The organism is Methylobacterium sp. WL9, from assembly GCF_008040035.1.
GTDB lineage: Bacteria > Pseudomonadota > Alphaproteobacteria > Rhizobiales > Beijerinckiaceae > Methylobacterium > Methylobacterium thuringiense.
Genome location: NZ_VRVE01000027.1, coordinates 1 through 44,965 on the forward strand (window position 1 = coordinate 1; position 44,965 = coordinate 44,965).

General features: G+C 69.3%; 40 protein-coding genes and 1 tRNA gene. 17 read left to right on the top strand and 24 right to left on the bottom strand.

The genetic code is table 11. The features are described from left to right. Nucleotides 1-388: 388 nt before the first annotated feature. Both FV217_RS10560 and FV217_RS10565 read right to left on the bottom strand, forming a co-directional pair. A complete protein-coding gene (locus FV217_RS10560; RefSeq protein ID WP_147817146.1) occupies nucleotides 389-1,750 on the bottom strand; it encodes an ATP-binding protein in 1,362 nt (453 codons plus the stop codon). Then, entirely contained in the window at nucleotides 1,743-2,420 is a 678-nt protein-coding gene (locus FV217_RS10565) for a response regulator transcription factor (protein ID WP_147817179.1), read from the bottom strand. Before FV217_RS10565 ends, FV217_RS10560 begins: the two co-directional genes overlap by 8 nt. Nucleotides 2,421-2,597: 177 nt before the next feature. Between FV217_RS10565 and FV217_RS10570 the strand changes: the two genes are divergently transcribed. From FV217_RS10570 to FV217_RS10590, 5 genes are read left to right on the top strand one after another with little or no spacing between them, the layout of a single operon-like run. Then, entirely contained in the window at nucleotides 2,598-3,974 is a 1,377-nt protein-coding gene (locus FV217_RS10570) for an efflux RND transporter periplasmic adaptor subunit (protein WP_246682760.1), read from the top strand. 10 nt (nucleotides 3,975-3,984) lie between these two features. Further along, nucleotides 3,985-7,140 (top strand): CusA/CzcA family heavy metal efflux RND transporter, encoded by a 3,156-nt coding sequence (locus FV217_RS10575; protein ID WP_147817147.1) that lies wholly within the window; start codon nucleotides 3,985-3,987, stop codon nucleotides 7,138-7,140. Further along, a complete protein-coding gene (locus FV217_RS10580) occupies nucleotides 7,133-7,486 on the top strand; it encodes a hypothetical protein (protein ID WP_147817148.1) in 354 nt (117 codons plus the stop codon). Before FV217_RS10575 ends, FV217_RS10580 begins: the two co-directional genes overlap by 8 nt. 46 nt (nucleotides 7,487-7,532) lie before the next feature. Then, nucleotides 7,533-8,087, top strand: coding sequence for a cytochrome b/b6 domain-containing protein (locus tag FV217_RS10585; RefSeq protein ID WP_147817149.1), 555 nt, complete (start codon nucleotides 7,533-7,535; stop codon nucleotides 8,085-8,087). Between the two features lie 26 nt (nucleotides 8,088-8,113). Then, entirely contained in the window at nucleotides 8,114-8,815 is a 702-nt protein-coding gene (locus FV217_RS10590) for a VIT family protein (protein WP_147817150.1), read from the top strand. Nucleotides 8,816-9,024: 209 nt separating this feature from the next. Here FV217_RS10590 and FV217_RS10595 read toward each other — a convergent pair whose 3' ends face one another. The 4 genes from FV217_RS10595 to FV217_RS10610 all read right to left on the bottom strand — a co-directional run bounded on the left by FV217_RS10595 (nucleotide 9,025) and on the right by FV217_RS10610 (nucleotide 11,365). Further along, the gene (locus FV217_RS10595) at nucleotides 9,025-9,498 is read right to left on the bottom strand and encodes an SRPBCC family protein (protein WP_147817151.1); all 474 of its coding nucleotides are present in this window, start codon (nucleotides 9,496-9,498) and stop codon (nucleotides 9,025-9,027) included. A gap of 645 nt (nucleotides 9,499-10,143) precedes the next feature. Continuing rightward, a complete protein-coding gene (locus FV217_RS10600; protein ID WP_147817152.1) occupies nucleotides 10,144-10,470 on the bottom strand; it encodes a hypothetical protein in 327 nt (108 codons plus the stop codon). A 59-nt stretch (nucleotides 10,471-10,529) separates the two neighbouring features. Next, nucleotides 10,530-11,006: a CAP domain-containing protein gene (locus tag FV217_RS23665; protein WP_147817153.1), complete on the bottom strand. Its 477-nt coding sequence runs from the start codon at nucleotides 11,004-11,006 to the stop codon at nucleotides 10,530-10,532. A gap of 284 nt (nucleotides 11,007-11,290) precedes the next feature. After that, nucleotides 11,291-11,365: transfer RNA gene (locus tag FV217_RS10610), tRNA-Val, on the bottom strand. 210 nt (nucleotides 11,366-11,575) lie between these two features. Here FV217_RS10610 and gltX point away from each other — a divergent pair. Together gltX and FV217_RS10620 are read left to right on the top strand one after the other, a co-directional pair. Next, nucleotides 11,576-12,922, top strand: coding sequence for a glutamate--tRNA ligase (gene gltX / locus FV217_RS10615; protein WP_147817154.1), 1,347 nt, complete (start codon nucleotides 11,576-11,578; stop codon nucleotides 12,920-12,922). Between the two features lie 279 nt (nucleotides 12,923-13,201). Continuing rightward, nucleotides 13,202-14,587, top strand: coding sequence for an FAD/NAD(P)-binding protein (locus FV217_RS10620; protein WP_147817155.1), 1,386 nt, complete (start codon nucleotides 13,202-13,204; stop codon nucleotides 14,585-14,587). A gap of 18 nt (nucleotides 14,588-14,605) precedes the next feature. On the opposite strand, the gene FV217_RS10625 is transcribed toward FV217_RS10620, so the two are convergent. Genes FV217_RS10625 through FV217_RS10635 form a run of 3 tightly spaced genes read right to left on the bottom strand, consistent with a single transcriptional unit; the run spans nucleotide 14,606 to nucleotide 17,028 of the window. After that, nucleotides 14,606-15,103: an AAA family ATPase gene (locus FV217_RS10625; RefSeq protein ID WP_147817156.1), complete on the bottom strand. Its 498-nt coding sequence runs from the start codon at nucleotides 15,101-15,103 to the stop codon at nucleotides 14,606-14,608. A 12-nt stretch (nucleotides 15,104-15,115) separates the two neighbouring features. Continuing rightward, complete coding sequence (metW, locus tag FV217_RS10630; protein WP_147817157.1) at nucleotides 15,116-15,808, bottom strand: methionine biosynthesis protein MetW; 693 nt, start codon at nucleotides 15,806-15,808, stop codon at nucleotides 15,116-15,118. Between the two features lie 8 nt (nucleotides 15,809-15,816). Beyond that, nucleotides 15,817-17,028: a homoserine O-acetyltransferase gene (locus FV217_RS10635; RefSeq protein ID WP_147817158.1), complete on the bottom strand. Its 1,212-nt coding sequence runs from the start codon at nucleotides 17,026-17,028 to the stop codon at nucleotides 15,817-15,819. Nucleotides 17,029-17,302: 274 nt separating this feature from the next. Between FV217_RS10635 and FV217_RS10640 the strand changes: the two genes are divergently transcribed. From FV217_RS10640 to FV217_RS10660, 5 genes are all read left to right on the top strand, one after another. Continuing rightward, nucleotides 17,303-18,613, top strand: a complete 1,311-nt coding sequence (locus FV217_RS10640) for an MFS transporter (protein ID WP_147817159.1) — start codon at nucleotides 17,303-17,305, stop codon at nucleotides 18,611-18,613. A 75-nt stretch (nucleotides 18,614-18,688) separates the two neighbouring features. Beyond that, nucleotides 18,689-19,804, top strand: coding sequence for a histidinol-phosphate transaminase (locus FV217_RS10645; RefSeq protein ID WP_147817160.1), 1,116 nt, complete (start codon nucleotides 18,689-18,691; stop codon nucleotides 19,802-19,804). Next, on the top strand, nucleotides 19,797-20,732 hold the full coding sequence (locus FV217_RS10650; RefSeq protein ID WP_147817161.1) for a prephenate/arogenate dehydrogenase family protein: 936 nt from the start codon (nucleotides 19,797-19,799) through the stop codon (nucleotides 20,730-20,732). The genes FV217_RS10645 and FV217_RS10650 overlap by 8 nt, the downstream gene beginning before the upstream one ends. A 134-nt stretch (nucleotides 20,733-20,866) precedes the next feature. Next, the gene (locus tag FV217_RS10655) at nucleotides 20,867-22,039 is read left to right on the top strand and encodes a zinc-dependent alcohol dehydrogenase (protein ID WP_147817162.1); all 1,173 of its coding nucleotides are present in this window, start codon (nucleotides 20,867-20,869) and stop codon (nucleotides 22,037-22,039) included. Nucleotides 22,040-22,127: 88 nt separating this feature from the next. Beyond that, on the top strand, nucleotides 22,128-23,309 hold the full coding sequence (locus FV217_RS10660) for an L-dopachrome tautomerase-related protein (RefSeq protein WP_147817163.1): 1,182 nt from the start codon (nucleotides 22,128-22,130) through the stop codon (nucleotides 23,307-23,309). 58 nt (nucleotides 23,310-23,367) lie between these two features. On the opposite strand, the gene FV217_RS10665 is transcribed toward FV217_RS10660, so the two are convergent. Next, complete coding sequence (locus FV217_RS10665; RefSeq protein ID WP_147817164.1) at nucleotides 23,368-24,939, bottom strand: PepSY-associated TM helix domain-containing protein; 1,572 nt, start codon at nucleotides 24,937-24,939, stop codon at nucleotides 23,368-23,370. Nucleotides 24,940-24,949: 10 nt separating this feature from the next. Continuing rightward, nucleotides 24,950-27,304 (bottom strand): TonB-dependent siderophore receptor, encoded by a 2,355-nt coding sequence (locus tag FV217_RS10670; protein WP_147817165.1) that lies wholly within the window; start codon nucleotides 27,302-27,304, stop codon nucleotides 24,950-24,952. Here FV217_RS10670 and FV217_RS23205 point away from each other — a divergent pair. Then, on the top strand, nucleotides 27,303-27,584 hold the full coding sequence (locus tag FV217_RS23205) for a hypothetical protein (RefSeq protein WP_210245132.1): 282 nt from the start codon (nucleotides 27,303-27,305) through the stop codon (nucleotides 27,582-27,584). The genes FV217_RS10670 and FV217_RS23205 overlap by 2 nt on opposite strands. Before the next feature lie 88 nt (nucleotides 27,585-27,672). Here the strand turns inward: FV217_RS23205 and bioD are convergent, their stop codons facing one another. From bioD to FV217_RS10700, 6 genes are all read right to left on the bottom strand, one after another. Continuing rightward, the gene (bioD, locus tag FV217_RS10675) at nucleotides 27,673-28,347 is read right to left on the bottom strand and encodes a dethiobiotin synthase (RefSeq protein WP_147817166.1); all 675 of its coding nucleotides are present in this window, start codon (nucleotides 28,345-28,347) and stop codon (nucleotides 27,673-27,675) included. Between the two features lie 43 nt (nucleotides 28,348-28,390). Next, complete coding sequence (locus FV217_RS10680) at nucleotides 28,391-29,164, bottom strand: ferredoxin--NADP reductase (RefSeq protein ID WP_147817167.1); 774 nt, start codon at nucleotides 29,162-29,164, stop codon at nucleotides 28,391-28,393. 184 nt (nucleotides 29,165-29,348) lie between these two features. Continuing rightward, nucleotides 29,349-30,275, bottom strand: coding sequence for a ring-cleaving dioxygenase (locus FV217_RS10685; protein WP_147817168.1), 927 nt, complete (start codon nucleotides 30,273-30,275; stop codon nucleotides 29,349-29,351). 146 nt (nucleotides 30,276-30,421) lie between these two features. Further along, the gene (locus FV217_RS10690) at nucleotides 30,422-33,265 is read right to left on the bottom strand and encodes an ATP-binding protein (RefSeq protein WP_147817169.1); all 2,844 of its coding nucleotides are present in this window, start codon (nucleotides 33,263-33,265) and stop codon (nucleotides 30,422-30,424) included. Between the two features lie 112 nt (nucleotides 33,266-33,377). Continuing rightward, a complete protein-coding gene (locus tag FV217_RS10695; protein ID WP_147817181.1) occupies nucleotides 33,378-34,721 on the bottom strand; it encodes a HAMP domain-containing sensor histidine kinase in 1,344 nt (447 codons plus the stop codon). Continuing rightward, entirely contained in the window at nucleotides 34,721-35,389 is a 669-nt protein-coding gene (locus tag FV217_RS10700; protein WP_147817170.1) for a response regulator transcription factor, read from the bottom strand. The genes FV217_RS10695 and FV217_RS10700 overlap by 1 nt, the downstream gene beginning before the upstream one ends. A 139-nt stretch (nucleotides 35,390-35,528) precedes the next feature. On the opposite strand from FV217_RS10700, the gene FV217_RS10705 reads away from it, so the two are divergent. Continuing rightward, nucleotides 35,529-36,215 carry a DNA-binding protein gene (locus FV217_RS10705; protein WP_147817171.1) on the top strand — a complete coding sequence of 229 codons (687 nt, stop codon included), beginning with the start codon at nucleotides 35,529-35,531 and terminating at the stop codon, nucleotides 36,213-36,215. 245 nt (nucleotides 36,216-36,460) lie between these two features. Here the strand turns inward: FV217_RS10705 and hisG are convergent, their stop codons facing one another. The 4 genes from hisG to FV217_RS10725 all read right to left on the bottom strand — a co-directional run bounded on the left by hisG (nucleotide 36,461) and on the right by FV217_RS10725 (nucleotide 40,356). Beyond that, nucleotides 36,461-37,447 (bottom strand): ATP phosphoribosyltransferase, encoded by a 987-nt coding sequence (gene hisG, locus FV217_RS10710; protein WP_147817172.1) that lies wholly within the window; start codon nucleotides 37,445-37,447, stop codon nucleotides 36,461-36,463. A gap of 1 nt (nucleotide 37,448) precedes the next feature. Beyond that, a complete protein-coding gene (locus FV217_RS10715) occupies nucleotides 37,449-38,582 on the bottom strand; it encodes an ATP phosphoribosyltransferase regulatory subunit (protein ID WP_147817173.1) in 1,134 nt (377 codons plus the stop codon). A 566-nt stretch (nucleotides 38,583-39,148) separates the two neighbouring features. Beyond that, complete coding sequence (locus tag FV217_RS10720) at nucleotides 39,149-39,580, bottom strand: MarR family transcriptional regulator (RefSeq protein WP_238232298.1); 432 nt, start codon at nucleotides 39,578-39,580, stop codon at nucleotides 39,149-39,151. A 239-nt stretch (nucleotides 39,581-39,819) separates the two neighbouring features. Beyond that, nucleotides 39,820-40,356 carry a L,D-transpeptidase family protein gene (locus FV217_RS10725; RefSeq protein WP_147817175.1) on the bottom strand — a complete coding sequence of 179 codons (537 nt, stop codon included), beginning with the start codon at nucleotides 40,354-40,356 and terminating at the stop codon, nucleotides 39,820-39,822. 480 nt (nucleotides 40,357-40,836) lie between these two features. Here FV217_RS10725 and FV217_RS10730 point away from each other — a divergent pair, with 480 nt between their 5' ends. Next, nucleotides 40,837-41,523, top strand: coding sequence for a response regulator transcription factor (locus tag FV217_RS10730; protein ID WP_147817176.1), 687 nt, complete (start codon nucleotides 40,837-40,839; stop codon nucleotides 41,521-41,523). Nucleotides 41,524-41,738: 215 nt separating this feature from the next. After that, nucleotides 41,739-42,194, top strand: coding sequence for a Crp/Fnr family transcriptional regulator (locus tag FV217_RS10735; protein ID WP_147817177.1), 456 nt, complete (start codon nucleotides 41,739-41,741; stop codon nucleotides 42,192-42,194). 1 nt (nucleotide 42,195) lies between these two features. Here FV217_RS10735 and FV217_RS10740 read toward each other — a convergent pair whose 3' ends face one another. Both FV217_RS10740 and FV217_RS10745 read right to left on the bottom strand, forming a co-directional pair. Then, nucleotides 42,196-42,627, bottom strand: a complete 432-nt coding sequence (locus tag FV217_RS10740) for an NfeD family protein (protein ID WP_238232299.1) — start codon at nucleotides 42,625-42,627, stop codon at nucleotides 42,196-42,198. Continuing rightward, entirely contained in the window at nucleotides 42,624-43,628 is a 1,005-nt protein-coding gene (locus FV217_RS10745) for an SPFH domain-containing protein (protein WP_147817178.1), read from the bottom strand. Before FV217_RS10745 ends, FV217_RS10740 begins: the two co-directional genes overlap by 4 nt. Before the next feature lie 66 nt (nucleotides 43,629-43,694). Here FV217_RS10745 and FV217_RS10750 point away from each other — a divergent pair, with 66 nt between their 5' ends. Continuing rightward, on the top strand, nucleotides 43,695-43,886 hold the full coding sequence (locus FV217_RS10750) for a HigA family addiction module antitoxin (protein WP_306424641.1): 192 nt from the start codon (nucleotides 43,695-43,697) through the stop codon (nucleotides 43,884-43,886). 106 nt (nucleotides 43,887-43,992) lie between these two features. Here FV217_RS10750 and FV217_RS22845 read toward each other — a convergent pair. Beyond that, nucleotides 43,993-44,965 (bottom strand): hypothetical protein (locus tag FV217_RS22845; protein WP_187272517.1); only part of this gene is annotated, 973 nt, incomplete at its 5' end.

The following is a 44,965-nucleotide window of genomic DNA, read 5'->3' on the forward strand; positions in this document are numbered from 1 at the left end:
CCAAAAACTGGCCGTCTCCCGACCGTAAGAACCCGTTCGACGCGATGAACAGACCAGTCTCGCGAGACCCGAACGTCACCCGACCGCAAAAGCCCCAATTCCCGAGTTTTGACACGGCCTGGACCCATGCCAGCCGTACCGACAGCCATCGGCGCTTCCCGAAAGCGGCCATTCGTCGGCCGTCCGGCAACTTCGGCTCGGGGTGGTAAGCGGGCTTTAGCCCTCCGCCCGGAAGCAGACGTTCCGCCGTCGAGCCAACCCAGTAACTCCCCACTCATTGGAGGAAGCTCGAAAGTAGACGCTTTAGGCGAGATAACGATTTATAAATCAAGTTGGGTGATTCGCTGCAGCTGTCCGAGGCGAATATTCTTGGTCAAAATCTCGTGCGCTATCTCTGCTCTCGGAAGGTAAGTTCGAACCGCGCACCCGCTGAAGGCGCATCTTCCAACTGGATCGTGGCGCCATGCAGTTTGACGATTGCCACCACTAGACCGAGCCCGAGGCCGTTCCCGACGGTCTGGCGGGCCGGTTCGGAGCGGTAGAAGCGGTTGAATACCCTGGAGCGCTCAGCTTCCCGAATGCCGGGACCGGTGTCGGCTACCGTCACCCGAACGATCTCGGGCTCGTTCGTCAGCCCGAGCGAGACCTCTCCCCCCGGCGGGGTAAATTTCACCGCGTTGTCGACGAGGTTCGACAGGGCCTCGAAGATCAGGTCGCGGTCGCCGCGGATCGCGTGCGCGCCAGCCGGGATGGAGAGCGTGAGGCGGACGCCCTTGTCCTCCGCCATCGGTTCGAAGAACTCCGCTGTTTCAGCGAGCGTCAGCCCGAGATCGAGCGTGGTGAACCCGGCACAGCGGCGTCCGTGCTCGATCTCGCCGATCCGCAGGACGGCCGTGACCATGGCTAGAGTTTGGTCGATCCAGACGAGGCCCTGATCGACCGCTTCGCGGAACTCCTCGACGCTGCGCGCCTGTTCGCGGCTGCGCTCCAGCCGTGCACGCAGCCGCGTGAGGGGTGTGCGCAGATCGTGCGCGATGGCGTCGCCAACGCCACGCACCTCGTCCATGAGCCGCTCGATCTCGTCGAGAAGCGCATTGACGTCGCGAGCGAGGCGATCGAACGCGTCGTCCGAATCGTCGACCGGAAGCCGCTGTCGAAGATCGCCGCGCATCAGGCGCGCGACGGCGTCCTCCGTGATGGCGACGCGACGTCGCGCGCGGCCCGCCAGGAGGGCTCCTCCAAGAATGGAAAGCGCCAGCATCGGCAGGAGCGCCAAGCCAAGTCCGTGTACGACTGTCGCTTTGGCGCGGTCGACCTCGTCCGTGTCGTGGGCAACGACGACGGTGCGGCCGTCCGGCAGTGTCCGTGCCGCCGACCAAAGTTCTTCGTGCAGGCGGCGTCCAGCAATCGCGACCTGTATGCCGATGCGACGGACCGCGCCGTCGTCGGGTAGGTCCGCCGGAGCCGTGTCGAGGTTTCCGGCTAGGCGCTGCCCGTCCGTATCGAACAGGCCGGCGAAGCGGACACTGTGCAGATCCTCGCCGAGCCAGGTCTCGATCCGCCCGGCAGCAGCGTTGGGCTCGCTCGACGCGTATCCCAGTTCGTGCCGGAGGGCATGGGCGAGTTCCGCCTGCATGAAGGCCGCCGTGCGCCAATAGACGAAGCCGAACAGGCCGAGCGACAGCAGCGTCGACCAGAGGGCAATGGCGAGGGTCCAGCGGACAGCGGTGCGCTGCAGGACATCAGGCATCGGGCGCCAGCACGAACCCGGTGCCCCGCACGCTCTCGATCATCGGCGCCTCGCCGTCGGCCTCCATCTTGCGGCGCAGACGCCCGACATGCACGTCGATGAGGTTGGATTTCGGCGTGAATCGATAGTTCCAGACCTCCTCGAACAGCATGGTCCGCGTGACCACCTGCCCGGGCCGCCGCATCAGGTATTCGAGAAGCTTCAACTCGCGTGGCAGGAGACCGAGGTCGCGGATCCCGCGCCTGCCGTGGCCGGCGATCAGGTCGATCTCCAGGCTGCCCAGCCGCAGCACCGTCTCGCGGTTGTCGGAGGGGCGGCGCAGCAGCGCCTCTATCCGGGCCGCCAGTTCCCCGAGCGCAAAGGGCTTGGCGAGGTAGTCGTCGCCACCGGCGCGCAGACCACGAATGCGCTCGTCCACGTCGGATAGGGCGCTCAGCACAAGGGCCGGGGTCCGGTCTCCCGCCCCGCGCAGATCCTGCAGAACGCTGAGGCCGTCGCGGCCAGGCAGCATGCGGTCGAGAATGATAGCTTGCCAGGATCCATGGCCAGCTGCCCGCGCGCCGTCCGGTCCTGTGGCGGCCCATTCGACCACGTGACCGCGCCCGCGCAGATCGCCAAGGACCTCCTCGGCGGTCTCCGCATCGTCCTCGATCAGGAGCAGTCGTGCCACGCCGTATCCCGTCTCGATGCCGGCATTTTCGCCTGCGTATCCGACGACCCTGACCCGAATATTGGTCTCGGTCGCGAGCAAAGTCGGATCGTGAACGCGAATTTAGTGGCGAAGAGGGGGCCGCCGCCCCTTATTGGAATTTCTCTAATCTAGAAGCTCACCTCTCCCAGAGGGCTCGTGCTGCTCGCCGCCGACCATGCCGACACCACTCCGCTCCACCGCGAAGAAGCGTCGGCCTCGGCGACGGGCGAGGCTGTGACCGGAGGGGCAACCAGAGTCGCGCTACAGCCGGCTCGGTGGTCCGGTGGATGGCTGCCCGTATTCGCCGCACTCGTCCTGCTCGGCGGTGGCGCGTGGCTGTTTCGTGATCGGCTCTTGCTGTTAACTCAGCCCGTCCTGGCGTCCCTCGGCATGGCGTCGCACGCAAAAGATGATCCAGCTGCAGCAGAAACGGCAGAGCAGGCCGGCGAAGTCAAAGACGCGAACGTCATCACCCTCGATGCCGAGGGCCAGAAGCGGCTCGGGCTTGCCTTCGGTCAGGTCGAGACCCGTCGGCTGGTCAAACCCGTGCGCGCCCCCGGCACGGTGGCCTTCGACGAGCGGCGGGTGACGCATCTCAAACCACGGACGTTGGGGCGCGTTCTCAGCCTTGCGGTCCAGCCGGGCGATCGGGTCGTCGTTGGGCAGACCCTAGCGACGCTCGATGCGGCCGGCATTCTCGACGCCCGCAACGGGCTTGCGGCCGCAAAGGCGGCGCTGGGCGAGGCACAGGCCACTGAGAAGGTGGCTGAACTCAATCTCAAGCGCGGCACCGACCTGGTCAGGGTCGGCGGTGTCGCACAGGCGGAAGTCGACCGGCGGCAGGTCGACCTCGCCAAGGCGCACGCCGCGGTGCAATCGGCGCAGGCCCAGGCCGAGATGTTCAAAGCCCAGTACGAGCGGCTCGCCCCCACCGGCACGACGTCGTCGGGGACGAGCGCCATCGTCACGCCGATCGCCGGCGTGGTGACAAGCGCCAACATCACCCTCGGCGAGGTGGTCGACACGAACCGGGACGCCTTCACCGTGGCGGACCCAAGCCGGATCCTGGTCCTGGCCAACCTCTACGGGCACGACATCGACGGTGTAAGGGCCGGCGATCTCGCGACGATCGACGCCCCCATCACCGAGCATCGGCAGTTCGAGGGTCGGGTGCGATCGGTCAACGCGGCACTGGATGCCGCGACGGGCACCGCGCCGGCCCGCATCGAGATCGACAATCCCCGCGGCCTGCTGCGCGCGAACATGTTCGTGTCGGTCTCCATCGCCGCCGATCTCGGCCGCGACGGCGTCACGGTACCGGCGGCGGCGGTCCAGCAGACGGAAGCCGGGCCCATCGCCTTCGTGCGCACCGCCGAGAACCGGTTCGAGAAGCGCGACCTCGGTCTCGGCCTGCAGCGCGCCGACTGGGTCGAGGTGACATCCGGGCTGGCGGCAGGAGAGACGGTCGCCACGGACGGCAGCTTCGGCCTCAAGGCGATCCTGCTGCGCGGCCTGCTCGGGTCGACGAACTGATGTCGCCCCGATGAAAGCCTGGTTCGCCCTTCTGATCCGCCGCCGCTGGCTGGTGCTCGTCATCGCCCTCGCGGGCGCAGCCGGCGGCATCGCTAACCTCGAAGGCTTGTCGATTGACGCAGTGCCGGACGTCTCGCCGAAGCAGGTCATGGTGCTGACCCTGTCGCCGGGCCTCGGACCGCTCGAAGTCGAGAGGCTCGTGACCTTCCCGGTCGAGAACGCCATGGCCGGCGCACCGGGCCTGTCGGGCGTCCGCTCGACCTCGCGCTACGGTGTCTCGGCCGTCTACGTCACCTTCGACGATACCGTGCCGATCGTTGAGGCCCGCGCGCAGGTATTCCAGCGCCTGCCCCAGGCCAAGGCGATGATGCCGGCCGGGATCGGCGACCCGCAGATGGGTCCGATGGCAACGGGGCTCGGCGAGATCTACCAGTTCGAGCTGCGCGGGCCGGCCTATTCGCCGATGGCCCTCAAGCGCATCCTGCAATGGACGATCGCGCCGAAGCTCAGGCTGACGCCCGGCATCGCCGACGTGAACATCTACGGCGGCCAGATGCCGACCTACGAGGCCCAGGTCTCGGCGGAGAGCCTGCATCGCTACGGCGTGACCATGGCGCAGGTCTACACGGCCCTGGCCGAGAACAACGCCGCCCGGGGTGGCGCGTATATGGAGCACAACGACCAGCAGGAGGTTATCCGGGGGCTCGGGCTCGCCACGAGCCCCGAGGACATCGGCAATATTGTCGTGGCCACGGGCCCCGGCGGCGTGCCGGTGACGGTCGCCACCCTGGGCAAGGTCGTGGAAGCGCCGAAGGCCCGCCTCGGCGCGGTCAGCCACGACGCGGCCGGCGAGACCGTCGTTGGCATCGCAATGATGCAGCAGGGCGAGAACGCCAGCGCCGTCGTCGAGCGGGTGAAGCAGACGATCGCCGACCTGAAGCCGCAACTGCCGCCGGGCGTCGAGATCAGGCCCTATTACGACCGCAGCGAACTCGTCGCCCGGACCATCCGCACCGTCGAGCACAACCTGCTAGAGGGCGCGGCCCTCGTCGTCGTCGTGCTGCTCCTGCTGCTCGGAAACCTCCGGGCCGGCCTGATCGTGGCGGCGGCGATCCCGCTGTCGATGCTGATGGCGTTCGCCGGGATGCGGCTCTTCGGCCTGTCGGGCAATCTGATGAGCCTCGGCGCGATCGACTTCGGCCTGATCGTCGACGGAGCCGTTGTCATGGTCGAGAACGTGCTGCGCGCCCGCGGCGAGCACCCGGACAAGCCGGCCGACGCGGTGATCCGCGACGCCACGTCCGAGGTCGCGCGCCCGATCCTGTTCGCGGTTGCGATCATCATGCTGGTCTACGTGCCGGTGCTCGCCCTCGAAGGCGTTGCGGGCAAGATGTTCGTGCCGATGGCCCTGACCGTGATCCTGGCGCTGGCGGGCTCGCTCGTCGTGACCATGGTGCTGATGCCGGCGCTCGCGGCGATCGTCCTGTCGGGTCGCGGCGTCGGCGAGCGCCAGACGCTGCTCGTGCGCGGGGTGCGGCGGCTCTACACACCGCTCCTCCGGCTCGCCGAACGACGCGCCGGCCTCACGGTCCTGCTGACATTGGCGCTCTTTGCGGGAAGCTGCGGACTGGCCACGCGTCTCGGCGGCGAGTTCCTGCCTAAATTGTCCGAGGGCTCGATCGTCATCACCTCGGAGAAGCTACCGGGGATCAACCTCGACGCCTCGCTCAAGGTCGTCCATCGCATCGAGCAGGTGTTGAAGAGCTTCCCCGAGGTGAAGCGGGTGGTGTCGTTGACCGGCAGCGCCGAGATCCCGACCGACCCCATGGGCGTCGAATCGACCGACAGCTTCATCACCCTTGCCGATCCCGCGACCTGGACGACGGCCGACAGCCAGGACGGACTCGTTGCCGCTTTCGACAAGCGGCTGAAGGAAGAGGTGCAGGGCGTCGCCTATTCCTTCTCGCAGCCGATCCAGATGCGCATGGACGACCTGTTGGAAGGCGTGCGCGGCGACGTCGCGATCAGTCTCTACGGCGACGACCTCAAGACCCTAAAGCAGACGGCCGACGCCATCGTGCGGGTCGTCTCCGGCATCGACGGGGCCGCCGACGTCAAGGCCGAGGCCCAGGCCGGGCAGCCGGCGCTCTCCGTGCAGATCGATCGGGCCGCGGCCGCCCGCTACGGCGTCAACGTCAGCGACATCCTCGACGTGGTCGAGAGCATCGGCGGGCGCACCGCCGGCATGGTCTACGGCGACGACAACGCGATCACCGACATCGTCGTGCGTCTCGATCCGGCCGACCGCAGCGACATCGCCCGCATCCGCGAACTGCCCGTGGGACGCAGCGGCAAGGCGCTGGTGCCGCTCTCCCTCGTCGCCTCGGTCGCGGTCGCTTCGGGACCGGCGCAGATCAGCCGCGAACGCCTTCAGCGGCGCATCTCGGTGCAGGCGAACGTGCGCGGGCGCGACGTCCAGAGCTTCGTTGATGTGGCCCAAGCCGCGGTCCGCCAACAGGTGTCGCTACCGCCGCGCTATTCCCTGGTCTGGAGCGGGCAGTTCCAGAACCTGCAGGAGGCGACCGGCCGGCTCGCGGTCGTGGTCCCGGCGGCGATGGCCGTGATCCTGATCCTGCTCGTGGTGATGTTTTCCGACATCCGCCTGGCCGGGCTGATTTTCCTCAACGTGCCGATCGCCGCGACCGGCGGCATCGTCGCGCTCTACCTGCGTGACCTGCCGTTCTCGATCTCGGCGGCGATCGGCTTCATCGCGACTTTCGGCATTGCCGTCCTCAACGGTGTCGTTCTGACGAGCACCATCCGCGATCTCGAACGTCTCGGCCTCGATGCGCGCCAGGCGGCCACGCGTGCGGCGGAGCTGCGCCTGCGGCCCGTCCTGATGACAGCCCTCGTCGCCACCCTCGGCTTCCTGCCAATGGCACTCTCGACCAGCGCCGGCGCGGAGGTCCAACGACCGCTCGCCACGGTCGTCATCGGCGGCCTGATCACGGCGACACTGCTGACCCTCGTCGTGCTTCCGGCGATCTATCCCTACGCGTTGCGCCTGCGGCTGCCCTTCACGCGTCGAGCGGAACCCGCGTCCCGCATGGAGGGAACGGTCGAACCGCCACTCGGCGTGGTTCGGAAGGCCGGATCCGATGCCTGAGAGAGCAACCCGCAACGGTAGACGGCTGGCGGCGCTTACCCTGCGCGCTGCTACCGCGATCGTCAGCCTCGTCCTGTCGGCTTCAGGGCCGGTCCAGGCATTCGATTGTGAAGCCCTGTTGAAGTTGCATGGACTCCTGCGCAGGGCGTCGGTCCCCTGCAGCTTCACAGCCTACAACGAGACGATCGTCGAACGGGCACGCGTCTGCTTCGAGGAACTCGGACCGGAACAGGGTGTCGCCGATATTCGGGCCGGTGCCGGCGAGTTCGAACGGATGGACGCCGTCCGCGGCCGTGACGCGCTCTGTTTCGACCTCGGCCGTCGGTTCCCAATGGTCGTCCGCTGACCGCCGGGCGTCTGACTGAAGCTTAAGTCGCTATGGAGAACATCGCTTGGACGCCGTCACGAGGCTCGATTCGACCACCGGCCGCTACGACCGATTTACCCTTGGGCTTCACTGGACTGTGGCGTCCACGACGCTGCTTCTCTGGCCGCTCGGCCAGTTCACGGATAGCCTGCCGAAGGGGCCGATCCGGGCGAACGTCTGGTCGCTGCATTTCGTACTGGGCTTCGTCTTTGCCGGGGCACTCGTGGCGCTGTTCGTCTGGCGACAGACCGGCGGGCGGCAACTCGCTGTGCCCGAGACGGAGCCGTTCCATCTGCTGGCGAAGTCCGTCCACGTACTCCTCTACGTCCTCGCCGTCTGCGTTGCGGTCCTCGGGATCGCGAACGCGTTCGTGCGGGGCGTCAGTTTGTTCGATCTGGTCCGGCTGCCTCAGCTCGGCGATCGCGAATGGCGACATCAGCTCACCGACCTGCATGGTCTGGCGGCGCACTGCCTCGCCATCCTAGCCCTGTTCCACGCCGCGGCCGCCCTGGTCCACCACTACCTGTGGCACGATCAGGTGCTGCGTCGGATGCTGCCCGGCCGGGTCTCCCGCGGCTGACGCTGCTCTGTGATCGCGAGGTTCGCATGACCGTCACGCCTCCCCATCAGGAGTATCATCTGATCGATCGGATCGGCTGGCTGAGGGCCGCCGTTCTTGGTGCTAACGACGGTCTCGTCTCCACCGCGAGCCTGATCGTTGGCGTCGCCGCCTCGTCGAGCGGCCACAGCGAGATCCTGCTCGCCGGCAGCGCCGGCCTGGTCGCAGGTGCGATGTCCATGGCTGCCGGCGAATACGTGTCGGTCAGCTCGCAGGCCGACACGGAGAGGGCGGATCTCGCTCGCGAGCGCCGCGAACTCGAACAGTATCCCGCTGCCGAACAAGAAGAACTCACGCAGATCTATGTCGGCCGCGGTCTGGATCGTGCGCTGGCCACGCAGGTCGCTCAACAGCTGATGGCTAAGGATGCCCTTGGGGCCCATGCCCGCGACGAGCTCGGCATCTCGGAAATCACCTCCGCCCGGCCAATCCAGGCCGCGTTGACGTCGGCGGCGACCTTCGCGGCCGGCGCGATCCTGCCGCTCGTCGTCGCTTTGCTCTCGCCGGCCGGGCTGACCGTCTACGCGGTCTCGGCAGCCTCGCTCGTGTTCCTGGGCGTTCTGGGCGCGCTCGGGGCCTGGGTCGGTGGTTCCAGGATTCCGCAAGCGACCGCCCGCGTCGCCTTCTGGGGTGCCTTGGCCATGGCCGTCACCGCCGGGATCGGATCGCTGGTAGGTCGCGCAGTCTAATGCGCGTGGCGCTGTGGGTTGGGAGGGTTATCCCCGGGCCTTGTAACTTCGACGATCGTTCGGTCCCCATCCGATGCAATGGATCGAGCGTATCGGCGAGACCGCCTCACGAGTTCCCACCATCAATCGTCGCGAAGCTGGCGGACCACGGGCCAGAACCTGCACCTGAAGCAGGGGCAGAGCTAAGCCGCCCTTGCTGGTATGCAGGCTTACTTGGCCTTCTCGGAGAGCCCCTTGAGGCCAGCCTCGTACACGCCGCCGATCGCTTCCTGAGCCTTGTTGTCCGGAGCGCCCTTCGCCTTGAAGTTGCCCGACCACGTCACCTTTGAGCCGCTGCCGTCCTTGGCGACCATGATCGTCGACTTGTAGTCGGAGACCGGAAGCGGGCCTTCAAGGATGGTGTACGTGTAGCTCATGGCCTTGTCGTCGCGGGCCTGCTCTTCTTCCAACAGCGTGCCGCCGCCCTTAAGAGTCAAGGTGCGTTGCTCCTTATCACCCTTCTTTGAGAGCGCGCACTTCTCGACCACGGGATGCCAGTCGCCGATGCCGCAGAAAGCGCCGATGGTCTTCCATACAGTGTCGGGGGCCGCGGCGATGGTGGCCGTCTTGGTGACTTCGAGGGCAGAGACAGGCGTGGAGGCAGCTGCGGCCAGGGCCACAGCAGGAATGACGAACTTTAGCATCTATTGTTTCCTCAGAAGGCTTCTTTGGCTGGCCACGGGCCGCCATCGAACAAGTTAGTGCGCAATCGAAATTAAGCTACGCGGGTCGCGTATGTGCGAACGGTATAATCGCTTCTAAATGCATGCCTTTTCCGGCGCGGATCTTGCCTGCCTGTGAGGGCTGGGGCCTCGGGACGTCTACGAAGTTACCGATTAATTGTTGCGTAAGCTGTCCTGACATCCGCTTATCGTCTTGTACGTTCGAAAGCAGTCCAGCCAAAATCCACCCAACCCAGCCGTACGTCCTGGTCCACCGCGCTGCCTCAGAGCGGACGTTCCGACCTTCCGCAACGGGTCGTGAGCGGTCCCTACGGCTATGTCCGCTAGATGCAACCGCAGTCCAGAAGCGGACGGGCAGGAAACCACCCGAGCCGGTCGTTGACCTCTGCCTCGACAGCATGGGAGCGGACCTTCCGATAGTCGGCAAGGGATCGCGAGCAGACCCAGAACATGGGGCTCCTCCGTTAGATTTTGACCACTAGTCGACCCGGCAGTGCTGGCTAGGGAAGGCTCTTTGGCGACCACTTTCCGGCCTCGCCTTCCGGAGCCAGACGTCTGGCCCTTCGCCATTCTGATCGATGAAGATCACGCCGGCCACCGCTGCGGTCAGGCGATCTCAGGGCCCCGCCCAGTCGTTTCCAGAAGCTCCAGTGTTCGCAGGATCGCCATACCGACGACCTCGGCATCGGCTTCGCCTTCCTGCGTACCAGGTAGGATCGCAACGACGTCGACATCGCTGCCGGCCTCCAAGCCAACAACGACGTTGGACACCGGCCCTTGTTTCGTGTCCTCATCGCGGACCATGGCAACGTCATACCCGGCGGCCTGGCCGAGATGACGTACGGCTCGAAGCTCGGTGACGGACGCAATGGTCGGCGGAACGTCCTCAGGCTTCGGTCGGGCGCCGAATGTCGGGCGGATCACATTGCTCATGCCGCCCCGTAGCGCGATCGAGCCTACCGCCAAAGCGTCTAGGTCGAATCCGGCGCGGCCTATTGCGAGACTACCAGGGCCCAGAACCGGCCGTAGGATGAACCTGACGCGTCAGCGTGAGCGATCCCGATGCGCCGCGCCTCGGGCAGGAGCAGGTTTGCGTTGTGGCCGGATGAAGCCTGCCACATCGCCAGCGTCTGCTCGAAGGTGGCGGTCCCGGCGCCCAGGTTCTCGGCCTTCAGACCTCTCGGAAGCCCGGTCATCGCCATGCGCGCCTGGAACGAGCCGCCGGCATCGTGGCTAAGCGAGCCGGCTGCAGCGTTCGCCCTAGCCGCATAGGCTGCGGCTCTGGTCAGACCCGCATCCACCTGGACGGGCCCGAAACCATGTTGCGCCCGATACCGGCTGATCGCGGCCGCAGCTGCGCGGTCGTCAGAAACGGCCCTGCGGGCCGGCGCCTTAGCAGCGAAGGCTCCGCTACAGCCGGCCAACACCACAACGAGAGAAGCGATCGGGTGTGTAAAACGACGGAGCATGAGCCGGGACAATCCCTGAAGCGCGCCAGCGAGACACGCAGGCTCTTCCAGATCGGTTTAGGATCAGTTGCGGCAGCCGCGTGACGAGGCCGCCGGTTCGAATCGCCCGCCTATCGAGAGCTCCGGCGGTGCAAGAACTCGAACGATCGTGGGGGAAAAGTGCCGAGCAATCTGGTCGCAAATTGTCGCTGAAACGGTGCTGCCCACGTGCGGCCCGGCCCTTGGCCGAAGCCTCTCGTGGCAAGCCACTTACGGGGTAAGTCTCTGTTTTGATGAGAGAAAAATGGTGGACGGTGCAGGGATCGAACCTGCGACCTTTCCCGTGTGAAGGGAACGCACTACCGCTGTGCTAACCGTCCATGCCGGCCGTGGCGTCGCCCGGAGCGCTGCCCGGCGAACGCTGCGCTTCTAGGGCCGGGCATCGAGTTCCGTCAAGACTGGCCATGGACGGCATGCGCGGCCGGTTCATGCTGACCGTGGCGTACGGGCCGACGCATACCGTGTCTATCCAAGGCAGCATCGGGCGGCCCCCTTCGCAGGGGCGGCCAAACCCGTTAGGCGTGGCGGCCATGACCACCCCCCTCGTCCGCTTCGCGCCCTCGCCGACGGGCTTCCTCCATATCGGCAACGCCCGGCCGGCGCTGCTGAATTTCCTGTTTGCCCGCAAGACCTTGGGCCGGTTCCTGCTGCGCCTCGACGACACCGACCGCGCGCGCTCGACGGCGGCGTTCGCCCAGGCGATCCAGGAGGACCTGGCCTGGCTCGGCATCGTGCCCGACCTGTTCGCCCGGCAGAGCGAGCGCACGCCAAGTCACGACGCCGCCAAAGAAAAACTGATCGCGCAGGGTCGTCTCTACCCCTGCTACGAGACCGCCGAAGAGCTCGATCGCCGCCGCAAACGCCAGCTCGGCCGCGGCCTCCCGCCGATCTACGACCGCGCCGCGCTCGCGCTCTCGGATGCCGAAAAATCCGCCCTGGAGGCCGAGGGCCGCCGCCCGCACTGGCGGTTCAAGCTCGACCCCGTCGTCGTAGCCTGGACCGATCTCGTCCGCGGCGAGAGCCACGTCGACTGCGCCTCCCTCTCCGATCCCGTCCTGATCCGCGAGGACGGCAGCGCGCTCTACACCCTCCCCTCGGTGGTCGACGATGCCGAGATGGGCGTGACGCACATCATCCGCGGCGAGGATCACGTCACCAATACCGGCGTACAAGTTCAGCTTTTCCAGGCACTTGGCTATCCCGTGCCGGTCTTTGCGCATCACAACCTGCTTACCACTGCGGATGGCGAGGGCCTGTCGAAACGCCTCGGCCACCTCTCGCTGCGGGGGCTGCGCGAAGCCGGCTACGAACCGGCCTCGGTCGCAGCGCTCGCCGCGCTGACGGGCACCTCCGAGGCGGTGCGGCCGGTGGCCTCCCTCGACGACCTCGCGAGCCTCGTCGATCTCGGCCGGATCTCGCGGGCGCCGGCAAAGTTCGACCCGGCCGAACTCGACGGCATCAACGCACAACTCGTCCACGCCATGCCCTTCGCGGAGGCGCGGGACCGGCTCATCGCCATGGAAGTTCCTGAAGAGACGTCGGAATCCTTCTGGGAGGCGGTGAAGGCGAACCTCGTCAAGGTCGGCGATGCGGCCCTATGGTGGCGCATCGTCGCCGGGCCGGTGAGCCCGGTGATTTCGGATCCGGATTTCGCGGCGAAGGCGCTCGCGCTGCTGCCGGAGGGCGCCTTCGATGGCGGAACCTGGAAGAGCTGGACCGAGGCGGTCAAGCGCGAGACGGGAGCCAAGGGCCGCGCGCTGTTCATGCCGCTGCGTCAAGCGCTTACGGGACTCGACCATGGCCCGGATCTCGCGCGCCTGCTGCCGCTGATCGGGCGCGGGCGGGCGGCACGGCGGCTTGCCGGTGAGGCGGCGTGATCTGGCGCACATGTACGGAACGGCGCCATCATTGTTCTTTTTATAAAACGATTTTTCGAATCTTCTTCTCCGTATGACCGCATCTGAGAGAATGATCGAGCGGCCGCCGACCCGGCTTCTGCAGCTTCGTTTGTCACGGCAGCCGCTGTATTGTGCTAGCCAACGGCACCGCAGTGGATCCGTGCTTTACGGGCCCTTCGGTCGTTCGTTATAGAGAACGAATTGGTTGTGCCGCCCGGTGCCGGGCGGCGCGCGTAGTCCGTTCCGGAGTCTCTCATCATGGGCGCGTCGTCCTCTGCGCTCCCCATCGCCGTGATCGGTGCCGGCTTCAGCGGCACCATGGCCGCGATCCAGCTGCTCGAAGCCCTGCCGCGCGAGCGGCCTGTACTGCTCTGCGAGCGTTCCGAGAGTTTTGCGCGCGGGCTCGCCTACGGCACGGGCGATTTCGGCCACTTCCATAACCTGCGCGCCGCGAACATGAGCGCGTTTCCGGACCGCCCGCGGCATTTCGAGGACTGGCTCGCGCGCAACGCCGCCTGCCTGCCGCCGGAGGAGGCCGTCGGGATCCGTGCCACCCCGGCCGGCACCTTCGCCTCGCGGCCGCTCTATGGGCGCTATCTCTCTGAAATCCTGACCGAAACCGTCACGAATGGCGGGCCGCCGCGGCTGCGTCTCGTCAACGATGCGGTGACCGATCTCGTGCCGTCCGCGGGCGGCTTCTCGCTGCGCACCGAGGGCGGTCTCGGCCTGCCGGTCGCGGGGGCTGTCCTCGCCATGGGCAACCTCGCCGGCACCGGCGAGCCGCATAGCGCGCACCGCGCCGACATCTGGGCGCCCGAGACCATCGGCCGGCTGCAGCCCGATCAGCCGGTGCTGGTCGTCGGCACCGGACTGACCATGATCGACGCCGTCGTCTCCCTCCGTCGGCGCGGCTTCGCCGGCCCGATCGTCGCGCTGTCGCGGCGCGGCCTGCTGCCGAACACGCATGCGCCGGCCGCGGCGCACCCCGTGCCGAACCTGACCGCGGCAGACCTTTCCTCGCTCGCCACCCTGAGCCGGCGGCTTCATGCCTCCGCCCGCGCGGCCAGCGACGACTGGCGCAGCGTGGTCGACGCGCTCCGTCCGGTGACGGATTTCATCTGGCGCAGCCTGCCGCACTCCGAGCGCGGCCGCTTCCTGCGCCATCTGCGCCCGTTCTGGGACGTCCACCGGCATCGCTCGGCGCCGCCCGCTGCCGACGCGATCGACCGGGAGATCGCCGACGGCAGGCTCACGGTGCGTGCCGGGCGGATCCTGTCGATCGCGGACGAGGCGACCCAGGCCGTCGTGACCCTGAGGCCGCGCGGTGCCGCGGAGCCGGAGCGTCTCGCGGTCCAGTGCATCCTCGACGCCACCGGGATCGGCCGCGTCGGCGAGACGACCGACCCGCTGCTGCGCCGGCTGATCGACCGCGGGCTGGTCCGCCCCGGCGCGTTCGGCCTCGGCCTCGACGTGGGTGCGGATTTCCGGGCGCGCGGACAGCGCCAGGCCGGACCGGTCTGGACGCTCGGGCCTCTCATGCGCGGCGCGCTCTGGGAGTGCATCGCGGTGCCCGACATCCGCAATCAGGCGGTCGACCTCGCCGCCGGCATCGCAGCGGAGCTGGCGCGGGCGGAAGCGGCATAGGCTCGCGTGCGAAGCAGGCTATCGCAGGGGCAATTCGGCCTCGAAGTCCTGCCGACCACGCAGCACGATCCCACGCCCCGAAAATCTTGAGACGAGGGCGAGGCTTCGCGCCCGCCGCTTGCGGTTCCAGGTCAGGGCGAAGCCTAGAAAGGCGAGGTCGAGTTGCTCCCGGCAGCCCTCCGCCATATCGGGCCGCTGCCGCCCGTAGCTTGCGGCGATGCGCCTGAGGATGCGGGCAAGCGACAGCCAGGCTGGCACGTCGAGATAGATCAGAGTATCGGCCGCAGCCAAGCGCGGCGAGATCGTGTCGGTGTAGTTGCCGTCGATCACCCAGGCCGGCAGCGCCGCGATGCGCGCGACTTCGGCGCGAAAGTCGTCCGGCTCCGCTGCCACCCAGCCGGGACGCCAATAGGCCTGATCGAGATGGAACACCGGCAGTCCATGCCGGGCACCCAGCCGCCGGGCGAGGGTGGACTTGCCGCTGCCAGGCGGCCCGAGGATGAGAATGCGGCGCATTCTATCCTCTGTTCACTCGTGGTCCGTGCCGCCGCTGCGCAGCAGAAACACGCCCTGCGCGCCGACGAGGTTCCAGAACCACCACGGCATCGAGTAGCGCATCGGCCGGCCGCGTCCGTCCAGCGCCGTGGCTTTTTCGATCTCGGCGCCGACCGTCCGGCACAGCCCGACGAAGTCGCGGATGGTGCAGTGATGGATGTTGGGGGTCTCGTACCAAGCCTCCGGCATGATCTCGGTCACCGGCATCCGTCCGCGGAAGGCGAGTTCGGCCCGCACCCGCCAGTGGCCGAAATTCGGGAACGAGATGATGACCTGCTTGCCGATTCGCAGGAGATGATCGAGCACGATGCGCGGGTTGCGGGTCGCCTGGATCGTCTGGGAGAGCACGACCACGTCGAAGGCGTTGTCGGGGTAGTTGGCGAGATCCGTGTCGGCATCGCCCTGGATCACCGGCAGGCCGCGGGCGAGGCAGGCGTTGACCCCCGCCCGCGAGAGCTCGATGCCGCGGCCGTCGACGCTGCGCCGGTCGCGCAGCAGTGCCAGCAGCGAGCCATCGCCGCAGCCGATGTCGAGGACGCGTGCGCCGTCCGGCACGAGGCCGAGCACGACGAGATGATCGACGCGGGTGCCGTCGTCCCCGGCATTGCGGGGCAGCGTCTCGATGCTCTTCCACGGCGCACCGGCGACGGCATCGGTCGGTCCCACGCGACCGCTCACAGCCCGCGCGCCCGTGCAGCCGCGTCGACGAAGCCGCGCGCTGCGGAAAAGAGCGCCGGCTCGTCGAGCAGGAAGGCGTCGTGGCCCTTGTCGCTCTCGACCTCGACGAAGGCGACGGGCGCGGCGACGGCGTTGAGCGCATGCACGATCGCGCGGGAATCCGCTGTCGGAAACAGCCAGTCGGAGGTGAAGGCGATCACGCAGAACCGGGTCTTGGAGGCGCGGAAGGCGTTGGCGAGCACGCCGCCATGATCCTCGGCGAGGTCGAAATAGTCCATGGCGCGGGTAAGGTAGAGATAGGCGTTGGCGTCGAAGCGCTCGACGAAGCTCAGCCCCTGGTGGCGCAGGTAGCTCTCGATCTGGAAGTCGGCGTTGAACGAGAAGGTCGGCGCCGCGCGGTTCTGCAGGCGGCGGCCGAACTTGCGGTGCAAAGCCGGCTCGGAGAGATAGGTGATGTGCGCGCCCATCCGTGCGACGCCAAGCCCCTTGGCGGGCCGGGTGCCCTCCTCGAAGTAGCGCCCGTCCGCCCAGGCCGGATCGGCCATGATCGCCTGCCGGCCGACCTCGTGGAAGGCGATGTTCTGGGCCGAGTGGCGCGCACCGGTGGCGATCGGCATCGCGGCGAAGACGCGCTCGGGAAAAAGCGAGGCCCATTGCAGGACCTGCATGCCACCCATCGAGCCGCCGATACAGAGGAACAGGTCGGGGATGCCGAGCCGGTCGAGCAGCATCGCCTGGGCCCGCACCATGTCGCGAATGGTCACCAGCGGGAAGTCGAGGCCGTAGGGCTTGGCCGTCGCCGGATCGACCGAGGCCGGGCCGGTCGAGCCCATGCAGCTGCCGATGACGTTCGAGCAGACGACGAAGTAGCGGTCGGTATCGATGGGTTTGCCCGGGCCGACCAGGGTCTCCCACCAGCCGGCCTTGCCCGTCACCGGATGGCGATGGGCGAAATGCTGGTCGCCCGTCAGTGCATGGCAGATCAGGACGGCGTTGGAGCGCTCCGTGTTGAGCGTGCCGGCGGTCTGGTAGGCGATCTGGAACGGCGCCAGCGCAGCGCCCGAATCCATGGCGAGCGGTTCGTCCGCCCCGAAAAGCGCAACGGGGCTCTTGGGATCGGTCGCCGGCATGGCCTCGTATCCCTGGGGCAAGGGCCTCGCCTCGCTCCGCAAGCCGGCCTCGGCGTCTGACGTCAAGGTGCTGTCCATCGTGCGTTCGGGTGCCGCCCTGAAGAAGCGGCCTGCCCGGCCGGTGGTCGAAGCTTTGCCGAGAGAGACAACGCAGAGGCCGATCGTCTCAAGCGCGAGCGAGGATCCTTGGCCGGATACTTCGGGAGGTAATGTGCCCATCCGCACGCGTCAACGAAAGGGCGATACGCCTGATCGCAGAGGGATATCGGGCACATGGTGCCGCACTGGCCGACGGCCGCCACGACGCGTAGTGCTCGCCCGCGCGCGGCGGGACGCACCGTAAAGGACCACGATGACTGCAATCGACACCGACCCGGCGACCCATCCGGGGCTCGACCGCAAGGCCGTCGGCGCCGTGGTACTCGGCAACGCCCTCGAATTCTACGATTTCACGATCTACGCGTTCTTCGCCGTGCCGATCGGCGCCGCCTTCTTCCCGTCCGACAACGCCACCGACAGCCTGCTCGCCTCTCTGGCCCTGTTCGGCATCGGCTACGTGATGCGGCCCGTGGGCGGTATCCTGATCGGCGCCTTCGCCGACCGGGCGGGCCGCAAGCCCGCCATGCTGATCACCATCGCGCTGATGGCGGTCGGCATGCTGATGCTGGCGCTGACGCCGGGCTACGCGGTGCTCGGCGGCTGGTCGCAGGCCATCGTCATCGCCGGACGGCTGATCCAGGGGCTGGCGCTCGGCGGCGAGGTCGGACCCTCCACCGCCTACCTGCTGGAGGCGGCGCCGCCGAAGCAGCGCGGCTTCGTCGCCAGCTGGCAGATCGCGAGCCAGGGCTGCGCCGCGCTGATCGCAGGTGTCGTCGCCACGCTGCTGACCCTAGCCGTCGGCGACCACGCCATGGCAGAGTGGGGTTGGCGCGGGATGTTCCTGCTCGGCATCGGCATCGTGCCGGTGGGCCTCGTCATCCGCAGCCATCTGCCGGAGACGGCCGGCGAAGCGAAGGACCCGGCAGCCGCCGACTCGACGCTTCAGGTCGTGGTGCGGCTGGTGCGCGACCACGGCCGCCTCCTCGCCCTCACCTTCCTCGTCATCGCGGCCTCCACCGTCTCGAACGCCATCGGCACCAACATGCCGGTCTACGCGCAGGCGACGCTGGGCTTGACCGAGACCGTCTCCACCGCCGTGCCGATCGCGCTCGGGCTCGCCTCGATCGTGTTTCCGCTGCTGGGCGGCTGGCTCGCCGACCGCGTCGGCCGGCGCCCGGTGATGATTTTTCCACGCGCCGCGATCGTCGTCTTGGCGGTGCCGGCCTTCGCCTGGCTCGTCCACGCCCCCACCGCGCTGAACGTCTACGCCGTGACCTTCCTGATGTCGGCGCTGTCCTCGATCAACGCGGCGGCGATCATCGTCGGCATCCCGGAATCGCTGCCGCGCAACGTGCGCAGCGCCGGCCTCTCGATCGTCTACGCCTTCTCGGTCTCGATTTTCGGGGGCAGCACCAACTGGGTGATCAACAAGCTGATCGCCGTCACCGGCGACCGGCTGGCGCCGGCCTACTACCTCGTTGCCTTCAGCGTGGTCGGTACGATTGCGGCGATGCTGATGCACGAGACGCGGGGCAAGGATATCGACGCGAATACGGAGGCCTGAGCAGGCCGACTCCACGGCGACGCGAAATGCTGTAGACGACGGATATCCGTCGCCATCCGTCAGCAATCCGTCGCCATGTCCGTTGCCGAATCCCTCCGCCCCGTGCCCCGCCCCGGCGTGCTCGCCATCGAGGCCTATGTGCCCGGCAAGAGCGCGGCGCCGGGTGTGGCCAAGATCCACAAGCTCTCCTCGAACGAGACGCCGCTCGGCCCGAGCCCGCAGGCCGTCGCGGCCCTGCGGGCGGAATCCGAGACGCTCGCGCTCTATCCCGATGGAAACGCTACGAAATTGCGCACGGCCATCGCGGCCCGCTACGGGCTCGATCCGGCACGCATCGTCTGCGGCGCAGGCTCCGACGAGCTGCTGAGCCTGCTGGCGCTGGCTTATCTCGGCCCCGGCGACGAGGGCATCTTCTGCGAGCACGGGTTTCTCGTGTACCGCATCGCGATCCTGGCGGCCGGCGGCATCCCGGTGGTCGCGCCGGAGACCGATCTGACGGCCGACGTCGACGCGATCCTCGCCGCCGTGACGCCGCGCACTAAGATCGTCTACATCGCGAATCCGAACAATCCCACAGGCACTTACCTGCCCTTCGACGAAGTCCGCCGCCTCCATGCCGGTCTGCCGGGCGACGTGCTGCTGGTGCTGGACGGCGCTTATGCCGAGTATGTCCGCGCGAACGATTACGGCGCCGGGCTGGAGCTCGTGCTGGAGTCGCAGAACGTCGTGATGACGCGGACCTTCTCCAAGATCCACGGCCTCGCGGCGCAGCGCATCGGCTGGATGGTCGGGCCGGAGGGCGTGGTTGACGCGCTCAACCGCATCCGCGGCCCCTTCAACGTCTCCGCCGGCGCCATCGCCGCCGGGGCTGCCGCGATCGGTGACGAGGCGCATGTCGCGGCGGCGATCGCCCATAACGATCAATGGCTCGGCTGGCTCGTAGAGCAGGTCCGCGGGCTCGGCTACGCGGTGACGCCGAGCGTCGGAAACTTCCTGCTGATCCACTTCCCGGACGAGCCCGGACGCACGGCAGCCGATGCCGACGCCCACCTCACGCGGCAGGGGGTGATCGTGCGCCGGGTCTCGGCCTACGGCCTGCCGAATGCGCTTCGGGTCACCGTCGGCAGCGAGGAGGCGAACCGCGCTTTCGTTGCTGCCTTGGCCAGTCACGGCGATCATCGGGATGCGTGACAGGCTGCATACCGTGGCCGTCGTCGGCCTCGGCCTGATCGGTTCGTCGATCGCCCGCGGCGCGCGGACCTATGGACTTGCCGAAAACCTCGTCGCGGTGGACCGCGAACCGGCCGTGCTCGAGCGGGTCCGGGCGCTTCGGCTCGCGGACCACGCCACCGGCAGCCTCGCGGAGGGGGTGGCCGGGGCCGACCTCGTGATCCTGTGCGTGCCGGTCGGCGCGATCGGCGCGGTGGCGGCCGAGCTTGCGCCGCATCTGAAGCCCGGCGCGATTCTCTCGGACGTCGGCTCGGTGAAGGGCTCGGTCGTCGCGGCGGTGATGCCGCATCTCAAATCCGACAACGCCTTCGTGCCGGCCCATCCGGTGGCGGGCACCGAATATTCCGGCCCCGATTCCGGCTTCGCCACGCTGTTCCAGAACCGCTGGTGTATCCTCACGCCGCCGGAGGGCACCGAGCCGGAGGCCGTCGCCGCGGTGACGGCGTTCTGGGAGGGACTCGGCGCCATCGTCGAGACGATGAGCCCCGAGCATCACGACCTGGTGCTCGCCATCACCAGCCACGTCCCGCACCTGATCGCCTACAACATCGTCGGCACCGCCGCCGACCTCGAGACGGTGACGCAGTCCGAGGTGATCAAGTTCTCGGCCGGCGGCTTTCGCGATTTCACCCGCATCGCCGCCTCCGACCCGACCATGTGGCGCGACGTCTTCCTCACCAACAAGGACGCGGTGCTCGAGATGCTCGGCCGCTTCAACGAGGACCTCGCGGCGCTGACCAAGGCGATCCGCTGGGGCGACGGCGACGCCCTGTTCGATCTCTTCAGCCGCACCCGCGCGATCCGGAAGGGCATCGTCGCCATGGGCCAGGAGACGGCCGAGGCCGATTTCGGCCGGGCACGGCCGGATGGGACCGGCGCGGGCCGGTAGACGGCCGCGACCCGCGAGCGGTGCGACATACGGCGCGGCCCGACGCGCGGATCGCAGAGGAACATTGATGGCCCGCCCGCGGATGCCCTGATGCGCCTCGACCGGGGCGCCTCTCAGCATTCCGGAGACGCGTCATGAAAGCACTGTGCTGGCACGGCAAGGGCGACATCCGCTGCGACACGGTGCCGGACCCGCAGATCGAGGATGTCCGCGACGTCATCATCAAGGTGACGTCCTGCGCCATCTGCGGCTCGGACCTCCACCTCATGGACGGGCAGATGCCGACCATGGAGGCGGGCGACGTGCTCGGCCACGAGTTCATGGGCGAGGTCGTCGAGGTCGGCGCAGGCTTCACCAAGTTCAAGAAGGGCGACCGCATCGTCGTCCCCTTCAACATCAATTGCGGCGAGTGCCGCCAGTGCAAGCTCGGCAACTACTCGGTCTGCCAGCGCTCGAACCGAAACGCCGAGATGGCCGCCGCGCAGTTCGGCTACACCACCGCCGGCCTGTTCGGATATTCGCACATCACCGGCGGCTATGCCGGCGGACAGGCCGAATACGTGCGCGTGCCGATGGCCGATGTCGCGCCGATGCTGGCGCCCGAGGGCATGGACGACGAATCCCTGCTGTTCCTCACCGACATCCTGCCGACCGGATGGCAGGGCGCGGAGCATTGCGAGATCCAGGGCGGTGAGATCATCGCGGTCTGGGGCGCCGGTCCGGTCGGCCTGTTCGCGATCCAGTCGGCCAAGGTGCTCGGCGCCGAGCGCATCATCGCCATCGACACGGTGCCCGAGCGCCTCGCCCTCGCCCGCACCTACGGCGCCACCGACGTCATCGACTTCATGAACGAGGACGTGTTCGAGCGGATCAAGGAGATCAGCAAGGGCGAAGGCGCGGATGCGGTCATCGACTGCGTCGGCATGGAAGCCTCCGCCGGACATGGCGTCGCCAGCCTCGTCAACACGATCCAGGAGAAGCTCACCTCCACCCAGCGTCCCTACGCCCTCATGGAGGCGATCAAGGCGGTCCGGCCCTGCGGCATCGTCTCGGTGCCGGGCGTCTATGGCGGGCCGATCCCGGTCAACATGGGCATGATCGTCCAGAAGGGCCTGACGATGAAGAGCGGCCAGACCCACGTGAAGCGTTACCTGGAGCCGCTGACCAAGCTGATCCAGGAGGGCAAGTTCGACATGACCTCGATGATCTCGCACCGCTCGACGAACCTCGCCGACGGACCGGAGCTCTACAAGACCTTCCGCGACAAGACCGACGCCTGCACCAAGGTGGTCTTCCACCCGAACTGATTGCTGCACAGCGCCTCGGCCCGAACTTCGGCCGGGCCGAGGCGTTGCACGGTCCCGTTTCCTCAAGCTCCCATCGCACGAGTTCGTCATGACGCCCTTCAAGGCCCGCACGCTGTTGTCCGCGTTGCTGCTCGGTACCGCCCTGCTGTCGCCCGCCGCGGCCGAGGCACCCTCCGGCACCCTCACCAAGGTCGCGAGCTTCGAGCATCAGGTCACCGGCGTCACCGTGGCCAGGGACGGCCGCATCTTCGTGAATTTTCCGCGATGGACCGACGATGCTCCGGTCTCGGTCGCCGAGGTGAAGGACGGCAAGGTCACGCCGTTTCCCGATGCGGAATGGAACGGCTGGCGCAACGCGAAGAAGGACGCGGTCGACCCCAAGAACCACTTCGTCTGCGTGCAGAGCGTGGTGGCCGACGGGCAGGACCGCCTCTGGGTCGTCGACGCCGCCGCCCCCGCCATGGCCGCGACGGTGAAGGACGGCCCGAAGCTCGTCGCGATCGACCTGAAGACCAACACGGTCGCCAAGACGATTCCCTTCGATGCCGGGGTCGCGCCCCAGGGGTCGTATCTCAACGACGTGCGGATCTCGCCCGACGGCAAGACCGCCTATCTGACCGATTCCGGCGCCGAGGGCGCGCTGATCGTAGTCGACGTCGACAGCGGCCGGGCGCGCCGTGTGCTGGCTGGCGATCCCACCACCATGCCCGATACGAGCGTGACCGTGACCTATGACGGCAAACCCCTGCGCCGGCCCGACGGGCGCGGCGTCGAGTTCTCGGCCGACGGCATCGCGCTCTCGCCCGACGGGGGGACGCTGTACTGGCAGGCGATCAAGGGCAAGACGCTCTACAGCCTGCCGACCGCGGCCCTGACCGGCTGGATCACGTCCGCGGTGGTCCCGGACGCGTTCACCGACAGGAGCCTGTCGGGCAAGATCACGACGGTGGGCGAGAACGGCCCGGCCGACGGTCTGATCATCGCGAAGCGCGACGGCCGCCTATACGTGACCTCGCCGCAGGAAGACGCGATCAAGGTGCGCACCCTCTCGGGCACGAATTCCGGCCTGACGACGCTGGTGCAGGACCCGCAGCTGCGCTGGCCCGACACCTTTTCCGAGGGACCGGACGGCACGCTCTACGTGACCACCTCGCACATCCAGGATTCGGCCTTCTACAAGGAGGGCGCACCAGCCTCCCTGCCGACCGAACTCTGGAGCTTCAAGCCGGGTGAAGCGGCGGTGGCCGGCCCGGCCAGCGCGCCGCGCTGAAGCCGAGACCCGGCTTTCGCCGATCGGCAGCAATATCCGTCGCGCGGCGCGGTCCGCTTCAGCGCTGAGGCAGGCCGTGCGCCGGCTGCAGGCGTGGCGTCGCCCGGGAGGGTGCCGTCCGCCGCGGCCGGATCTTGTAGCCGGCATAGGCAAGGCACCCGCTCAGGGCGAGCATCACCGCATCGAAGCCGAGGAACGGGCCGGCGGCGGTCGGGCTGCCGAACAGCGGGGCCCCGCCGGTCGTCAGCATGTCGGCCAAAGCCACGCCGAAAAACAGCACGGCGCTCGCGAAGAAGCACTCGCGCCAGGCGCGTGCGGGGCCGCGCAGCAGGGCGTGGAGCGCCAGCACGACCCAGGCGGCGAAAAAGACGCGGACTTCCCAGTCGGCGCGCTCCGCGAGCCCCGTCGGGAGCAGCCGGTTGGCGAGGAAGTAGGCGGCGACGCCGGCGGGCATGCCGGCGATGGTGCCGACGTTCAGCATCTCGACCAGGCGCTGACCGAAGCCGGCCTGCGCGCCGGGCTTCGGCACCCGGGCGACCGACCACAGCACGAGGCCGGTCGCCACCATGGCGGTGCCCATCAGGCCGCAGACGAAGAACAGCAGGCGGAGCGCCGTCCCTGCGAAATGCGCCTCGTGCAGGCCGACCATGGTCGCGAAGGTGCCCACCGCCGGCTTCATCGCGCCGGTGGTCTCGATCACCGCGCCGGTGACGCCGTCGAAGGCGATCTGGGGATGGCGGTGCATCAGCCCGTGCGGCTCCTCGAACACCGCGACGACGACGGCGTTCGCGTCGCCGGGATTCTGGACGGTGAGCCGCTCCAGGGTCTCGGCGTTCAGGGCGAGCGCCCGCTCGACCATCGGCCCGAACGGCGCCAGGGGCGCCGGGCTCTTGGCCGGCGGGCGCGCGGCCGTGACCTGTCCAGACGCGGCGTAGAACTTCTGGGCGTCGCCGTCATAGGCGACCGTGACGCCCCAGGGCATGTACATCAGCGCCAGGGTGACGAGCCCGGTATAGGTGATCATCAGGTGGAACGGCAGCGCCAGCACGCCGGTGACGTTGTGTGCGTCGAGCCAGCTGCGCTGCGCCGACTTCGCCCCCCGCCGGAAGGTGAAGAAGTCCGAAAAGATGCGGCGGTGGGTGACGATGCCGCTGAGCAGCGCCACCAGCATCGCCATGGCGCAGATGCCGACGATCCAGCGGCCCCAGAGCGGCGGCATGCTGAGTTCGAAGTGGAAGCGGTAGAAGAAGTCGCCGCCCTTGGTCTGGCGCACCGGCATCGGCGCGCCCGTCGCCGGGTCGAGCGTCGCCCATTCCGGCGGCATTCCCGGCTTCGTGCGCCAGATCGCGTCGACCACCGGGTGAGCCGGCGTCGGCAGGGTGATGAACCAGGAGCGCGCGCCCTTGGCGGCGGTCTCGAGGTGCGTCCGGGCGAAATCGGCGGCGCGGCCGAGGCCGGCGGCCTCGAGGGGCGCGGCCGCGGCGGTCAGTTCCGGCCGCATCCACTGCGAGATCTCGGGCCGGTAGTAGCTCGCGGTGCCGGTGACGAAGACTGCGAACAGCACCCAGCCGACCACGAGGCCGGACCAGGCGTGCAGCCACGCCATCGATTGCCGCAAGCCGTTGCGCATCGTCGATCCCTTACCAGCGGTAGCGGAGCGTCGCGTAGACCGTCCGCGGCAGCCCGTAATAGCAACTCGTGTAGCCGTTGCAGCCGCTGACATAGGTCTCGTTGAGCAGGTTGTTGGCGTTGATCTGCGTGGTGAAGCCCTGCAGCGTCGGGTCGAGGTGCTTCAGGTCGTAGGAGACGACCGCGTCGACCAGTACGCTCTCCGGCACCTGGAAGGTGTTGGCCGCATCGCCCCAGGACGGCCCGAGATAACGCACGCCGCCGCCGAGCCCGAGGCCGAGCAGCGGACCCTCGGTGAAGCGGTAATCCACGAACAGCGAGGCGGTCTTGTCCGGCACCAGCACCGGGCTGCGGCCCTGGAGGGGCACCATCTGCCCCGTCACGTCGTTCAGGATCCGGCCGTCGTCGCGGACGTTGCGGATGTCGAGAAGCGAGAAACCACCGATCAGGGTCAGGCTCTCGGTGATGTTGGCCCGCGCCTCGAACTCGACGCCCTGCACGCCGACCTCACCGGTCTGCACGACGAAGCCCTGGCGCTGCGGGTCGGCGGTGGTGCGGTTCGACTGGCGGATGTCGAAGGCCGCCGCGGTCAGCAGGATGTCGGTGCCGGGAGGCTGGTACTTGATGCCGGCCTCGTACTGGTCGCTCAATTGCGGGTCCGGCACGCGCCCGACGGTGCCGAAGGCGGTGTCGAAGACCCGGCCGGCGACGATCGGCTCGAAGGCCTGACCGTAGGACACGTACGGCGCCACGCCGGACTCGAACAGGTAGAGCAGGCTCGCCCGGTAGGTCATGGCGTCGGCCGGCGCGTCCTGGCGCGTCAGCGTGCTCGTGCCGGCGGCGAAGTTGAAGGCGCGCGTGGGCCCGGTCTGGCGGGCGACGTCGTAGCGCCCGCCGAGCGTCAGGACGAGCCGGTCGAACTTCGCCTGATCCTGGAAGTAGATCCCGGTCTGCTGCGCATCGACCCGCGAGGCCGTGTTGAAGGCTGGGACCGCGATGTTCATCGCGTAGTTCGGCGCCAGCACGTTGAGGTCGGGCGCGGCCGGGAAGGGCGAACTGAGCGTCCGGGTGCTGAAGGTACGGTGGTCCACGCCGACGAGTGCGGTGTGGGCGATGAAGCCGGTGTCGAAGTTCGCCACGACGTTCGAGTCCATCGTGTAGGCTTCGGCGTCAACATTGGTGGCGATGACTGCGCGCGGCAGCAGCGGGCCGGAGGCGGTGGGGCCGTTGTTGACGTTGAAGGCGCTGTAGACGCTGCGATAATCGCCCTCCGTGCGCAGGTAGCGCCCGGCCGAGTGGAAGCGGATGTTCTCGTTCACGCGATGGTCGAACAGGTACTCGATCGAGGCCTGGGTCCGGTCCGAGCGCTCGATGTTGCGGTCGCCGTCGTAGAAGTTCACCGGCAGGCGGCCGACGAAGCCGCTGCCGAAGTTGCGCGGAAACACCGTGCCCACCGCCGGAAAGCCGCCGTAGAAGCCCGAATACGGGTCGCGCTGGTAGTTGCCGATGATCGTGAGCGAGGTGTCGGTGGAAGGCCGCCACGTTACGCTCGGGTTGATGAGCGCGCGCTCGACCTCCGTCGTCACCGCCGGGCCGTCGCCCTTCCAGCCGAAGCCGACGACGCGGTAGGCGAACTGGTCGGCGAGTCCCGGCACGTCCGACGCGATCGGGCCGCCGACGTCGAAGCCGCCGCGGACCTCGTTGAAGCCGCCGCCCTGCACGAAGACCTCGCCGTGCTGGACGAAGCGCGGCACCTTCGAGACGAGGTTGACGATGCCGCCCGGCCCCGACTGCCCGTAGAGCACGGAGGCCGGCCCCTTGATGACGTCGACGCGCTCGAGCCGGTAGGGGTCGATCGTGGCGTTGGCGTCGCGCCCGCCGACCAGCGCCATGCCGTCGAGGAAGACCGGGGCGTTGAAGCCGCGGATCAGGAACTGCTCCAGCCGGGTCGAGCCGGCGCCGCCGCGCTGCTCGGTGGTGACGCTCGGGGTGTAGCGCAGGGCCTGGTTGATCGAGAGCGCGTTCTGGTCCTCGATCTGCTTGCGGCCGATCACCGAGATCGACTGCGCTGTCTCCAAGATCGGCGTGTCCGTCTTGGTGGCGACGGTGCTGCGCGTGGCGACGTAGCCGGGCACGGGGCCGACCGCGCCGCCGCGCTCGTACAGGGCGCCGCCGAGGTTGCGCCCGCCGCCTTCGCCGGTGACGCTCAGTTCCTCGATCTCGATGTCGTTCCCCGGGCGGCCCTGGGCGAACGCCGCGCCGGGCCCGATCAGGGCGCAGGTCGTCGACAGCAATGCGATCCAGAGCGAACGGCCCAGCGGCCGGGGGGCGATACCGGACACAGCATTCGGGTAGTACCGGTTCATGGTGTCGATCCTCAACGCAGCACAGAACGGCAGGATAGTGCCGGACTCGTCATGGCTTCACGGCGGTGTGATCGACCTATTGGATACTCTATCCAGAACGACAATTTCTATGTTGTGGAACGGTTATAAACTCGGGTGCGGCAATGCGGGATTGGATGATACCGGCTCGCCGCCCGTGCGCCTCCGTCGAAGGGGCGGCGGGGTCTGCGACCGCTTCCATCGTCCGATCGCCGACGCATGCGCGGGCTCATGCGGCCTGTGCGATGTGATGAAATGGTGACACTTTCGGTAGCACCTCGACGCCAGCGGTTGCAGGCTTCGGGTCCCGGCCTGCACGCGATGGCCCCGGATGCCGGCGAGGCCGCCGGTCAGATCACGCCGGCCAGCGCATCCGGGAACGCCCCGCCCCGGTGCAGCACCGCGACCGGCGCCGTGACGCGCCGCGCGATCGCCTCGGCCACCACCTCCGGCGGGGTCGGCGCTCCGTCGCTTTCGCTCACCGCCACACCGGCGAGCAGGACGCCGTGGGCGCGCAGGGTCTCGATGGCGGTCAGCGCGTGGCTGATCGCGCCGAGATAGCTGCCGGAGACGAGGAGAGCCGGCAAACCAAGTCGTTTCAGCCAGTCGAGGCCGGTGGCGTCGGCGGTGACCGGGCTCATCAGGCCGCCGACGCCTTCGATGAGAAGCGTCGGTTCCGGGTGGGCGGCGCGTTGCGCCTCGCACCACGCCACGAGGTCGTCGAGGCCCAACGTGCGTCCTTCGCAGGCGGCCGCCTGATCGGGCGCGAGGGGCGCGGCAAACCGCCAGGGCGAGCAGGCCTCCACCGTCGCGGGCGTGACGGGCAATCCCTGCGCGGCGAGGAGCAGCGCGGTGTCGGTCTCGGCGAAGGCGGGATCGTCGAGGGGCGGGACGCCGCTCGCCAGCGGCTTGAGCGCCAGGACGGCGCGGCCCTGCCCGCGCAGGCGGCGGGCCAGCGCGGCGGTGACGTAGGTCTTGCCGATCTCGGTGCCGGAGCCGGCGATGAAGAGCGCGCGCGGCGGCAACGTCAGACCCTCCCGGGCGCCGGGAAGGCCGATCGTTGGAGACTCACTTCTCGACGAAGGCTTTCTCGATGACGTAATGCGCCGCCTCGCCGTGGTTGCCCTCCTCGTAGCCGAGGCTGGTGAGCAATTCGCGGGTGTCCTTGATCATCTCCGGCGAGCCGCAGAGCATGAAGCGGTCGTTCTCGATCGCCATGTTCGGCAGGCCGATGTCTTCGAACAGCTTGCCGGAGACCATCAGGTCGGTGATGCGGCCGCGGTTGCGGAAGGGCTCGCGGGTCACGGTCGGGTAGTAGATCAGGCCGGCAGAGATGACCTCGCCCAGGAATTCGTGGTTCGGCAGCGCCTCGGTGATGGTCTCGCCATAGGCGAGCTCCTGCACCTGCCGGCAGCCATGGACCAGCACGACCTTCTCGAAGCGCTCGTAGGTCTCCGGGTCCTTGATGATCGACATGAAGGGCGCGAGCCCGGTGCCGGTGCCGAGGAGATAGAGGTTCCGGCCGGGCAGCAGGTTGTCGAGCACCAGCGTGCCGGTCGGCTTCTTGCCGACCATGATCGGGTCGCCGACCTTGAGGTGCTGCAGCTTCGAGGTGAGCGGGCCGTTCGCGACCTTGATCGAGAAGAACTCGAGTTCCTCCTCGTAATTGGCCGAGACGACGGAATAGGCGCGCAGCAGCGGCCGGCCCTCGATCTCGATGCCGATCATCGTGAATTCGCCGTTGCGGAAACGGAACGCGGGATCACGGGTCGTGCGGAAGGAAAACAGCGTGTCGGTCCAGTGATGGACGCTGAGAACCCGCTCCTCGTAGTACTTGCTCATAATTCTAAGCTGTCCCGGGTCCGATTCATTTTGGCGGCTCTTCTCGCAGGTGCGGCCGGCGCGTCAAGCCAGGGGGCTTGCCGAGAGCCTGCGAAGACAGATGAGACGCAGCTTGCCGAAAGCGCCGCATGCCTGTGGTTCATGACTGAATCGCGGCATGGGCAGGTGGCGTGAGGACGCCGGTTCAGAGCGGCTTCAGCCCCGCCTCGATCTCGGCCCGGCGCGATTCCAGGAACGGCGGCAGGGCGAGGCCCTGGCCGAGGGTCTCCAGCGGCTCGTCGGCGGTGAAGCCGGGGCCGTCGGTGGCGATCTCGAACAGGATGCCGTTGGGCTCGCGGAAGTACAGGCTGCGGAAGTAGTAGCGGTCGACCGGCCCGCTCGTCGGCATGCGGCGGGACTTCAGCCGGTCGGCCCAGGCGCTGTAGTCGACGTCGGGAATGCGGAAGGCGACGTGGTGGACGCCGCCGGCACCCTGGCCGGCCGGGGTGCTCGCGTCCTTCAGGACCTGCACCTCCGCCGCCGGGCCGCCTTCTCCCATGGCGAAGACGCGGACTTCGCCCTCGGGCGTGTCGAAGCCGCGTTCGAAGCGCATGCCGAGGACGTCCGTGAGCACCGCCTCGGTGCGCTCGGGCGCGGCGACGCTGAGCCGCACCGGGCCGAGCCCACGGATCTGGCGCTCCGCCGGAACAGAGCTTTTCGCCCAGGGATGCGCCTCGCCCTCGCCGCCGTCGTCGACGAGGCTCAGGCGCTGGCCCTCCGGGTCCTCGAAATCCAGCGTGAGGCGTCCGTCGCGCATTGCCGGCTCGGCCACCCGCACGCCCTCCCGCGCGAGATGGTCGCGCCACCAGTCGAGGCCGCCCGCGACCCGCAGGCCCGTCCGGCTGATGCTGTTGGCGCCGCGCCGCTCGGGGGGTGCCGGCCAGTCGAAGAAGGTGATGTCGGAGCCCGGCGAGGCCAGCCCGTCGGCGTAGAACAGGTGATAGGCCGAGACGTCGTCCTGGTTCACGGTCTTCTTGACGAGGCGCAGGCCGAGCGCGCGGGTGTAGAACGCGGCGTTGTCGGCGGCCCGCGCCGTCACGGCGGTGAGGTGGTGGAGTCCGGTGAGCTGCATCCGCGCCTGGTCCCGTCGTGAGCGTGAGGCTCAGATGGGATGACGGATCGGAATTGCCAAAGCCGGGAGCCGAAGCTGCGGGGACTTCGACGGGAGAGCCGCCTCCGAGGTCGCACCCTCACCGCCGCCCCGGCTTCGTTTCCGCGTCACGCCGCCCGCAGCGTCGCGATCTGGCCGACGGTGAGCCGCCGTTGCGCGTGCAGCCGCGCGACCAGAGCACGGTAGTCGGCGCCGGCGCGGCAGGCGGTCTCGACCTCGCGGCAGAGTGTCGCCAAGTCCGAAAAACCGAGCATGGCGGTGGCGGAGATCATCGCGTGGGCGCCCTCGGCGAGGCTGTCGCGGTCGGGCAGCGTCCCCTCCGGTCCGAGCCGGCCGTCGAGCTCTTCGACGAGGGTGAGGAGCAGTCGGTCGATGGCGCCGCGGCCGAGCACGGCGACCATTCCCTCGAAGGCGTCGCGGTCGAGGCCGGCCGACCCGGCCTCGACCGGGGCGTCGTCGCCCCGTCGTGCCCAGCGCTCGATCGTGGCCAGCAGCGCGGCCCGTTCGAACGGCTTGCCGACATGGTCCTGCATGCCGGCGGCACGATACCGCGCGATCTGCTGCGGCAGCACGTTGGCGGTCATCGCGACGATCGGCAGCGCGGAGGCCGGGTGGTCGAGGGCGCGGATCAGGCGGGTGGCCGTGATCCCGTCCATTCCCGGCATCTGGATGTCCATCAGCACGAGATCGTAGGGCTTCTGCTGGACCGCCGCGATCGCCTCGGCCCCGCCGGAGACGACGTCGACGGCGTGGCCGGCGCGCGTCAGCACGGCATGCGCCAGTTCCTGGTTGAGGACGACGTCCTCGACGAGCAGCAGCCGGCGGCGTCCGGGAGGCGGCTGAGGCGCCAGAACCTGCGCCGGCGCGGACGCCGGCTCGGCCAGCGGCAGCGCGACCTCGAACCAGAAGGTCGCGCCGCGCCCCACCTCGCTGTCGAGGCCGATGGTGCCGCCCATCAGCTCGACGAGCCGCTTCGAGATGGCGAGGCCGAGGCCGGTGCCGCCGAATTCGCGCCGGATGGTGCCGTCGATCTGGCTGAAGCGCGCGAACAGCAGGTGCTGCTTGGCCGCCGGAATACCGATGCCTGTATCGCGCACGGCGAAGCGCAGCCGCGCCGCGCCGGCGATCCGCGTGGCGTCGATCGCCAGGACGACGCTGCCGCTCGCCGTGAACTTCACCGCGTTGTTGAGCAGGTTGAGCAGCACCTGCCGCAGCCGGTCGCGGTCGCCGAGCACGAAGGCCGGCAGCCCGGGGGCGGCTTCGACCCTGAGCGCCAGGCCCTTGAGCTCCGCGCTGAGCCGCACGATCGCCGCCGCCTCCTCGGCGAGGCGGTCGAGGGCCAGCGGCGCCGGCGAGAGCGCGATCCGTCCCGCCTCGACGGTGGAGAAATCCAGGATGTCGTCGACGATGGTCAGCAGCGCCGACCCGGCCGAGCGGATGCGCTCGCCGTAGCGGCGCAGGCCCAGGTCGAGCGCGGCGTGTTCGAGCAGCAGGTCGGTGTAGCCGAGGATGCCGTTGAGCGGCGTGCGGATCTCGTGGCTCATCGAGGCCAGGAAATCCGATTTCGCCAAGCTCGCCGCCTCGGCCTCTTGCCGCGCCGCATCCGCCTCCTGCGTGCGCGCGGCGACGCGCTGCGCCAGGGTGGCGTTCAATTCGCGCAGGGCCTCGCTGGTGCATTTCTGCTCGGTGACGTCGATCAGGATGCCGTCCCAGATCAGGGAGCCGTCGGACAGCTCCCGCGGCGCGGAGACGATCCGGGCCCAGCGGACCTCGCCGGTATCGGCACGCCGGAACCGCACCTCGACGTCGAACGGCGCCCAATCGCGGATCGAGCGCGCTTCGGCCTCGGCGATCACGACATGGTGCTCGGGCAGGATCAGTCCGTAGGCGACGCGCGCATCCGCCAGCACCGTCTCGACCGACAGGCCGGTCAGGCGCTCGTAGCTGCGCGAGAGGTGCAGGAAGCGCCGTCCGCTCCCGTCCCGCCCCGCCGCGAGCTGGAAGACCATGCCCGAGGGCATGTTGTCGGTGAGCGCGCGCATCCGCGCCTCGCTCTCGCGCAGGCGGCGCGTGACGGCCTCGCGCGCCGTGTCGTCGCGCAAGGTCAGCACGGCGCCGATGCGGTCGCCCTGCGGCCCCCGCAGGGGTTGGGCGTTGCCGATGGCGAGAACCTCCGATCCGTCGGGGCGCTGGATGCGCCAGCGCGCATCCCGCACGGTCTCGCCGCGCACGGCCCGCGCCAGCGGCAGCTCCAGCGGAGCGTAGGGCAGGCCGTCCTCGGTGTAGAGGTGGTAGGTGTCGCTGTAGTCGTCGGGCGCCACGGCGAGGCGGGCGACGCCGTGGATCGCGGCGGCGGCCTCGTTGACGAGGGCGATGCGGCCCTCGGCGTCGGTGACGATCACGCCCTCGGCGAGCTGGGCCAGGATCGCGCTCTGCTGGTCGGCGACGGCCTGGGCCTTGTCCGCGTTCGCCGCGCGCAGGCGCAGATGCGCCACCACGATCTCGGCGAGATCCTGCAACTGCCGGCTCTGCGCATCCGAAAAGGTCCGCGGCACGACATCGAGCAGGCAGAGGCTGCCGACCCGCAGGCCCGTCCGCAGGATCAGCGGCGCGCCGGCATAGAAGCGCGCGTGCGGCGCCCCCGTCACCAGCGGGCTGTCGGCGAAGCGCGCGTCGCAGGCCGCGTCCTCGGCGACCACGACTGCGTCCGAGAGGATGGTGCGGCTGCAGAACGCGCCCTCGCGCGGGATCGTCCCGACGGCGATGCCGCAGCTCGCCTTGGCCCAGAGCGTGTCGGCGTCGACCAGCGTGACCAGCGCCACCGGCACCGAGAACAGGGCGCAGGCGGTGCGGCAGACCGCATCGAAATGCGGTTCGGGCGCACTGCCGAGGATGCGCAGGTCCTGCAACGCGCGCAGCCGCTCGGCCTCGTTCGGGGGTATCGGGACCATCGTGAGATCTTCGCCGTGGCAACGGGGCTGGCGAGACTGGCGCCGCGCCCGGCCAGGTTAACGCGCAAGGCATTAACCCCTTACGAAGCCACCTATCGGGCCGGGCGCGCGATCACGCGGCTGGGAGCCGCAGCACCACGCGCAGGCCGCCGAGATCGGAGCGGCCGAGATCGAGGCCGCCGCCATAGAGCCCGGCCAGTTCCAGGGTGATCGGCAGGCCGAAGCCGTCGCCGGGCACGCTCTCGTCGAGGCGGCGGCCGCGCTGCAGGACGTGGGCGATCGCCTCCGGTTCGAGGCCGGGGCCGTCATCCTCGATGCCGACGCTCACGTCCGGGGCTTCGCGCGTAGCAGTGATGCGCACGCGGCCCTTCGCCCAGCGGCAGGCATTGTCGACGAGGTTGCCGAGCATCTCGTCGAGATCCTCCGCATCGCAGGAGACGAACGTGCCGGCCGCGACGGCCCTGTCGATCCGCAGCACCTTGCCGGAATGCAGCCGCGCCAAGGTATCGGCGAGATCGGCCACGTGCGCGGCGAGGTCGGTGCGGGCGCGAGTCGGACTGCCGAGCGCGGCCGCGCGTGCCCGGCGCAGGTGGTGGCGCACGCGCCGGTCCATGCCGGTGACAAGATGCGAAAGCCGCCCGTCCGGATCGCGCGTCCGATCGAGCGCCATGGTGAGGGTGGCGAGCGGCGTCTTGAGGCCGTGGGCGAGGTTGGCGACCTGTGCACGCGCCCGCTCCAAGCCGGCCTCGTTGCGGTCGAGCAGCAGGTTGACCTCGTCCACCAGCGGCCGGACCTCGCTCGGCTGATCGACCGGCACCCGCGCGCGGCTGCCGGCACGCACCTCCGCGAGATTGCTTCGGAGGCGGTCGAGGGGCCTGAGCCCGAGCCGCACCTGGGCGGTGACGGCAGCGAGAAGGCCAAGGCCGAGCAGGCCGAGCGTCAGTACCAGCGTCCGCGCCGCCTCCCGCAGCGGCCCGTGCAGGGCCGCTGCGGGAGCGGAGGCGGCGATCGTCACCGGGGGCGCACCGTTCGCGGACGGCAGGGTCAGAATGCGCAGGATCAGCGCCTCGCCCGCGGGGCCATTGCCGTCGGCCGGCCGCGGGCCGTCCTCGTCCGATGGAGCTGGCTGGGCGGGCAGACTGAGCGTCGCGCCCTTCAGCGAGGCGGAGCGCAGCACCGTGTCGCCGGAACGGACCTGCCAGTACCAGCCGGCCGGCCCGCGCTCGGAACCCGCCGCGCCTGGTTCGCGGGCGCGATGGAGGCCCTCCGGCCCACGCCTCAGGTCGGCGACGAGGGCGGCGATCTCGGCATCGAGCCGGCCGTCGATCTGGGCGCGGGCGAAACGGTAGAGCACGAGGCCGATGGCGAGCCCAGCGACGACGAGCGCCGCCAGGATGAAGAGGGCCGCCCCGAAGAACAGACGCCGCTGCAGCGAGCCGAGCCGGAAGAGACGCATCACGCTGCCGGGTCCGCATGCAGCCGCCAGCCCAGGCCGCGTACGGATTCGATCCGGGCCGGTGCGATCTTTCTGCGCAGGCGCGTGATGATGACCTCGACGGAGTTCGAATCGACCTCGGCGTCGCCCTCGTAGACCCGCTCGATCAGCTGGGTGCGCGGCACCACGCTCTCCTTGCGCAGGATCAGCGCGGTGAGCACCCGCCATTCGAGCCCGGTGAGCTTGAGGGGCAGCCCATCGCGCTCAAAGCTGCCGAGCCCGGAATCGTAACTCAACGGCCCGCAAGCAATCCGGCTGGCACCGCCGACCTGCGCCCGGCGCACCAGCGCGCGCAGGCGGATCACCAGTTCCTCGACCCGGAACGGCTTGACGAGGTAGTCGTCGGCACCGGCCTTGAAGCCGGCGACCTTGTCGCTCCAGCCGTCGCGGGCGGTGAGGATCAACACCGGCAGGGTGCGCCCGGCCGCGCGCCAGTCGCGCAGCACGCTGATACCGTCGCGCTTCGGAAGCCCGAGATCGAGCACCACGGCGTCGTAGCGTTCGGTCTCGCCGAGATGCCAGGCGTCCTCGCCGTTCACCGCATGATCGACGGCAAAGTGCTCGGCGCGAAGGGCCTTGAGGAGCTCGGCAGCCAGCGGTCCGTCATCCTCGGCGAGGAGCAGTTTCATGGTTTCCCGGGTTCCGTGCGGCGCCGGTGGGTAGGCCTGGGGCTTTAACCGGGGCTGAACCGCCGGGTTCAGTCCGGGTTTCGGGGCGTGTCCTAGAACGCCGTCATCCCGAAAGGGTCCACGGACAAGGACACGCATCATGACCACCCCGAACACAGACAACGTCATCGACGGCACCGCCAGGGAGATCCCGCCCGGCGATGCCAGGACCGAGACCGCCGCGCCGAAGTCCGGGCACCGCCGCGGCCTCGTCGTCGGCGCCCTGGCGATTCCCCTGGCGCTCGGCGCCGTCGGCCTCTCGCTGGCGCAGCGCGGCGAGGCGTCGCTCGATCCGGTCGCGCCGGTGGCGATCTCGGCCCTGGCGCCCTCCGGCGCCGTCGCCGCCAAGGGCGAGGTCGCCGAGATCTTCGGCAACAAGCTCATCATCCAGGACGGCACCGGCCGGGCTCTGGTCGAGACAGGCCGCGAGGGCGAGGGCGGCACGCTGGCCAAGAAGGGGGAGACGATCACCGTCCAGGGCCGTTTCGAGAACGGCTTCCTGCACGCCCGGCTGCTGACGCATGGCGATGGCTCGGTGGTACGCCTCGGACCGGCCGGCGGCCCGCCCCCCGGCGGCCTCGACTGGGCGCGGGACAAGGTCGGCCTCGGGCCGCAGGCCGATGTCCCGGCCCTCACGAAGTCGGTGGAGGCCGCCGGCTACACCGATCTCCGCGTCGCCGGCCGCGGCCCGCGCCACCTGGAAGTCGCCGCCAAGGGCTCGGACGGCCGCGAGCGCCTGCTGCATGTCGGGTTCGACGGAAAGATCCGGGAGGTGCGGGCGTATTGAGCGCCGCCGCGGTCCCCCTCTCCCCGCAAGCCGCTCGCGCGTTCACACGTCGCCAGTCCGCCTGAGGTTCTGGCGGACCCGTGGGCCTCTCCTCCCCCTTGTGGGGAGGAGCCGGAGGTGGGGGTGGTGCAGGCGGCACCGCGGCGCTCGGTCCTGAACCACCCCCACCCCTGACCCCTCCCCACAAGGGGGAGGGGAAGGCGTCGGCCTCAAAGGCTCATCGCGCCGAAAAAAGATCAGTGACCCTACAACCGCGCGAGCAGCCGCTCCGCCAAAGGATTCTCCGCGGCGAAGGCGTAGTCGATGCGGCGGACGCTGACGGCGCGGGCTCCCGCCTGGACCAGGGCGTCGGAGAGGGCGAAGACCGCCTCGGCCGGGCAGCGCAGGACGATCTCGCCGTCGAGGCCTTTCGGCGCGCCGTAGGGCAGCTCGGCCTCGTGCAGGGCGGCAATGCCCGCGAGATCGATCCCGCCGCTCTCGGGCAGGGCGGCGCGGACCTCGCGGCTGGTGCGGGCGCGCTCCTCGGCGGCGATGCGGCCGAGCACGGCCCGCAATGCGCTGCGCTGACCCTCGCCCCACGACGCCTTGAGCGAGGCGACCAGATTCGCCTCCGAGCGCAGGATGATGCCGTCGTCGAGGATCTTGAGCGCGTTGGCCTGCAGCGTCGCGCCGGTGGTGGTGATGTCGACGACGATCTCGGCGGAGCCCGCGGCCGGCGCACCCTCGGTGGCCCCCAGGCTTTCGACGATGCGGTAATCGGCGATGCCGTGCTCGGCGAGGAAGCGGCGGGTCAGGTTCACGTATTTCGTGGCGATGCGGAGCTTTCGGCCCTGGCGCAGGCGCATCTCGCTGGCGACCTCGTCGAGGTCGCTCATGGCGCGCACGTCGATCCAGGCCTGCGGCACCGCGACGACCACGGTAGCCTGCCCGAAGCCGAGCGGCGTGAGCAACTCGACCGAGCCTTCGGCATCGGGCAGCGTCTCGCGGATCAGGTCCTCGCCGGTGACACCGAGATGGGCCGCGCCGCTGGCGAGCTGGCTCGCGATCTCGGAGGCCGAGAGGTAGCGCACCTCGACGCCGGGCACGCCGACGAGGGTGCCGCGATAGTCGCGGGCGCCGCTGAGCTGGGCGAGCTTGAGCCCGGCGCGGCCGAAGAACGCGGCGGCGTTCTCCTGCAGGCGTCCCTTGGAGGGGACGGCGAGCACCAGGGGGGCGTTGGTCTGGTCGGTCATGTCAGTTCCCGCCGCATCGCGAGAGCCAGAAGGCGCAGCCCACCGCCGGCAGCGGGACGGGGCTGCCGAGATGCGAGAGCAGGCCGTCGTAGCGGCCGCCGCCGACGAGCGTCGGCGCGCCGGGACGCTCCGTCACCTCGAAGATGAAGCCGGTGTAGTAGTCGAGGTTGCGCGCGAAGCCGCCGGAGAAGGCGAAGCGCTCGACCGGCAGACCGCGCGCGGCCATGAAGCCGGTGCGCTCTTCGAAGAGCGCGAGCGCGGCGTCGAGTCCGTCGTGGCGAAGGCCAGCCTCACTGGCCAGTGCCCGCACGGCGGCGATGGCACGGTCCGGGTCGCCCGTGACGGCGCAGTAGCGCTCGACAAGGGCACGGTTCTCGGCATTGAGGCCGGCCCCGCCATGGGCCTGCGCGGCGGCCTTGGCGAGGAAGCGTTCGGCGATCTCGCCGGCGCTGCGGCCGCCGACCCGCGAGATCCCGGCGATCGAGAGGACGTCCTCGACGAAGGCGCGCACGCCCTTGGGGTCCTGGCCCTGGATGGTGGCGAGGAGCCCCGCATGCGGATCCTCGGCCTGGGCTGCGTTGGCGACCTCGTCGAGCGGGCGCCCGGCGGCGATGGCCCGCAGGGTCCGACGCTTGGCGACCGGCGGCACGGCGAGCGCATCGAGTAGCGCATGGGTCAGGCCCATGTCGCCGAGGCGGACGGCGACGTCTTTGCGGCCGAGCCGCTCCAGCCCGTCGAGCGCCATGCCGAGCACCTCGGCATCCGCCGCCGGAGTATCGGTGCGGCCGATCGATTCGATGCCGGCCTGCGTGAATTCGTCGGGATCGCCTGCCGCCAGCCGGAAGACCGGGCCGAGATAGGAATAATCCGCCGAATCACCGGGACGCGTGGCCTGGTGGTGGCGGCAGACGGGGATCGTGAATTCGGGCCGCAGGCAGAGTTCGGCTCCTGCGCCGTCGGTCGTGACGAAGATTCGGCGGCGGATATCCTCGCCCGACAGTTCGAGGAACGGCTCGACGGGCTGCAGCACCGGCGGCGCCACGGGGGCGTATCCGGTCTCCGCGAAATGGGCGAGCAGCCGCGCATGGGCCTCCGCCTCGACTGCGCTCGCTCCGCTGGCCTCCGGTCTCGTCATGGTCCTCGTCCGGGCTCGACTGGTCCGACGCCATGAACCCCGATTCATGGAGAAAGCGCTAAGGCCTTGTCGTGACGCCGCTTCTTCGCGTGGACGGCCTCGGCCTGCCTGCGAAGATGCTGAATGCCCGGCTCTCCTAGCAACCGCCGCCGCTCTTGGCGACAGGGCCGGCCCGAGCAGACGGCCCGTGGATTACGCAGGATCCACGCGGCTCCGATCCCCCGCCGCGCGGCAGGCATCGGCGCGGACGAATACCGAGCCCGGCGTGAAATTCGGGGACGTCGCAACGTCAGGTGTCATTAAACCCTTGCGTAAATGCCGCAACTGGGCTGACTTTGGACTGGTCAAGTCTGATGGAGGGGGGCATGGCGACACTTTCGAAGGTACCCGCCTGGGTCCAGAGGCGAATCAGCGACCGGCCGGTGGCACGCTGGATCACCTGGAATGCGGGCCGGCCGAGCGAACCCGAGACGCGGGAGCCGGCATCGCAGCCTATGATGCAGCCGGATTATTCCGGGAACGTCGTGTCATTGTTCAAGCGATCGGCCTGAGCGGCGGCGGCCGGTTCAGGCGATCTGGCTGACGACCCGCGACAGCATCCCGCGCAGGTCCCGGGTCTCGTCGGAGCCGAATCGCGTCTCGAACTCGGCCTGCGCCCGGCTCCATATCGGTGCCAGCTCGTCGAGCAGGTCATGGCCGGCCTGCGTCAGGGACAGCAGGCGGGTGCGCGCGTCGCGGCCCTGCGCCACGCTGACGAGACCGTCGCGTTCGAGCGGGCGCAGGGCCCGGCTCAGTGTGGTGCGGTCCATGACCATGAGGTCGGCGAGACCCTGCATGGAAAGCGGCTCGTTGCGTCCGAGTACGCGCAGCACCGAGTACTGCGTGACGCGCAGACGCGTCGGCGCGAAATGCTGATCGTAGAGCTGCGTGACCTGCCGCGAGGCCTGACGCATCGTCAGGCAATGGCAGGGGACGGCGATATAGGAACGCTCGGGCACGGCAGGCCGCCCTTCCCAGGATGTCAATGTGTACTTTCGTACAGGTGTCATAGCACACGTCCCCCGGCGCGGACAGGCAGAGGTTGCGCAGACCCTCCTTCCGGCCGTGCAAAGTCGTGTGCCTTCCGACCGGGCGGATGCAAATCCGTCGAAAGAAAGTACGTCGAAACAACATCTTAGAGCCGTCGGCCCGATGGTATCGGGTCGGCTACGACGCCAGCGGCCGGTCCGGCTCCGACTTACCCGATCGACAGCTGCGTGCGTGGGCCGATGCGCCGCAGCAGGCGCACCAGATCGGCCCGGGCGAGCGCGACGCAGCCCTCGGTCGGGCCATAGCCCGGACGCGCGACATGCAGAAAGATCGCCGAGCCGCGGCCGGGGCGGATCGGGCCGCGGTTGCAGTCGAGATCGATCACGAGGTCGTAGAGCCCGTCGCCGCGCCACATCTCCTCGGCGCCGACGCCCGGGAGCGGCAGGCGGACCGGCCGGTTGTAGCGCCGGTCGCGCGGGTCGTCGCACCAGCCGTCGCCGGGCCGCGTCGCCCGGATCGGCAGGGCCGTCGGCGGCCGTGTGCCGAAATGGTCGGGCCGGTAGGCGCCGCCGCGCAGGCGGAAGACACCGCGCGGCGAGGCGCCGTCGCCCTCGCGCTTGGTCTGGACGATGCCGGAACGCCCCAACGCGCAACGGACGATCGCCGACCCCACGACAAGGTGCCCGCGGGTCCTGTCGCCGACGAGTGGGCGCACCCGCAGCAGGGAAACGGTCGTGCGCTTCATGGTGCCCTCGTCGCGGCGTCCGGACCGCCCTCGCCCGCCGCGTCTTATATCAGCGGCCTTCGACCGTGACCGGTCCAAGGCGTCCGCGGCAGACAGACACGTTTACGCTATCTGCCAGCATGCGACGGCGTGCGGCGACGCGCCTTCGCGTTTGCCGACGGCCGGCGGCCTGAAGAGTCGAAGCTTACGGCCGTCGGCGTCAGCGCGGCCGTGGCCGCACGGGCGCCGACGGAGCCCGGCGGCGCACGAAGCGCGACGCAGCCCCGAAAACGCTGCAAAACCGGAGCTTTGCTTATTCCCTGACGGGAAAAACCGATTAGGTTGGCCATCGGGTCCGGCCGTCCTGGCCGCTCCTCAGTGCAGCCGGCGGCCGGATGGGGCGGTCTCGTCGCCGCGCACGCGCTTTCTGACACATCCGGACCCGATCGCGGATCGATCGGGAGCCGCCGCGCATGACATTGCGCCGGAGTCCCGTTTCCGATGTCCAACACCCACCGTCTCCTCGTCTGCGACGACGACGATGCCCTGCGGGAGACGCTCACCGAAGAGATCGACCACTACGAGGAATTCGCGGCGATCGGCGAGGCGACGGCGCAGGGCGCCATCAGCCTCGTGGCAGCCGACGGCATCGACCTCGTCGTGATGGATGTCGGGCTGCCCGACATGGACGGCCGCGAAGCCGTGCGGGTGATGCGGCGCGAGGGGTTTCGCGGGCCGATCATCATGCTGACCGCGCAGGATTCCGAGGACGACACCGTCGAGGGACTGGAGGCCGGCGCCAACGACTACGTCACGAAACCCTTTAAGTTCGCGGTGCTGCTCGCCCGCATCCGCGCCCAGCTTCGCCAGCACGAGGCGAGCGAGGACGCGATCTTCCGGATCGGCCCCTACACCTTCCGGCCCGGCGCGAAGCTGCTGGTCGGCGAGCGCGGCTCGAAGCTGAAGCTCACCGAGAAGGAGACGGCGATCCTGCGCTATCTCTACCGCGCCGGCCGTGAGGTGGTGGGCCGCGACACCCTGCTGGCCGAGGTCTGGGGCTACAACGCCCACGTCACCACGCACACGCTCGAGACGCACATCTACCGGCTGCGCCAGAAGATCGAGCCGAACCCGGCCGCCGCCGCGATCCTGATCACCGAGGGTGGCGGCTACAAGCTGCTGCCGTGAACAGGCGCCCGGCGCGTGCTCAACGCCGGGTTAAGATCTTGGCGATACTGATGATCCATCGTCGGCTGGCGATCCGGATGCAGGCCCGTCTCGGGCCGTGCGGCTGGTTGGGGACAGCCGGTCCGGAGACGGCGCGAATCCTTGCGTTTCGCAGGCGGCCCTCCTTCGGCTAAGGGTCTTGTCGCAGGCGGAACCGGCCGAGGGATGGGCACGCATTGGGGTTCGACGACGACATCGCGATCCTCTCCGCCGCCCCCGTGTTCGGATTCTTCGATTCCGGTGCGCTGCGCCTGCTGAGCTTTGCCGGCGAACGCCTCGCGCTGGACACCGGCGAAACCCTGTTCAGGCGCGGCGACCGGGCCGATGGCGGCTACGTCGTCCTGTCCGGCACGATCGAACTGAAGGGCCAGGGCGGCACGCCGGTCGTCGCCGGCCGCGCGGCCCTCATCGGCCGCACCGCCCTGTTCACGCCGGGCAAGCGCCCGGCCGATGCCGTGGCGGCGACCAAGGCCGAGGTGATGCGGATCAGCGCCCAGCTGATGCACCGCGTCCTCAAGGAGTTTCCCGAGGCGGCCGGCGCGATCTACGATTGGCTCGCGGACGACCTCGACGAGCTCACGCGCGGACTGGCGACAGTGCGGGCGAAGCTGGTCGACACGCGGGCGCAGTGATTCAGGCGGCGGCCGCCACCGTCAGCACAGTCCCCTCCACCCCCGTCACCCGCACCCGCGCACCGGCCGGCAGGTCGGGGCCGGAGACCGGCCAGAGCGTGTCGTCGATCCGCGCGCGCCCACGGCCCGCGACGATGGGCGCGTCGAGCAGGACCTCCCGGCCGATCAGCCCGTGCGCCCCGCGGTTCAGCACCGGCGCATGCCCGCGGTCGAGCCGCGTCGCGAGGATCACCGCGCTCGTCGAGAACACGGCGAAGAGCGGAAGCTGCGCCTGCCAGGGCAGGTCGAAGGCGGTCTCGACGAGGCCGGTGACGCAGGCGGCGAGGCCGAGCCAGACCAGAAACACACCCGGCAGCAGCAATTCCCCGCCCATCAGCAGCAGTCCGGCGAGGATCCAGGCCCAGGCCGGATCGATCTCGGAGAAGCCGCTCACGACGACGTCGTGGATTTGGCGGCCGGGTTGCCGACGCGCGGCGGCAGGCCGGACGCACGCGCGCCCTGTCCCGCTCCGCCATCGCCGAAGACGCTGCGGGTGATCTCGGCGATGCCGCCGAGCGTGCCGGCGAGTGCCGCCGCCTCGATTGGCACCACCACGACGCGCTGGTTCGGCGCGGTGGCGATCGCCTTGATCGCGTCGACGTATTTTTCGGCCACCAGGAAGTTCGCCGCGGCGATGTCGCCCTGGGCGATGGCCTCGCTGACCATGCCGGTGGCCTTCGCCTCGGCCTCGGCCGAGCGCTCGCGCGCCTCGGCATCGCGGAACGCCGCCTCCTTGCGCCCTTCCGCCTCGAGGATCGCCGATTGCTTGCGCCCCTCCGCGCGAAGAATCTCGGCCTGGCGCTGGCCCTCAGCTTCCAGCACCGAGGCGCGTTTCTCGCGTTCGGCCTTCATCTGGCGGGCCATCGAGCCGGCGAGGTCGGCGGGGGGCAGGATGTCCTTGATCTCGACGCGGTTCATCTTGACCCCCCACGGCGCGCCGGCGGCGTCGAGCACCTTGAGCAGGCGGTCGTTGATCTCGTCGCGATGCGAGAGCAGCTGGTCGAGATCCATCGAGCCGACCACCGTGCGGATGTTGGTCATGGTCAGCGTCAGCAGCGCGACTTCGAGGTTCGAGATCTCGTAGGAGGCGCGGGCCGCGTCGAGCACCTGATAGAACACCACCGCGTCGATCCGCACCCCGGCATTGTCGCGGGTGAAGGCCTCCTGGCTCGGCACCTCGACGACCTGCTCCATGATGTTCACCCGCCGGCCGACGCGCTCGACATAGGGGATGATCAGCCCGAGGCCGGATTCGAGCGAGCGGTTGTAGCGCCCGAAGCGCTCGACGGTGTGGACATGGCCCTGCGGGATCGTGCGGATGCCGATCGCCAGCGTGACGACGACTAGGAGCGCGAAGACGATGGCCACGGCGCTCAAGCCGATCGAAATGGTCATGGAGCCCCCCGCCTGATTCCGCTCATGTGTTCAATACGGGTATCATGTGACGGCAGGAGATAGACGATGTCACGCGTTCGCACGCACCCCGGCGACGTGTCGAAAGTAGACTACCTGAAGCCGCTCGGTCTCAGTGCCAACGCCCTGGCGACGGCGATCGCGGTGCCGGCGAACCGGATTTCCGAACTCGTTCGCGGGCGTCGGGGCATGACGGCCGACACGGCCTCCACTTCCGGACGACGCCCGAGTTCCGGATGAACCTGCAGGTCGCCCACGACCTGTCGAAGGCCGGTGCCGAGAACGACGACACGACGCTCGCCGAAGCCGATTACGCCTGATCGAGCGGCCGTTCATCTTCTCGGGATCACCGCTTCCACACCCCCAGCCGCTCGGTCCGGGCGTGGTCCTCGGCGGCGACGAGGTCGGGGGAGGCCTCCGAGGAGGCGCGGCCGCCGCCGTTGAAGAGCACGACTTCCGAGAGGTCGCGGCCGTCCAGCGCGCAGAGGAAGGCGCTCGATCCGGCCGCCGGACGGCAGGTCACGGAGCGGCCGCGGATGTATTTGGCGAGCTCGTCGGCCTGGCCGCCGCGGACCCACTCGACGCCGAACAGGTGGATGACCTTGCCCGAGAGCTTCAGGGTGGCGGTGTCGACCACTTGGGGCACGCCCGCGACGTCGTTGGGATTGCGCGGCGGCTCCTCGACGGGTGCGGCTTCCGCATCCTCGGGCGCGGCCTCGGACGGGATCGGCCTCGGCTCCGGCGGAACGGCCTCGGTCTTGGCCTCGGTCTTCGGGGCCGGCTTGGACGCATCCGTGCGGGACGCCTCGATCCCGGTCGAGGATGGGCCGGTCTCCCGGCCCAGATTCGACAGCACGACTCCGCCGACCACCAGCACCGTGGCGACGGCGAGCCCGATGAAGGCGATGCGCTGCAGGTCGAAGGCGTGGCGGTCGATCGTCGGCAGGGCCTCGCGCCCGCGCCGGGCGAGGTCGGCCCAGTGACTGCCGCCACCCGTCCTGGCCTGCGGAACGGCCCGGCCGCCGTCGAACGGCTCGGTCACGGGTCGCGCCTGCGGTTGCGGTTGCGGCGGCGCGCCCGCGAAAAGATCCGGCTGCGGGGCGCTCGCGACCGGAGCCGGGGTCGGGGTCGGCGTCAGGCGCCGGCTCAGCTGCGTGCGCCAGCCCGCGAAGCGACCGCTCGCGGCGCTGGCGAAGGTCCGGCCGCGCTCGGCCGAGGTGTTGGCAAACGACTTCGCCAGGGCGGATTGCGTCTCGACGAAGCGGGCGCCGGCCGCCTTCACGTCGGCCAGGGCATCGTGCGGCGGTTCGGGCGGGGGC

What these genes read in the sequence shown, in the direction of transcription:
- FV217_RS10560 (WP_147817146.1), bottom strand. Translation starts at nt 1,750, where the DNA reads ATGCCTGATGTCCTGCAGCGCACCGCTGTCCGCTGGACCCTCGCCATT.
- FV217_RS10575 (WP_147817147.1), top strand. Translation starts at nt 3,985, where the DNA reads ATGAAAGCCTGGTTCGCCCTTCTGATCCGCCGCCGCTGGCTGGTGCTC.
- FV217_RS10580 (WP_147817148.1), top strand. Translation starts at nt 7,133, where the DNA reads ATGCCTGAGAGAGCAACCCGCAACGGTAGACGGCTGGCGGCGCTTACC.
- FV217_RS10590 (WP_147817150.1), top strand. Translation starts at nt 8,114, where the DNA reads ATGACCGTCACGCCTCCCCATCAGGAGTATCATCTGATCGATCGGATC.
- FV217_RS10595 (WP_147817151.1), bottom strand. Translation starts at nt 9,498, where the DNA reads ATGCTAAAGTTCGTCATTCCTGCTGTGGCCCTGGCCGCAGCTGCCTCC.
- FV217_RS10600 (WP_147817152.1), bottom strand. Translation starts at nt 10,470, where the DNA reads ATGAGCAATGTGATCCGCCCGACATTCGGCGCCCGACCGAAGCCTGAG.
- FV217_RS23665 (WP_147817153.1), bottom strand. Translation starts at nt 11,006, where the DNA reads ATGCTCCGTCGTTTTACACACCCGATCGCTTCTCTCGTTGTGGTGTTG.
- gltX (WP_147817154.1), top strand. Translation starts at nt 11,576, where the DNA reads ATGACCACCCCCCTCGTCCGCTTCGCGCCCTCGCCGACGGGCTTCCTC.
- FV217_RS10620 (WP_147817155.1), top strand. Translation starts at nt 13,202, where the DNA reads ATGGGCGCGTCGTCCTCTGCGCTCCCCATCGCCGTGATCGGTGCCGGC.
- FV217_RS10625 (WP_147817156.1), bottom strand. Translation starts at nt 15,103, where the DNA reads ATGCGCCGCATTCTCATCCTCGGGCCGCCTGGCAGCGGCAAGTCCACC.
- FV217_RS10635 (WP_147817158.1), bottom strand. Translation starts at nt 17,028, where the DNA reads ATGGACAGCACCTTGACGTCAGACGCCGAGGCCGGCTTGCGGAGCGAG.
- FV217_RS10640 (WP_147817159.1), top strand. Translation starts at nt 17,303, where the DNA reads ATGACTGCAATCGACACCGACCCGGCGACCCATCCGGGGCTCGACCGC.
- FV217_RS10645 (WP_147817160.1), top strand. Translation starts at nt 18,689, where the DNA reads ATGTCCGTTGCCGAATCCCTCCGCCCCGTGCCCCGCCCCGGCGTGCTC.
- FV217_RS10650 (WP_147817161.1), top strand. Translation starts at nt 19,797, where the DNA reads ATGCGTGACAGGCTGCATACCGTGGCCGTCGTCGGCCTCGGCCTGATC.
- FV217_RS10655 (WP_147817162.1), top strand. Translation starts at nt 20,867, where the DNA reads ATGAAAGCACTGTGCTGGCACGGCAAGGGCGACATCCGCTGCGACACG.
- FV217_RS10660 (WP_147817163.1), top strand. Translation starts at nt 22,128, where the DNA reads ATGACGCCCTTCAAGGCCCGCACGCTGTTGTCCGCGTTGCTGCTCGGT.
- FV217_RS10665 (WP_147817164.1), bottom strand. Translation starts at nt 24,939, where the DNA reads ATGCGCAACGGCTTGCGGCAATCGATGGCGTGGCTGCACGCCTGGTCC.
- FV217_RS23205 (WP_210245132.1), top strand. Translation starts at nt 27,303, where the DNA reads ATGGTGTCGATCCTCAACGCAGCACAGAACGGCAGGATAGTGCCGGAC.
- FV217_RS10670 (WP_147817165.1), bottom strand. Translation starts at nt 27,304, where the DNA reads ATGAACCGGTACTACCCGAATGCTGTGTCCGGTATCGCCCCCCGGCCG.
- FV217_RS10680 (WP_147817167.1), bottom strand. Translation starts at nt 29,164, where the DNA reads ATGAGCAAGTACTACGAGGAGCGGGTTCTCAGCGTCCATCACTGGACC.
- FV217_RS10685 (WP_147817168.1), bottom strand. Translation starts at nt 30,275, where the DNA reads ATGCAGCTCACCGGACTCCACCACCTCACCGCCGTGACGGCGCGGGCC.
- FV217_RS10690 (WP_147817169.1), bottom strand. Translation starts at nt 33,265, where the DNA reads ATGGTCCCGATACCCCCGAACGAGGCCGAGCGGCTGCGCGCGTTGCAG.
- FV217_RS10695 (WP_147817181.1), bottom strand. Translation starts at nt 34,721, where the DNA reads ATGCGTCTCTTCCGGCTCGGCTCGCTGCAGCGGCGTCTGTTCTTCGGG.
- FV217_RS10700 (WP_147817170.1), bottom strand. Translation starts at nt 35,389, where the DNA reads ATGAAACTGCTCCTCGCCGAGGATGACGGACCGCTGGCTGCCGAGCTC.
- FV217_RS10705 (WP_147817171.1), top strand. Translation starts at nt 35,529, where the DNA reads ATGACCACCCCGAACACAGACAACGTCATCGACGGCACCGCCAGGGAG.
- hisG (WP_147817172.1), bottom strand. Translation starts at nt 37,447, where the DNA reads ATGACCGACCAGACCAACGCCCCCCTGGTGCTCGCCGTCCCCTCCAAG.
- FV217_RS10715 (WP_147817173.1), bottom strand. Translation starts at nt 38,582, where the DNA reads ATGACGAGACCGGAGGCCAGCGGAGCGAGCGCAGTCGAGGCGGAGGCC.
- FV217_RS10725 (WP_147817175.1), bottom strand. Translation starts at nt 40,356, where the DNA reads ATGAAGCGCACGACCGTTTCCCTGCTGCGGGTGCGCCCACTCGTCGGC.
- FV217_RS10730 (WP_147817176.1), top strand. Translation starts at nt 40,837, where the DNA reads ATGTCCAACACCCACCGTCTCCTCGTCTGCGACGACGACGATGCCCTG.
- FV217_RS10745 (WP_147817178.1), bottom strand. Translation starts at nt 43,628, where the DNA reads ATGACCATTTCGATCGGCTTGAGCGCCGTGGCCATCGTCTTCGCGCTC.
- FV217_RS10750 (WP_306424641.1), top strand. Translation starts at nt 43,695, where the DNA reads ATGTCACGCGTTCGCACGCACCCCGGCGACGTGTCGAAAGTAGACTAC.